The 57,671-nt window shown below is 37.7% G+C and carries 62 protein-coding genes, 1 tRNA gene and 2 pseudogenes (1 of these 65 running past the window's edge); 33 read left to right on the top strand and 32 right to left on the bottom strand.

Going from position 1 to position 57,671, the window contains the following annotated elements:
- Nucleotides 1–1,330, top strand: the 3' portion of a protein-coding gene (locus J5U23_RS03890) for a glycosyltransferase family 4 protein (RefSeq protein ID WP_218267492.1). The gene continues 68 nt to the left of window position 1, outside the view; the window shows 1,330 of its 1,398 coding nt (coding positions 69–1,398); the start codon falls outside the window, past its left edge; it ends in the stop codon at nucleotides 1,328–1,330.
- Between the two features lie 2 nt (nucleotides 1,331–1,332).
- Here the strand turns inward: J5U23_RS03890 and porB are convergent, their stop codons facing one another.
- From porB to J5U23_RS03865, 5 genes are all read right to left on the bottom strand, one after another.
- A complete protein-coding gene (gene porB / locus J5U23_RS03885) occupies nucleotides 1,333–2,232 on the bottom strand; it encodes a pyruvate synthase subunit PorB (protein ID WP_218261238.1) in 900 nt (299 codons plus the stop codon).
- On the bottom strand, nucleotides 2,201–3,403 hold the full coding sequence (locus J5U23_RS03880; protein ID WP_218267018.1) for a transketolase C-terminal domain-containing protein: 1,203 nt from the start codon (nucleotides 3,401–3,403) through the stop codon (nucleotides 2,201–2,203). Before J5U23_RS03880 ends, porB begins: the two co-directional genes overlap by 32 nt.
- Nucleotides 3,400–3,663, bottom strand: a complete 264-nt coding sequence (locus tag J5U23_RS03875) for a 4Fe-4S binding protein (protein ID WP_015581639.1) — start codon at nucleotides 3,661–3,663, stop codon at nucleotides 3,400–3,402. Before J5U23_RS03875 ends, J5U23_RS03880 begins: the two co-directional genes overlap by 4 nt.
- Nucleotides 3,650–4,204 carry a 2-oxoacid:acceptor oxidoreductase family protein gene (locus J5U23_RS03870; protein WP_012712478.1) on the bottom strand — a complete coding sequence of 185 codons (555 nt, stop codon included), beginning with the start codon at nucleotides 4,202–4,204 and terminating at the stop codon, nucleotides 3,650–3,652. Before J5U23_RS03870 ends, J5U23_RS03875 begins: the two co-directional genes overlap by 14 nt.
- Before the next feature lie 63 nt (nucleotides 4,205–4,267).
- Entirely contained in the window at nucleotides 4,268–5,464 is a 1,197-nt protein-coding gene (locus J5U23_RS03865) for a 4Fe-4S dicluster domain-containing protein (protein ID WP_218261236.1), read from the bottom strand.
- Between the two features lie 66 nt (nucleotides 5,465–5,530).
- Between J5U23_RS03865 and J5U23_RS03860 the strand changes: the two genes are divergently transcribed.
- Entirely contained in the window at nucleotides 5,531–5,779 is a 249-nt protein-coding gene (locus J5U23_RS03860; RefSeq protein WP_218259511.1) for a hypothetical protein, read from the top strand.
- Here the strand turns inward: J5U23_RS03860 and J5U23_RS03855 are convergent.
- The 4 genes from J5U23_RS03855 to J5U23_RS03840 are packed head-to-tail and all read right to left on the bottom strand — an operon-like array spanning nucleotide 5,763 to nucleotide 10,862.
- Nucleotides 5,763–8,051, bottom strand: coding sequence for a xanthine dehydrogenase family protein molybdopterin-binding subunit (locus tag J5U23_RS03855; protein ID WP_218267017.1), 2,289 nt, complete (start codon nucleotides 8,049–8,051; stop codon nucleotides 5,763–5,765). The two genes, J5U23_RS03860 and J5U23_RS03855, sit on opposite strands and share 17 nt — an antisense overlap.
- Nucleotides 8,048–9,244, bottom strand: coding sequence for an acyl-CoA dehydrogenase family protein (locus J5U23_RS03850; protein WP_218259509.1), 1,197 nt, complete (start codon nucleotides 9,242–9,244; stop codon nucleotides 8,048–8,050). Before J5U23_RS03850 ends, J5U23_RS03855 begins: the two co-directional genes overlap by 4 nt.
- 24 nt (nucleotides 9,245–9,268) lie before the next feature.
- Nucleotides 9,269–10,132 carry an electron transfer flavoprotein subunit alpha/FixB family protein gene (locus J5U23_RS03845; RefSeq protein ID WP_218267016.1) on the bottom strand — a complete coding sequence of 288 codons (864 nt, stop codon included), beginning with the start codon at nucleotides 10,130–10,132 and terminating at the stop codon, nucleotides 9,269–9,271.
- Nucleotide 10,133: 1 nt separating this feature from the next.
- Nucleotides 10,134–10,862 (bottom strand): electron transfer flavoprotein subunit beta/FixA family protein, encoded by a 729-nt coding sequence (locus J5U23_RS03840; protein ID WP_218267015.1) that lies wholly within the window; start codon nucleotides 10,860–10,862, stop codon nucleotides 10,134–10,136.
- A gap of 96 nt (nucleotides 10,863–10,958) precedes the next feature.
- On the opposite strand from J5U23_RS03840, the gene J5U23_RS03835 reads away from it, so the two are divergent.
- The 3 genes from J5U23_RS03835 (at nucleotide 10,959) to J5U23_RS03825 (ending at nucleotide 15,289) form a co-directional block, all read left to right on the top strand.
- On the top strand, nucleotides 10,959–12,842 hold the full coding sequence (locus J5U23_RS03835; protein ID WP_218267014.1) for a 4Fe-4S binding protein: 1,884 nt from the start codon (nucleotides 10,959–10,961) through the stop codon (nucleotides 12,840–12,842).
- Between the two features lie 83 nt (nucleotides 12,843–12,925).
- Complete coding sequence (locus tag J5U23_RS03830) at nucleotides 12,926–13,903, top strand: NAD(P)/FAD-dependent oxidoreductase (RefSeq protein WP_218267013.1); 978 nt, start codon at nucleotides 12,926–12,928, stop codon at nucleotides 13,901–13,903.
- A 30-nt stretch (nucleotides 13,904–13,933) separates the two neighbouring features.
- Complete coding sequence (locus J5U23_RS03825; RefSeq protein WP_218267012.1) at nucleotides 13,934–15,289, top strand: hypothetical protein; 1,356 nt, start codon at nucleotides 13,934–13,936, stop codon at nucleotides 15,287–15,289.
- Between the two features lie 29 nt (nucleotides 15,290–15,318).
- Here J5U23_RS03825 and J5U23_RS03820 read toward each other — a convergent pair whose 3' ends face one another.
- Both J5U23_RS03820 and J5U23_RS03815 read right to left on the bottom strand, forming a co-directional pair.
- Nucleotides 15,319–15,915 (bottom strand): hypothetical protein, encoded by a 597-nt coding sequence (locus J5U23_RS03820; RefSeq protein WP_218267011.1) that lies wholly within the window; start codon nucleotides 15,913–15,915, stop codon nucleotides 15,319–15,321.
- A gap of 18 nt (nucleotides 15,916–15,933) precedes the next feature.
- The gene (locus J5U23_RS03815) at nucleotides 15,934–16,077 is read right to left on the bottom strand and encodes a hypothetical protein (protein WP_218267010.1); all 144 of its coding nucleotides are present in this window, start codon (nucleotides 16,075–16,077) and stop codon (nucleotides 15,934–15,936) included.
- Nucleotides 16,078–16,188: 111 nt separating this feature from the next.
- Between J5U23_RS03815 and J5U23_RS03810 the strand changes: the two genes are divergently transcribed.
- The 3 genes from J5U23_RS03810 (at nucleotide 16,189) to J5U23_RS03800 (ending at nucleotide 19,383) form a co-directional block, all read left to right on the top strand.
- Complete coding sequence (locus J5U23_RS03810) at nucleotides 16,189–17,118, top strand: mechanosensitive ion channel family protein (protein ID WP_218259502.1); 930 nt, start codon at nucleotides 16,189–16,191, stop codon at nucleotides 17,116–17,118.
- Nucleotides 17,119–17,145: 27 nt separating this feature from the next.
- The gene (locus J5U23_RS03805) at nucleotides 17,146–18,387 is read left to right on the top strand and encodes an amidohydrolase family protein (RefSeq protein WP_218267009.1); all 1,242 of its coding nucleotides are present in this window, start codon (nucleotides 17,146–17,148) and stop codon (nucleotides 18,385–18,387) included.
- Between the two features lie 372 nt (nucleotides 18,388–18,759).
- Nucleotides 18,760–19,383, top strand: coding sequence for a hypothetical protein (locus J5U23_RS03800; protein ID WP_218259500.1), 624 nt, complete (start codon nucleotides 18,760–18,762; stop codon nucleotides 19,381–19,383).
- A 2-nt stretch (nucleotides 19,384–19,385) separates the two neighbouring features.
- Here the strand turns inward: J5U23_RS03800 and J5U23_RS03795 are convergent, their stop codons facing one another.
- From J5U23_RS03795 to J5U23_RS03760, 8 genes are read right to left on the bottom strand one after another with little or no spacing between them, the layout of a single operon-like run.
- Complete coding sequence (locus J5U23_RS03795; protein ID WP_218259499.1) at nucleotides 19,386–20,300, bottom strand: fumarylacetoacetate hydrolase family protein; 915 nt, start codon at nucleotides 20,298–20,300, stop codon at nucleotides 19,386–19,388.
- Between the two features lie 30 nt (nucleotides 20,301–20,330).
- Complete coding sequence (locus tag J5U23_RS03790) at nucleotides 20,331–21,926, bottom strand: thiamine pyrophosphate-binding protein (RefSeq protein ID WP_218267008.1); 1,596 nt, start codon at nucleotides 21,924–21,926, stop codon at nucleotides 20,331–20,333.
- A 25-nt stretch (nucleotides 21,927–21,951) separates the two neighbouring features.
- Entirely contained in the window at nucleotides 21,952–23,001 is a 1,050-nt protein-coding gene (locus tag J5U23_RS03785) for a glycosyltransferase family 4 protein (protein WP_218267007.1), read from the bottom strand.
- A 17-nt stretch (nucleotides 23,002–23,018) separates the two neighbouring features.
- Nucleotides 23,019–23,288, bottom strand: a complete 270-nt coding sequence (locus J5U23_RS03780) for a ferredoxin family protein (protein WP_218259496.1) — start codon at nucleotides 23,286–23,288, stop codon at nucleotides 23,019–23,021.
- Nucleotides 23,285–24,508 carry an FAD-dependent oxidoreductase gene (locus J5U23_RS03775; RefSeq protein ID WP_218267006.1) on the bottom strand — a complete coding sequence of 408 codons (1,224 nt, stop codon included), beginning with the start codon at nucleotides 24,506–24,508 and terminating at the stop codon, nucleotides 23,285–23,287. Before J5U23_RS03775 ends, J5U23_RS03780 begins: the two co-directional genes overlap by 4 nt.
- A gap of 19 nt (nucleotides 24,509–24,527) precedes the next feature.
- The gene (locus J5U23_RS03770) at nucleotides 24,528–24,884 is read right to left on the bottom strand and encodes a hypothetical protein (RefSeq protein WP_218259494.1); all 357 of its coding nucleotides are present in this window, start codon (nucleotides 24,882–24,884) and stop codon (nucleotides 24,528–24,530) included.
- A 27-nt stretch (nucleotides 24,885–24,911) separates the two neighbouring features.
- On the bottom strand, nucleotides 24,912–25,331 hold the full coding sequence (locus tag J5U23_RS03765; RefSeq protein WP_218267005.1) for a universal stress protein: 420 nt from the start codon (nucleotides 25,329–25,331) through the stop codon (nucleotides 24,912–24,914).
- 30 nt (nucleotides 25,332–25,361) lie between these two features.
- Nucleotides 25,362–26,243, bottom strand: coding sequence for an aldo/keto reductase (locus tag J5U23_RS03760; RefSeq protein ID WP_218261221.1), 882 nt, complete (start codon nucleotides 26,241–26,243; stop codon nucleotides 25,362–25,364).
- Nucleotides 26,244–26,344: 101 nt separating this feature from the next.
- On the opposite strand from J5U23_RS03760, the gene J5U23_RS03755 reads away from it, so the two are divergent.
- From J5U23_RS03755 to J5U23_RS03730, 7 genes are all read left to right on the top strand, one after another.
- The gene (locus tag J5U23_RS03755) at nucleotides 26,345–27,382 is read left to right on the top strand and encodes a thiamine pyrophosphate-dependent dehydrogenase E1 component subunit alpha (protein ID WP_218267004.1); all 1,038 of its coding nucleotides are present in this window, start codon (nucleotides 26,345–26,347) and stop codon (nucleotides 27,380–27,382) included.
- Nucleotides 27,379–28,383, top strand: a complete 1,005-nt coding sequence (locus J5U23_RS03750; RefSeq protein WP_218267003.1) for an alpha-ketoacid dehydrogenase subunit beta — start codon at nucleotides 27,379–27,381, stop codon at nucleotides 28,381–28,383. Before J5U23_RS03755 ends, J5U23_RS03750 begins: the two co-directional genes overlap by 4 nt.
- Nucleotides 28,384–28,443: 60 nt before the next feature.
- Nucleotides 28,444–28,731: an AbrB/MazE/SpoVT family DNA-binding domain-containing protein gene (locus J5U23_RS03745; RefSeq protein WP_244988819.1), complete on the top strand. Its 288-nt coding sequence runs from the start codon at nucleotides 28,444–28,446 to the stop codon at nucleotides 28,729–28,731.
- On the top strand, nucleotides 28,707–28,841 hold the full coding sequence (locus J5U23_RS15965) for a hypothetical protein (RefSeq protein WP_261310623.1): 135 nt from the start codon (nucleotides 28,707–28,709) through the stop codon (nucleotides 28,839–28,841). Before J5U23_RS03745 ends, J5U23_RS15965 begins: the two co-directional genes overlap by 25 nt.
- 292 nt (nucleotides 28,842–29,133) lie before the next feature.
- Nucleotides 29,134–29,268, top strand: coding sequence for a hypothetical protein (locus J5U23_RS03740; RefSeq protein WP_244988818.1), 135 nt, complete (start codon nucleotides 29,134–29,136; stop codon nucleotides 29,266–29,268).
- Nucleotides 29,269–29,312: 44 nt separating this feature from the next.
- Nucleotides 29,313–29,897 (top strand): DedA family protein, encoded by a 585-nt coding sequence (locus J5U23_RS03735; protein WP_218259489.1) that lies wholly within the window; start codon nucleotides 29,313–29,315, stop codon nucleotides 29,895–29,897.
- Between the two features lie 94 nt (nucleotides 29,898–29,991).
- Nucleotides 29,992–30,609: a mechanosensitive ion channel domain-containing protein gene (locus tag J5U23_RS03730; protein ID WP_218267002.1), complete on the top strand. Its 618-nt coding sequence runs from the start codon at nucleotides 29,992–29,994 to the stop codon at nucleotides 30,607–30,609.
- 553 nt (nucleotides 30,610–31,162) lie between these two features.
- Here the strand turns inward: J5U23_RS03730 and J5U23_RS03725 are convergent.
- Both J5U23_RS03725 and J5U23_RS03720 read right to left on the bottom strand, forming a co-directional pair.
- A complete protein-coding gene (locus tag J5U23_RS03725; protein ID WP_218267001.1) occupies nucleotides 31,163–32,062 on the bottom strand; it encodes a hypothetical protein in 900 nt (299 codons plus the stop codon).
- Nucleotides 32,063–32,169: 107 nt separating this feature from the next.
- Complete coding sequence (locus J5U23_RS03720; protein ID WP_218267000.1) at nucleotides 32,170–32,784, bottom strand: hypothetical protein; 615 nt, start codon at nucleotides 32,782–32,784, stop codon at nucleotides 32,170–32,172.
- Between the two features lie 120 nt (nucleotides 32,785–32,904).
- Between J5U23_RS03720 and J5U23_RS03715 the strand changes: the two genes are divergently transcribed.
- Nucleotides 32,905–33,135 carry a DNA-binding protein gene (locus J5U23_RS03715; protein WP_218266999.1) on the top strand — a complete coding sequence of 77 codons (231 nt, stop codon included), beginning with the start codon at nucleotides 32,905–32,907 and terminating at the stop codon, nucleotides 33,133–33,135.
- Between the two features lie 510 nt (nucleotides 33,136–33,645).
- On the opposite strand, the gene brxL is transcribed toward J5U23_RS03715, so the two are convergent.
- From brxL to J5U23_RS03695, 3 genes are all read right to left on the bottom strand, one after another.
- On the bottom strand, nucleotides 33,646–35,064 hold the full coding sequence (gene brxL, locus J5U23_RS03705) for a BREX system Lon protease-like protein BrxL (protein ID WP_218266998.1): 1,419 nt from the start codon (nucleotides 35,062–35,064) through the stop codon (nucleotides 33,646–33,648).
- 10 nt (nucleotides 35,065–35,074) lie between these two features.
- On the bottom strand, nucleotides 35,075–38,797 hold the full coding sequence (locus J5U23_RS03700) for an Eco57I restriction-modification methylase domain-containing protein (RefSeq protein WP_218266997.1): 3,723 nt from the start codon (nucleotides 38,795–38,797) through the stop codon (nucleotides 35,075–35,077).
- A 638-nt stretch (nucleotides 38,798–39,435) separates the two neighbouring features.
- Nucleotides 39,436–39,663, bottom strand: a complete 228-nt coding sequence (locus J5U23_RS03695; protein WP_218266996.1) for a hypothetical protein — start codon at nucleotides 39,661–39,663, stop codon at nucleotides 39,436–39,438.
- A 370-nt stretch (nucleotides 39,664–40,033) separates the two neighbouring features.
- Between J5U23_RS03695 and J5U23_RS15655 the strand changes: the two genes are divergently transcribed.
- Nucleotides 40,034–40,162 (top strand): hypothetical protein, encoded by a 129-nt coding sequence (locus tag J5U23_RS15655; RefSeq protein ID WP_322789629.1) that lies wholly within the window; start codon nucleotides 40,034–40,036, stop codon nucleotides 40,160–40,162.
- 88 nt (nucleotides 40,163–40,250) lie between these two features.
- On the opposite strand, the pseudogene J5U23_RS03685 reads toward J5U23_RS15655, so the two are convergent.
- A pseudogene (locus J5U23_RS03685) lies at nucleotides 40,251–41,530 on the bottom strand (tyrosine-type recombinase/integrase).
- Nucleotides 41,531–41,643: 113 nt separating this feature from the next.
- Between J5U23_RS03685 and J5U23_RS03680 the strand changes: the two are divergent.
- The 4 genes from J5U23_RS03680 to J5U23_RS03665 are packed head-to-tail and all read left to right on the top strand — an operon-like array spanning nucleotide 41,644 to nucleotide 47,016.
- Nucleotides 41,644–42,456: an integrase gene (locus tag J5U23_RS03680; RefSeq protein ID WP_407690811.1), complete on the top strand. Its 813-nt coding sequence runs from the start codon at nucleotides 41,644–41,646 to the stop codon at nucleotides 42,454–42,456.
- Nucleotides 42,457–42,497: 41 nt separating this feature from the next.
- Nucleotides 42,498–42,728 (top strand): hypothetical protein, encoded by a 231-nt coding sequence (locus J5U23_RS03675; protein ID WP_218266995.1) that lies wholly within the window; start codon nucleotides 42,498–42,500, stop codon nucleotides 42,726–42,728.
- A complete protein-coding gene (locus J5U23_RS03670; RefSeq protein WP_218266994.1) occupies nucleotides 42,725–46,846 on the top strand; it encodes a hypothetical protein in 4,122 nt (1,373 codons plus the stop codon). Before J5U23_RS03675 ends, J5U23_RS03670 begins: the two co-directional genes overlap by 4 nt.
- On the top strand, nucleotides 46,843–47,016 hold the full coding sequence (locus J5U23_RS03665; RefSeq protein ID WP_218266993.1) for a hypothetical protein: 174 nt from the start codon (nucleotides 46,843–46,845) through the stop codon (nucleotides 47,014–47,016). Before J5U23_RS03670 ends, J5U23_RS03665 begins: the two co-directional genes overlap by 4 nt.
- A gap of 2 nt (nucleotides 47,017–47,018) precedes the next feature.
- Here the strand turns inward: J5U23_RS03665 and J5U23_RS03660 are convergent, their stop codons facing one another.
- Nucleotides 47,019–48,497 (bottom strand): thermopsin family protease, encoded by a 1,479-nt coding sequence (locus J5U23_RS03660; protein ID WP_218266992.1) that lies wholly within the window; start codon nucleotides 48,495–48,497, stop codon nucleotides 47,019–47,021.
- A 105-nt stretch (nucleotides 48,498–48,602) separates the two neighbouring features.
- On the opposite strand from J5U23_RS03660, the gene J5U23_RS03655 reads away from it, so the two are divergent.
- The 3 genes from J5U23_RS03655 (at nucleotide 48,603) to J5U23_RS03645 (ending at nucleotide 49,882) form a co-directional block, all read left to right on the top strand.
- Entirely contained in the window at nucleotides 48,603–49,079 is a 477-nt protein-coding gene (locus J5U23_RS03655; protein WP_218266991.1) for a hypothetical protein, read from the top strand.
- Nucleotides 49,080–49,182: 103 nt separating this feature from the next.
- On the top strand, nucleotides 49,183–49,515 hold the full coding sequence (locus J5U23_RS03650) for a hypothetical protein (RefSeq protein WP_218266990.1): 333 nt from the start codon (nucleotides 49,183–49,185) through the stop codon (nucleotides 49,513–49,515).
- Nucleotides 49,505–49,882, top strand: a complete 378-nt coding sequence (locus tag J5U23_RS03645) for a hypothetical protein (protein WP_218266989.1) — start codon at nucleotides 49,505–49,507, stop codon at nucleotides 49,880–49,882. The genes J5U23_RS03650 and J5U23_RS03645 overlap by 11 nt, the downstream gene beginning before the upstream one ends.
- A gap of 95 nt (nucleotides 49,883–49,977) precedes the next feature.
- Here the strand turns inward: J5U23_RS03645 and J5U23_RS03640 are convergent, their stop codons facing one another.
- Both J5U23_RS03640 and J5U23_RS03635 read right to left on the bottom strand, forming a co-directional pair.
- Entirely contained in the window at nucleotides 49,978–50,508 is a 531-nt protein-coding gene (locus J5U23_RS03640; protein ID WP_218266988.1) for a hypothetical protein, read from the bottom strand.
- A 5-nt stretch (nucleotides 50,509–50,513) separates the two neighbouring features.
- Nucleotides 50,514–50,687: an AbrB/MazE/SpoVT family DNA-binding domain-containing protein gene (locus J5U23_RS03635; protein ID WP_218266987.1), complete on the bottom strand. Its 174-nt coding sequence runs from the start codon at nucleotides 50,685–50,687 to the stop codon at nucleotides 50,514–50,516.
- 87 nt (nucleotides 50,688–50,774) lie between these two features.
- Between J5U23_RS03635 and J5U23_RS03630 the strand changes: the two genes are divergently transcribed.
- From J5U23_RS03630 to J5U23_RS03595, 9 genes and pseudogenes are all read left to right on the top strand, one after another.
- Nucleotides 50,775–51,077, top strand: coding sequence for a hypothetical protein (locus J5U23_RS03630; RefSeq protein ID WP_218266986.1), 303 nt, complete (start codon nucleotides 50,775–50,777; stop codon nucleotides 51,075–51,077).
- Nucleotides 51,074–51,274 (top strand): hypothetical protein, encoded by a 201-nt coding sequence (locus J5U23_RS03625; protein WP_244988816.1) that lies wholly within the window; start codon nucleotides 51,074–51,076, stop codon nucleotides 51,272–51,274. The genes J5U23_RS03630 and J5U23_RS03625 overlap by 4 nt, the downstream gene beginning before the upstream one ends.
- On the top strand, nucleotides 51,275–51,415 hold the full coding sequence (locus tag J5U23_RS03620; protein WP_218266985.1) for a ribbon-helix-helix protein, CopG family: 141 nt from the start codon (nucleotides 51,275–51,277) through the stop codon (nucleotides 51,413–51,415).
- Nucleotides 51,412–51,534, top strand: a complete 123-nt coding sequence (locus tag J5U23_RS15960; RefSeq protein ID WP_280638395.1) for a hypothetical protein — start codon at nucleotides 51,412–51,414, stop codon at nucleotides 51,532–51,534. Before J5U23_RS03620 ends, J5U23_RS15960 begins: the two co-directional genes overlap by 4 nt.
- A 6-nt stretch (nucleotides 51,535–51,540) precedes the next feature.
- Nucleotides 51,541–51,792: a hypothetical protein gene (locus tag J5U23_RS03615; protein ID WP_218266984.1), complete on the top strand. Its 252-nt coding sequence runs from the start codon at nucleotides 51,541–51,543 to the stop codon at nucleotides 51,790–51,792.
- A gap of 189 nt (nucleotides 51,793–51,981) precedes the next feature.
- Nucleotides 51,982–52,152, top strand: a complete 171-nt coding sequence (locus J5U23_RS03610) for a ribbon-helix-helix domain-containing protein (protein WP_218266983.1) — start codon at nucleotides 51,982–51,984, stop codon at nucleotides 52,150–52,152.
- A 50-nt stretch (nucleotides 52,153–52,202) separates the two neighbouring features.
- Nucleotides 52,203–52,412 carry a CopG family transcriptional regulator gene (locus J5U23_RS03605; protein ID WP_218266982.1) on the top strand — a complete coding sequence of 70 codons (210 nt, stop codon included), beginning with the start codon at nucleotides 52,203–52,205 and terminating at the stop codon, nucleotides 52,410–52,412.
- A complete protein-coding gene (locus J5U23_RS03600) occupies nucleotides 52,409–55,627 on the top strand; it encodes a hypothetical protein (protein WP_218266981.1) in 3,219 nt (1,072 codons plus the stop codon). Before J5U23_RS03605 ends, J5U23_RS03600 begins: the two co-directional genes overlap by 4 nt.
- 137 nt (nucleotides 55,628–55,764) lie before the next feature.
- Nucleotides 55,765–55,920: pseudogene (locus J5U23_RS03595) on the top strand (putative integrase); the annotation flags it as partial.
- A gap of 60 nt (nucleotides 55,921–55,980) precedes the next feature.
- On the opposite strand, the gene J5U23_RS03590 reads toward J5U23_RS03595, so the two are convergent.
- The 4 genes from J5U23_RS03590 to J5U23_RS03575 form a co-directional block, all read right to left on the bottom strand.
- Nucleotides 55,981–56,055 (bottom strand) — tRNA-Thr (locus tag J5U23_RS03590).
- 324 nt (nucleotides 56,056–56,379) lie between these two features.
- Nucleotides 56,380–56,706: a nucleotidyltransferase domain-containing protein gene (locus tag J5U23_RS03585; RefSeq protein ID WP_218259480.1), complete on the bottom strand. Its 327-nt coding sequence runs from the start codon at nucleotides 56,704–56,706 to the stop codon at nucleotides 56,380–56,382.
- Nucleotides 56,707–57,105 (bottom strand): HEPN domain-containing protein, encoded by a 399-nt coding sequence (locus tag J5U23_RS03580; protein ID WP_244988815.1) that lies wholly within the window; start codon nucleotides 57,103–57,105, stop codon nucleotides 56,707–56,709.
- On the bottom strand, nucleotides 57,106–57,384 hold the full coding sequence (locus tag J5U23_RS03575; RefSeq protein ID WP_218266980.1) for a hypothetical protein: 279 nt from the start codon (nucleotides 57,382–57,384) through the stop codon (nucleotides 57,106–57,108).
- Nucleotides 57,385–57,671 lie beyond the last annotated feature (287 nt).

Raw genomic sequence — 57,671 nt, 5'->3', positions numbered from 1 at the left:
TGTGGAAAAGAATAGTATGTTTAGCGTTGCTATTAATACTCAAACACCACCAATAAGATTTACATTAACATACAGAGATTTATTGGAAAAGTATGGCTATCTGGAGCCTCCAATAGATCTTGGTTTATTGAGTAATGAGGATTACCACATTTCAGTTGGTGGAGTTGCGAAGATGATGTTGAGTCTCATAAACGCTAATGCCTTCTCGAAGTCTAGATGGGTCTCATTGGGACCGGGTTACCCTCCATCGGTAAAAATGACTAGTACCGAAGTTCATTTCGTAGATCTAGAAGCTAAATCTTTAGCCAATTATACTAGATTTAAAGAGGGTCTATATAATGAAGCTCACGGACTAGGTAAATATGAACTTGTAGGAGAAGAGTATATAGCTTATGCAAATTATAATTGGCTTTCAGCTCAGAAATTATTAGAATTTTATAAAGATACAGATATCTATTTTATAAATGACTTTCAACAGTTATTGGTAGGGGGAATAATTGGACCTTCTGCTCCAGCGGTTTTATGGTATCATATACCCTTTGTTCCAGAGAACTTAAACAAAAAATTAAGGGAATTTCTGATTAAAGCATTTGAGAGCTTCGATCTAGTGATCTTAAGCACAAAAAGGGATCTGGAAGGTCTAGTAAGAACTGGAGCTAAAGTCAAAGTTAAACAAATTTACCCATTCATAGACCCTTCAAGTTATAAGACCGTTGGGAAGAAGGAGATCCAATACGTCGAGGATAAGTATGGATTTAAGAGTGATGATAAGATAGTTTTAGTTGTTGCGAGAATGGATCCAATGAAAAGTCAAGACTTGGCGATATCAGCAATAAAGAATGTTGACGCTAAATTAGTATTAGCTGGTGATGGTAGTTTTACCAGTAGGACTCTGGGCCATGATAAGGGAAGTATGTGGGTAAGTAGGTTAAAGGAATTAGCGAGGAGCTTAGGAGTACAGAATAAGGTCGTATTTACCGGCTATGTGCCAGATGAGGAATTATTTGCACTTTATCAAAGGTCTAATGTAGTTCTTTTACCTTCAAGAATAGAGGGATTTGGGCTAGCAGTATGTGAAGGTTGGGTTTACGGAAAACCAGCAGTCGTAAGTAGTGGTACTGGAGTTAGTGAACTAATTATAGAGGGAGGAAATGGTTTCGTATTTAAATCCGGAAATGTTGAAGAATTGGCTGAAAAACTAAAGTTAGCACTAAAGGATGAGAAGGTTGGATCACTAGGACAAGAAACCGTTAAGAAGTGCTCAGTGAACAATGCTGTAAATGAACTGGGGGAAGCATTTGAACTAGCGTCTGAAGAGTATAAGAAATAACGTTACTGATTATCGAGCATGGATTTTAACTTCTCCCACACGTTATCTATATATTGCTCTAAAATCTTTATTTGATCCTCTGTCAATCTCTTGAATCTTCCTTGAGCACTTAGAAAGTCTCTTATAGGTCTTCTAGTTCTTCTGTCAAGACAATGTAAACTTTCTGAACTAATGCTTAATTTTCCATTATAATATTCAAAGAGGGGCCAATAGCAAGTCTGAACTGCTAATTTTGCCACTTCAGGAGTTTTTGAAGGATCAAATAACCAACCGTAAGGATCTGGAGTTAGGACGTGAACGTATTTGAAACCTTCAACTTGCTTAGCTTTCTTTAACTTCTCTATATAATCATGTGGATATCCTACAGATGCAGTAGCCACATAAGGTACGTTATGCGCTATCATTAATAATGGCAAGTTTTTCTTATTTTCCTTTTTTCCCTCTGGAGTTGTAGTAGTAATTGCTCCAAAGGGAGTTGAGCCACTTCTCTGCCCTCCACTATTCATATAGGCCTCGTTATCCACAGTAAGGTAGAGTATATTATCATTTCTCTCTGCAGCCCCGCTTAATGATGCAAATCCTATATCAGCACTTCCTCCATCTCCAGCCCAAACCACTACAGTGACATTCTTACCTCTTTGTTTATACGCTCTAGCCAAACCAGCAGCCGTAGCTGGACCAGCCGCAAAGGCAACGTTCACAGTAGGAAAGTTGTAAGCATTATAAGGCGCATTTCCTTGTATTACTGAGGAACATCCCGCAACTACTACTAGAACCACGTCTTTACCTAGTCCCATTCCTAGCATTCTCATTGCCATATTCTCTGGGCAGCCGGGACAAGCTGAAGTCCCGGATAAGATACCATTATGCTTATTCAATATCTCTCGGAGTCCTAAGCTCAATCTTTCCCACCTCCTTTGGATAATACCAAATTACGTCATCCTTTAAGCCTTCTACAAACTTGTTAAATATATACAATAGTTCGCTCTTGTTAACTGTAACACCTCCCAACCCACTCACTACACCTTTTATTTGTGGTACAATGTCCGATATTGTGGACTTTACTTCAACGTAAAGTGGTCCTCCACCCCTACCAAAACTCGTACTTCTATCTAACACTAGAACAGCCCTTTTATCCTTCAACGCATTTCTTATCTCCTTCTCACTCCAAGGTCTAAGATACCTTATTCTTAACATGCCTATTTTTATCCCCTTCTCCCTTAATGTATCTACAGCCTCCATGGCATCTCCTGCCCAAGCTCCCATTAGAACTATTGCGTAATCCGCGTCTTCTAGTTTATACGACACATTTAGTGTGGAGTAATCTCCTAATGGGTTAATTTTCTTATTATATTCTCTTCCTATTTCCTTTATTATATCCTCTGAATTTCTAAGTGCTAAATCTATTGATTCCCTTAGTCTCATATAGCCCTCCGGAGGGAATATGTTACCCATACCTATTGGGTCCTCTGGATCTATCACATATGGCTGTCTCCTTGGAAGCAAGAAGTCGTCCACTTGCTCTTGATCGGGTATTAGTACATTAGTCTTAGTATGCGAAAGGATAAATCCATCCATACCGACCATCATTGGTAAGAATACTCTCTCATCCTCTGAAATCCTAAACGCTTGTAAAGTTAGATCTAATGCTTCTTGCGGATTGGATGCAAAAGCCATTATCCATCCACTATCCCTCTCACTTGTAAAGTCGGTATGCTCATTCCAAATGTTCCAAGGAGCTCCTACTGCTCTAGTACCTACAACCATTACTACTGGTACTCTACTCCCAGCCACCCACCAAATCATTTCGTGCATGTAAAGGAGTCCTTGTGATGCGGTAGCAGTAAAAGCCCTAACACCACCTAAAGCAGCACCGAACGTTGCAGCCATTGCGGAGTGCTCACTTTCAACTCTCACTATTTCGGTTTCAATCTCACCTTTAGCTCTCATCTCAGCTAATTTCTCAATTATCGTAGTTTGTGGCGTTATTGGGTATATCCCTGTAACTCCTACTCTCGCTAGTTTCACACCTAACGCAACAGCTTCATTTCCAGAAATAACCTTTCTAATCATTGCTCATTCACCATACTTATAGCCTTAACTGGGCATACATTGGCACAAACTCCACAGCCTTTGCAATACTCATAATCAACTCTTACCTTACCATTGCTAGGGACTATAGTGGATTCTGGGCAAAACATAAAACATGCTTTACAACCTATGCACTTGTTATAATCAACAACAGGTTTTACTATTCTCCATGCTCCAGTTCTTCCTCCAGCACCCTTATTGGGTCTAGTTACAGGAAAGTATTGATATTCAAGCAGTGACATACTCAACACCAACTTGTTCATAGGCCAATCTTGCACCTTTTATGTTGAGTTCAGCTATTTTGCCTCCAAATTCCTCTTCTATTGCTTGCTCAAGCGAAGATAATTTAGGTACTCCCATTACCCTTATTAACGCTCCTAAGATGATTACGTTCACCATCGGCCACCCTGACTTTACTAGGCCTAGATCTGTTGCAATTTTAGTTGCATTAACGTGAAAAGTTCTCCAGTTAAGATCCGGTTTGGAAGGTGAATTTAATATTATCGTCGAAGTATCTTTTAGTCCTCTGAACAAATTCCTAGATATTTGGAGAAGGGAATTATCTATCACGACCAAGTAATCTGGTTCTTCTACTGGGGAAGTTACCCTAATCGGATTCTCGGATATTCTACAATATGCCTCTATTTCTGCACCTCTCCTTTCCGCTCCATAAATGGGAAAAGAAGAAGTGTAAAGGTTTTCATATCCAGCTGCTTCAGCTAACAGTTGAGAAGCCGTTACGACACCTTGTCCACCTCTACCGTGGAATCTTATTTCGAGCAATAAATAACCACCTATTAGAACTGTATACTCTTCATCATTTAAAAAACTAACTATAAAAAATGTTTAAACTTTAGGTAAGCCGTAGTATATAACTTTTTCATAAAATTCTTTCCTATGTTTGGTTTCAGAAACAATATTCATAATTTCAACTATAATGATAATTTCAGGAATTATGATTGAAATTAATGAGATGAGAATCGAAACAATGTTAAGGCTCGTTCTAACTTTAGACCTCATTTGATTGGAGATTATTTCTATAGCTAATATTATCACTAATGGAATAATAGTTGTTAGATCGTAAGTCAAAAAGTACACAATTGGTAGAGACATTGTAAAGATACTCCCTACGAAGGAAACTGGAGTATCAGCCTTATACCACGATGGCCTACTTTTCAACATATAGATCATAATACTTGAGATAACTCCAGCGGTCAGAAATACTACTGCAGGATAGTAAAATACGGGTTTGACTATACTTAAGATATAGAATAGTATCGATAAGGATGAAAATAATACTTCTCTGCTTAACCAAGATGTCTTCAAGTTGTAAATAACTCTGTAAAACCTATCAGTTCTCTTAGCGTGATTTACTGATAAGAGTAAGGAAGCTACTAGAAAGATAACGCTTACAATACTCCAGAATGGCAATTTAAAGAGAGAGTAACCCAACGCGAATTCACTCCCAATTGTAAAAACTAATAGTCCCAAGTAATTCTCCTCCTTTTTAGTATGTAAAACATTTGCTTTAAGGCTCTCCTTTATTTCTGGTTGTTTTATTACTATCCTTGGTTTAGTTATCTCCGAGGGCGGAAGGTAATTTACTTCTGCTTCTCCTTTCTCTATCCAACCAAACGCTAATGCCCCTGTGGGACAAGCTTCGACACAGTATGGTATACCCTTTCCCTCTGCTAAACGGCCATAACAAAAGTTGCATTTAGTCATGATTCCTTCATTATTGAACTTTAAAGCCTCGTATGGACAAGCCCACGTACAGAATCCACATCCTATACATTTATCATCTCTTATCCTGACTATTCCCATTTCGTTCTTCTCGATTGCATTAGCGGGGCATACTTGCATACACGTTGGATTATCGCAATGATTACAAGCAATTGAAAGCGCTGTTTTACTCTCACCATATGGCATCACGATTAAGCTTCTCCAGTTAAGGTTACCATAAGCTTTATTGCAAGCATCAACGCAAGCGTTACAGATTATGCACTTATTATGGTCAAATATGAATCCTAATTTCCTTTCCATATGTTAATATCTCGTAAAATAGGTTAATAACATTAGCTTTATATCGATATAAATTGATTAAATTTTATGGAAACACCATTTTACAAATACGCATTAATGAGGAATTTCATAAGAGAGGTGATAGAACATGATTCCATTAGTGATTTCGTAAAGGAAAAATTGACTAGTGATTCAGAAATGAAGAATAGATTTTGCAATGAAGATGAGGATACTTTAAAACAGTTGATCAGCGAGGTTATTGAATATGTTACTTTGGGTAAAGGGAAGGGAAAAGAAGAGGAAATCTTGAATGCGATAATTAGCTCATGTCGTTAATTAACTGTAATACATACTCTGGTGTTATTGGTATTTCAATCCTATTGATTGGTTTCTTTAGTATGTCCTCTAAGGCATTAATGATGGCAGCTGGAGGTACAGTAGCTCCTCCTTCCGCAACACCTTTAGTGCCTAGTGGTGTAAAAGGTGAAGGGCTAATCATATGTTGGATCTCGAATGTAGGTACCTCTTCTGCTGATGGAATCCAATAGTCTGCAAAAGAAGTTTGCTTTGGAATACCATTTTCATCATATTCAACTTTCTCTAAGAGCGATGCCCCTATCCCCATTGTAGTACCTCCCATTAGTTGTCCATCCACTATCATTGGGTTTATCATAGTTCCGCAATCGCTCAATACTACGTACTTAAGTATTTTTATAAATCCAGTATCCTTATCAACCTTAATTACTACACCATGTGCGTTAACACCATAGGTCGTGGAGAAATTCACTCTTCTCTTATCATCAGCGATGTTTACATTATATGAATTGATGGTAACTGAAACGTCCAATCCTATTTCGTTCCCTATTAAGTACGATCTGTTATATATCATGTTAACGGCTTCCTTTATAGAGAACGACTTGTTACTTATTTTTACTATTCCATTATCTATTTTTACCTCGTCTTTTTCAACGTTGAACATTTTAGCTAAGTATTCTCTCATTTTTTCTTTTAATTTTAGGGCAGCAGTGTAAACAGCTGAAATACCGACTACAGAGAATCTGCTACCATAAAACCCTGTTCCTGGGGGACCTGCAGTATCGCCTAATATGACTTTCACGTCATCAATCGGAATACCTAGAACATCAGCAACTACTTGGGATATACTAGTTTCATGCCCTGTACCCATAGTATTTGTTGAGAGAAACACCGTAACGTCGCCTCCGCTATCCATCCTCATATATACACCCTCATAGTAAGGTGTCCTAGGCTTATTGACAACTAGCGTTTGGAAAGCCAATGAAGAGCCAGGTTCCAATGCGAATGCTATCCCAATTCCCGTGTACTTATCCTTGTCCTTTACCTCCAGTTGGCTAACAAGTTTCTTTAATGCCTCTCTGTAATTTCCACTATCATATACCGCACCCGTTATGTGTTCATAAGGAAGTTTATCAATGAAATTTTTCATTCTTAATTCCATTTCATCAATTCCACTTACTTTAGAAACGCTTTTCACGAGGTTTTCCAATACTAGAACTGCTGGTGGAATTCCTAGTCCCCTATATGCCCCCGTTGGTGGTTTATTCGTAACTACTCCAGATACTCTGAACTTAAGGTATTTCATTTTATATGGACCAACCAATTGATATATTTGTCTGAGAATTGGTAAGGGTTGGTAAGTGTGCAAATATGCCCCAAAATCCTCTACTAAGTCAATTATTGCTCCTACTAATTCGTCCCCCTTATATAAAATTTTTGCAGTGTAATGTCTATCTGGTCCATGAATTGCAGAAATTATATGTTCATATCGAGTCTCTATATACTTTACCGGCCTTCCGGTTATTATTGAAGCTAATGCTGTCATTGCTATGGGTTTTAGAAAGATCTTTCCGCCAAATCCTCCTCCAGTGTCTGGAACAATTATCCTGACCTTAGATCTAGGAATGTTGAAAATAATGCCCAATGCCGTCTTAAAGACTTGTGGAACTTGCGTATTTGCATATATCGTTAAGTTTCCGCTAATCTTATCAAATTCAGCTATTACCCCATTGGTTTCAAGAGGAGCCGGTAGGATCCTATTATATCTAATCTTTTTTTCTATGTAATTGTAATCATTTGGCTCCTCTCCATATTCGAAAATATCGCTATACACAATGTTGGAGCCTAGTTCTTTGTGTAAAGTAGGTGAGTTAGGACCTATTGCCTTAAATGGATCAGTTATCGGCTCTCTAGGCTCATAATCTACATCAATTAGTTCCAATGCATCATAAACCTCATATCTATCCCTACCTATTACCAATCCTATTGGTTCTCCAAAATACTTTGCCTCATCTTTAGCTAAAATATACTCCTTTGGTACTCTCTTAGGATCAGAGACGAAAAAATTGGGCAATGGCGAAAATTCCTTTGTATCTTCAAACGTTATTACGCTGAAACCTCTTTCCTCAACCCTTTTAGGATCAATCTTGAATTTAGCCCAAGCGTAATTCGACCTCAATACTGCCATGTATAGCATGTTAGGAAAGTAAATGTCGTCAATGTATCTACCTTTTCCAGTCAAAAATCGTAAATCTTCAACTCTCTTAACTGAACTACCAATATACAAGGTCACACCTTATAACCAATGAATTTATTGTAAAGAAATCTTGCTGCACTAATCCTTTGAATATCGTTTGTTCCTTCATATGTTTTCATTATTTGTAGATCCCTTAGCATTCTCTCCAATCCGGTAGAGGTAGTAACGCCATAACCACCGTAGACGCTCATAGCCCTTAATATAATTCTCTCAGCAGATTCAGTGGATATGAATTTCGCTAACGATGCTGCTACTGTGTATTCGTTTTCTTTACCATTCTTGAACAGTGTCCCTGCCCAATATGTTATTAATCTTGCCACCTCCAAATCAGCTAACGATTCAGAAACTTTAGTTTGAACTAATTGAAATTCCGCTAGTTTCTTTTCGAATGCAGTTCTTTGAAGTGAATAATTTATCATTTTCTCTAATGCAGCTTGTCCAATTCCTAAGGCTTGTGAAGCTACTATGGTCCTAGCGAAATCAAAAGAACTCACCGCATATTTAAATCCATTGCCTTCCTCTCCTAGTAGATTTTCAGCGGGTATTTTCACATCCTCAAGTAAAATTTCAGCAGTATGTGAGGACTTTAATCCAGTAGTTTCGATTCTACTTACTGGTTTCACTGCGTCTTTCTCCACAATAAGCATTGATATGCCTTTCCATCTGGCCTTAGGATCTGGAGGTGATGTTCTAGCTGCAATTAAGTAATAATCAGCAATATCACCATTAGTTATGAAAATCTTTCTTCCATTTATCACATATTCACTATCTAATTTCTTTGCTGTTGTCTTTATACCAGCTACGTCTGATCCAGCCACAGGCTCAGTAACAGCAAATGCAGCTACTTTATCACCATTAGCTACTGGCGTGACATATTTTTTCTTTAATTCTTCGTTTCCAAACCTAGATAATGCATAAATAAACATCCAATTTATTAATAAAAATGTACTAAATGAGGGCCAAATTCTAGCCATCTCCTCTGTTGCTGTAAGTAATGATAAGTAATCCGCTCCTTGTCCCCCTAAATCTTGGCTAGCAAATAAGCCATATAGGCCTATTTCCTTAGCCTTTTGTTTAGCCTCTAAAGGAATATCTAATTCTTTTTCACCTCTTTCAACATACTTGGCCAATACGTTTTCAGCAAAATCCCTAACTGCACTTCTTAATAATTCATGATCTTGGGTTATCTCTACTTTAAAATCCTCCAAGGACTTAAAAGGAAATACCATAAAATAAAATCGTTTTTATCATTATTATTTTTTCCCTAGCTTACTCAACATAACTTTACAGAAATCGATTGCGTTGCCTACAACCAAGTAATCCGCGTTTTCAAGTATTGGAGCATTCTTATCAGTATTAACAGCAACTATAATTTTGGAATCCCTTATACCAGCTATATGTTGGGGTTGACCAGATATTCCTAGGGCTATATACAATTTGGGTCTAATTCTTAAACCGGATAAACCTATTTGTCTATCTTCTGGAACCCAATTGAGCTCAGCAGCTACTGGTCTACTCCCACCAACCGCTCCACCTAACGCCTTTGCCAATTCTTCAGCGTATTTTACGTTTTCCTTAGATCCAATACCCCTTCCCACACCAATTACAATATCTGCAGTAGCTAAATTAACTCCAGAGGAAGTTGATTTCCTACCGACGATTTTAACCCTGCCCTCTTTCAATTGAACCTTCTCTACAGTTGGTTGAAGTTCCTTGGGTTGTAATTGCGTATTTGCAATAGTCATAACAATCGGTAACTCGCTCTCTAGAGTAACTAACCCCATTCCACTATAGGCTACCCTATTTAACGTAACCTTCTTATCTTCAACCTTTAGCGAGACTACATCAGTAACTATAGGTAACTTTAACTTCCCCGCTACTCTTCCAGCTATTGCCCTATCCCTTCTCACATTTCCAGTTAGTATCACATCTGGAGAGAGTGAAGATATTAAATCTACAATCCCATCCTCATCCATTTTATCAATAATGTATAGTTTATTTACGAACTTAACGTTCTCACTGTCGGATATTCCTATTACATCTCCTCCGAAACTTTGAGCCACAGCTGCTGCCATTTTTAAGAATACCGGACTTTCAGAGAACACTACAGCTTTCATATTAGATCACCCCATCAGACTTTAAGTATTCAATTAATTTATCAACAGCCTTATTTATATCACTTTCCTCAATAACTATTCTCTTTCGATTCACGATCATTGGTTTAATTTCCCTTATTCTAACCTTAGATTGTGCATCAAATTTGACTTCCTTAACTGGCTTCTTAGAGGATTCCATTATTTGCTTAACGCTAGGGATTCTAGGAGTATTTATTTCACCACCAACACTCACAACTAAAGGTAAACTTGATTCAACAGTCTCAATATAGCTTACCATTCCCCTATCCGCTGTAACCTTATTTCCCTCGATCTTAAGTGATTTTACGTTAGAAATGTAAGGCAGGCCAAGAAGTTCAGAAACGTAAGCGGGTAAGGCTGAAGTTCCACTATCAGTTGTCATTTCCGAAAATAATATTATATCTGGATTTAGCATTTTCACATTTTCAGCTATCGCCATAGCAGTAACATAAACGTCTGGATCTTTAACTAAGATAGCTATTACTTCATCAACTCCCATAGCTAAGGCTTCCCTAATGCTTTTCCTATCGTTACTACCTACTGTAATACCCGTAACCTTACCTCCAAACTTCTCCTTTAACCTTATGGCTTCTTCAATAGCGTTCTTATCATAAGTACTTACCTTCAATGGGGCATCAGTATTTAGTTTGTCCCCCACAACCTTAACCATTTGATCATCTGGAACTATCTTAAAACCAACAACAATATTCATATTTTATTCTCGGATTGACTATTTATAAAACTAGTCACAATTTCTAATATTTTAAGCAAAACTTTTTAGTGTTAAAAAGAAATATTAAGCGAGATTATGATCTTGCTTCCAATAATAATTACTATTACTATGCTTCTGGCCATGTTTTACGTAATTTACGAAGTGGAAAGGTGGAGATCAACAAGGAGAGTGTTATTGGCACTATACGTTGAAGGAATGATGCTAACAATGAATATAGGAGGTTATCTTTATCTAATTAGCAATAATCCGTTCTACTTTTTGATGACTAACTCCGCATATATGATTTTCGGATTATATCCATTACTTAACGTGAAGGAAGTTAAAATGAGACGATTTGTATATAGCTTATTTGCGTTACTTATGGTAATTTCTGAAATAGCAATGGGAGCGTTAATTTACACTTTGGAAACCTCAATTCCAGCTAACATAGATACGTCTATTGGGAACATATACTTCGTGAGTGTAATGATGGTGGAAATGGCGTTTACACTAATCCTCTCCTTTAAAAATATTGATAAAACATTGAGGAACTATCTAATTGGTTTATTACTCTTAATGCCTTGGTTTCCACAAATATTTCCTTCAATAAATTTACCAATATGGCTCTCTGCCATCATAATGATTGGGGATACGATACTAATTTACGATTCTCTGTATAAGCAGAGATTAAGGGCTTCACAAGAAACCTTTACAACAATCGAATTAACATCTATTTTCACATTGATGATGATAGGGGAGTTCCTATTCTTCCTTTATGGCACCTTAATAGTTTTCGACATATCCATGATAATAGGAATGACGTGGTTCGTTTATAGGGCATTGGCTGGACCAAACCCGAGAAAAGGGAATTACACTAGAAATCCTTTATTGGCGTTCACAATAATCTTCCTCACATTCATTATGGAATTCTTTATGGGAGGGGTATTGGATTTCGTTGAAGGAATTTTTTCGCCCGGAATTTCTGGATTTATAAATAGCCTAACACTACCGTGGCAACTCTTGACAAATCTGATAAACGCGTTGTGGGATTTAATAGACATAGTTGGATCAATTCTGGGTTCCATGTGGTTTTTAATAATGATGGGAATAGAGATGGGATTCTTAGCGTTTAAGAAAATGTTAGAAATGAGAGTTAAGGAAGTAAGGGTTAGGATGAGTTTAATGATCCTAGCTTATGCGTTATACACTATTTACATCCCAATGTTTAGCCCACTTTCAGATCGTCTACCCTACATACCCTATATGTGGTCAATGGGGATAGGAACGCTAGGAGGATTTTCAAATTCCGTACTCTTAGGTCTTATAGGAACTTATGTGGTTTACGCAATTCTCTCTTTCTTATTCGGCTCGAGAAATTTGTGTTCTGTAAGTTGTACTGCACCCTTAATGTATCAAGGTACTTTTTATGATTCACTTAAAGTATACAATAGAACTTCAAAAGTAGGGAGGAAGTTGATGACGTCCAGAAGACCGAATTGGGTTAAAGCGATAACGCTTAGCGTTTCAATATTAGTACTAATAGCTGCAGTCGTATCATATCTTAATTCATTAGGCGTAATTAGTTTTACACTGTTTGGCACTGATATTACGTTTCTAATATATTTTGTTTGGTTTGATGTAATTTGGTATCTCTTATTCATTTCTATACCATTCCTAGGTACATTCGCGTGCGTTACCACTGGATATTGTTATTGGGGAGTATTTAATCAAGCTGTTAGTAGTATAGGCTTATTTAGATTGAAGATAAAGGATCCGATGTTATGCGTTAACTGCAAAACAGTGGATTGTGCCTTTGCTTGTCCAGTTGGAATTACAGATATGAGGGGATGGTTTATAAAGAAAGGGGAGTTTAAGTCATTTAAGTGCGTTGGAATAGGTGAATGTGTTGATGCTTGTCCATATGATAACATTTATTTCTACGATGTAAGGCAATGGATGAAGGAGAGGTTTAAACACTAAGAACATTTTTTATTAATACTTAACTTTTTTACAGACTATCGAAAGATAACTTTTTATTATATAAAGTATAAAAGAGATATAGAATGCCGTTAAAGACATTTGATACAATAATAGTTGGGGCAGGAATTGCTGGATTAAGTGCTGCACTATACTCTTCTAGACAAAAACTATCAACGTTAGTACTATCAAAAGATCTAGGTGGGCAATTAACGTTAACAGATTTAATAGAGAACTATCCCGGAGTAGAGTCAACTGGAGGATTAAGTCTGGCACAAAAGATTGAGAAACAAGCTAAGAAGTTCGGCGCGGAATTCATTTATGGAGAAGAGGTTAAGGAGATAGTGCAAGAGTCTGACGTATTCATAATAAAGGGAATTAAAGGTGAATACGCTGGAAGAGCTATAATTTTAGCGTTTGGTAAAACGCCTAGGGAAATTAACGTCCCTGGAGAGCAAGAGTTTAAAGGAAAAGGAGTATCATATTGTGCAATATGTGATGCTGCATTCTTCAAGGGTAAGCCAGCAGCTGTAGTAGGCGAAGGCGAGCCCGGGATAGAAGCTATAGAGTTATTGTCTAATTACGCAAATCCAGCATATTATATTACCTCATCGTCTTATCTGGCGGGTGAGGAGGAGATCGTGAAGAACGTGTTGAATAAACCTAACGTTAAAATATTTACGTCCTCAAAAGTTTTAGAAATAAGAGGGAACAGTAAGGTTGAGGAGATTGTGATAAAGAAGGGATATGAGACAATGTCGTTGGGGGTCAATGGTGTTATAATTGAAATGGGTTATGTTCTGAAAACTGAGTTCCTAAAAGGCTTTGTTGAGTTAAATGAAAAAGGCGAGATAGTTGTCGATGAATTAGGAAGAACAAGTAGAGAGGGAGTATTTGCAGCTGGGGACGTTACTCAAACGCCGTATAAGCAAGCCGTTGTAGCTGCTGCAGAGGGAGTTAAGGCTGCATTATCAGCCTATAATTATATTAGAAGTAAGAAGGGTCTCCCACCAGTTAACGTAGATTGGAAAGCTGAAAAGAAGAAGGTTAGCTTCAGGCTCTAACTTTTTATCTTTCTCTTTTTAATATTATTGATGCAAACGTATTTTGTTCCCTTAGCTGTAGATCAAAATTATAATGAGATAAATTTTCATAAACAAATTGCAATCTCCTTATTGAATTTGGATTTAGAAAGAAAGGAGAAAATAGTAAGAGCGTCAATAATAGGATGGCCCTTACTAATAAAAAAGACTGACCAAGGGTTTTTAGTTTTAGATCAGACTTTAAGAACTTCCTCAAGAATACTAAAGTATCTCTACCCTCCATTCAATGATATGGCTTCACAATTTTCTTCAATAAACGATTATACAACATTTGTCTCCAATTTGAAGAAGATAAATTTAGAGCGAGTAAGCTCCAGTGAGATAACGCTAGTAGGTTTATTAAATGTTGAGATTGACAAATTACTTAGAGTCGCAAAGAACACCTTAAACGTAAATTATCAGTTATTTCTGCTAGATTCTAAAATCAGCGACCATGACGTGAAGGTAATTAACGATACTTTGATTAATCTAAAGGCTGAGGCTTTATCTACAATAACGTCGTTGGAAAACCTATTAAAAGAAGTTGATGATGCTAGACTAAGAATAAAAAAGGATTATGCCAGTAAACTAGATGAGATTAATAAAAAATATAATGAATTAATTGAAAACAAGAAAAAGGAGATTGATAACGAGATTCAGAAAGTCTACAGTGAGATATATAATAAAATAAATAATGAGATTAACTCCCGGGTCTCAAGACTTGCTGATACGACAACTAGGCATGTTATTACAAGTTTAAAGTACGAAGGGGGAATTGTAGGAAGGGACGAATTTGAAAACTCTAAGAACGAATTTGAAAGTCTGTTAAATGAACTAAGACAAGTAAGGGATTCAATTGCTGGGAAATATTTGGAAGGGGTTAAAAATTTAAGAAAGGAACTTGACTCCTTATATTCCAATAAGAATTCTGAGATCGAGAATATAAATAAATCGATTAGGGATTTGGATAGTCTTACTAACGACTTCAAGAATAAGGCTAATAAGGTTAAAGAAGATATTGAGAACTTCATTAAGTATATAGAATCGTTCTATAATACTAAGCTGGATCTAGCTGAGGATACTACTTTAATCGTACCATTCCTTATAGCTAAAACAAATACGGGAAACACATTGGTAGTGGAACCTCAAGTATACAAGGGGAAGGCTAAGGGTATTCTGGGAAAGGTTTTCAAGAAATCCGATCTATCCGAGACTTTATTAAACCTCCAAATATTTACCGAATACTTAAAAACTATTGATATTATTGATAACGTTAAGATGCACTCCATACAAGTGAACACTGCATTTAAGGAAATTAAGGATGAAGGGTGGAAGAGTATTGATTCCCTAGAAGAGCTTTACGACTGAAAGCCTCGCCATTTATGACAAGGATGAAATCAGACATGACTTGGTAGGGTATTTACTCGTCTTATTACCAGAAAGTAGTAGAATACTATTAACAACGCTATATAGATGGCAAGATCTATATAATAAGGTAGAGGTATTAGATAAACTAGTATTAATAATAATGGAATGAAATAAATTAATCCCCTATATTTCGAAACCCTAGAAGTTCTGTATCTAGGATATGGCATTGCATTAGAGAAACTTGAGAGTAATACTAAGTAGACTATGATAATATATGGATCGTATGTATCATTAAGATATCCCTCTAAACCGTCTTGAATTCTCCTTATTTCACCCACCTCAGTGTTACTAGTGGTAAAGATTTTTACGCTATTCTCATACCCTCTCGTGAATGCAACCAACTGTGGTCTGCTTACAATGAAATTGAACATACTATATTGTAGATTAAAGTTTTTAATTTCACCGATCTTAGAATTGTATTGATAAATCTCATAAGTATTAAACCCTTTGCGTTTTAGCAGTAAATTATAACTACCCTCAACTCTTATTACATTACCCTCAACCTTAACAGTACACAACGTTAGATCTTCTGAGCTTATTGTACCGTTAGAATATCTAAATATCATTAGACTCTACTAGTTATCCTAGAATATTAGCTTTCTCCTCTTCCTAGCGTAATTTAGGGCATATTTTCTAGACAATAAATACTTCCTACTTTTAAGATAGAAGTAGTAAGCCTTGTAGATTATCGGTAACCTAACATGGTAAAGACGAGATCTGTAACCCATGTAGTGAAATAGTATTTAAGGATAATAAGGATTAGTTAACATTATAGGGAATGCTGATTTTTCTTATTACTAGACATAAGTGATATAAACGACTACTCAAAAGGTAATACTATGGCTTTAAACGAGAGAAAAGTGATAGCAATTATCTTAACTGTGATATTAGCCGGAATAGCGATTGGTGGAGGAATTTTCGTATTATCCAGCGTATTTAAAATAATTCCAGGTGATTATCTACTCTATATTTATGCTGGAATTTGGTTTATAGTATCAGTTATCGTTTCATACTTCATAGGATCTCTCATAAGGAATAGGTTAGGAAATGTGATAGGGTACGATAATGCTAGTAGTGTTTCGTTTGTAGTTAGACTTATTGGGTATATCATAGCCTTGGTAGGATTCTTTGTATTAGTGAGAGTGAGTTTAGGGGCAGCATTAGCAGCAGGCGGTTTCGCTGGATTGGTTTTAGGCTTAGCTTCACAAGATGTGCTTAGTAACATATTCGGTGGGATAATGCTAGTAATTTCTAGACCGTATAAGGTAGGAGATAGAGTGACAATATCAACGTGGCAGTATGGTCTAATAGCCCCGACTTATCCTCCAAAGTTCTTCTCCAATGATTTCTTGATCCCAGGATATACTGGTACAGTCACGGACATATCCTTGCTTTATACTACAATATTTACTGATGATCAGGTTCCAGTAAAAATACCAAATAGTATAATGATTCAAGCTGCAATCTTCCTTCATAACAGAGAGGAAAGAAGGAAGGTTAGAACTAAGTATGAAGTTTCCAAGGATATAGATCCTGATGTTCTAACAAACGTCCTTAAGGAAAAGATAAAAAAATTAGATTTCGTAATAGAAGAACCTTCAATTAAAGTTCTAGAAACTACATTAAATACATACATATTAGCAATCGATACGATATGTAAAACCATATACGAAGAACCCTCAAGAAGCGAAATATTGAAAGTTGTTATGAGGACAGTTAGAGAACTTCAAACTAAGACCGCATCTAGTAGTGGCAACAATAATAGATAAAAAGTCTTGATTTAACATTTTACCGAAATGATTACGATAAGGAATGCGAGACTATTAGACGGAAGGATTGTAGATATTGGAATAGAAGATGAGAGGATATCTTGCCTAGGTGAATGCAGAGGTAATGACGAATTAATAGACGCTGAAAAGAAATTAGTAATCCCACCATACTTTAACATGCACTTCCATTTGGACAGCGCTTTTACCAAAGCTGTGAATAGGAGTGGAACACTATGGGAAGGAATAAGGATATGGCAAGATATGAGGAATAAGATAAGCGAAGATGAAGTAATTAGAAATGCATTAACTGCAGTAAAGCTATTCGTAGCATACGGTACTCTTTGGATAAGGACACACGTTGATATTACTGAAAGATCCTTCAAACTATTGAGGGCAATTAATAGGGTTAAGGAGGAAAGTAAGGATATTGTAGATATTCAGATTACTGCATTCCCTCAAGATGGCATATTTACAGAGAAGGGCAATGACGAACTTCTTAGAAAAGCGTTAGAAAATGGTGTAGATAATGTTGGATTAATTCCTCATAATGAGATTAGTAGAGAGGATGGGTTTAGGTCAATTAAATTCGCATTTGAATTAGCTAAGGATTACAATAAGGATGTTGACGGGCATGTTGATGAGACTGACGATCCCAATTCAAGGTATTTGGAAGTTTTAGTAAAGGAAACCATCGAGAACAAATGGGAAGGGAGAGTTACCGCTGGTCACGTTACTGCAATGCACAGTTGGGATTCAGCATACAGGTTTAGGATATTGCCATATGTAGCTAAAGCCGGAATAACTGTTATACCAAATCCTTTGATAAATGTCGTTCTTCAAGGTAGATTTGACGGATATCCTAAAAGGAGAGGAATGGCTCCCATAAAGGAAATGCTAAACGCCAATGTTAATGTGGCATTGGGTCACGATTGCATAATGGATCCTTGGTATCCTTTAGGAATAGGAAATATGTTGCAAGTTCTCTTTATGGCTATTCATTTGGATCAAATGATGGGTTTTGAAGAGTTAATTTCCTCAATTAATTTGATAACTTTTAACGGGGCTAAGGCATGGAGAGTTAAAAATTATGGGATTAAAATTGGGAATGAGGCAGACTTGCTAGTAACTGATGCTGATGACGTCATAGATTTAATTCGTTTCATGTCGCCTCCTAGATTTGTGATAAGGAAAGGAAAGGTGATAGCTAAGGAGGGCAAATACGTTTTATTCAAAGGCAAGTGGGAAAAGCTGACTTCCTCCACGTCCTGAGAGAGTAAGGTTCCCCCTTCAGAGTGGTTCATCGTTCCCACCATTGATTCGGGTTTGCATCTCTCATTTGGTGGGCAGTCGAGTGGATCAGAGATCCACTCCCATTTGGAAAGTGGGGGACCCATCATTCACAGTGTCTGGATCCCGTGAAATAAGAAAGAGGGATAATAGATGCCCCTCCCGCAGTCCCATTAAACCCTCAATCGAGCTGGGGAGAAGCGTCGTTAATATCATTAATGGATATATCTACAAAGGAGTATTTAAACATTATAAGGGGCTATCCATCCCCGCTGGCAAGGCTTTCTGCCCCTTAACCTTTTTATGTAAAAGGTTAAATAATAATTTTATAAACTTACCCTCGTGATTCAAACTATGGATGTAAGTGTTTTCCTTGCTGCATTAGGAATATCCCTTCTTGAACTAACTGAAGCTGGAGCAATAGCTGCAATATATCATAATATTTACAAAAACAATTTGCCATTCATTTATGCAGTATTAGGCGTTGCAGTTGTCCTAATACCAACCTTCACTGTGGGTAGGTTAATATACTTGGTTCCATTAAATTACGTACTTTTAGCCTCTGCGGTAATTCTATTCTACTTCGGTTATAGATTAATAAGGAGTGCTAGGAGATCATTCAAAGGAATTAGAAAGAAAGGAGAAGAGAAAGAAGAAGGGTTGTCAGTGGTGTTTACAGTTTCTGCAATTGAAGGATTTGAGGCAGCACTAGTTATATTAGCCCTTATACCTCAAAGCTACTCGTCAGCATTAATGGGCGCTATACTAGCTTCATTTTTAGTAGTGGTTCTAACAGCAATACTAAAATCGCAAGTGGCTAGAATTAGATTACCTCATTTGAAGTTTGTTCTTTCAGCGTTACTCTTTAGCCTAGGTACCTTATGGATAAGTGAGGTCGTCTTCGATATACCAGACGTTATATTACCATTGTTCTTTCTAGCATATTTGGGGATAAATTACGCCATAATAAAGATATGATTTTATTCCTCTTTTACTAAATAATTCCTCAAGACACCTATCTTACTTATCTCAGCTTCAATCACATCGCCAGGTTTCAAAAATTTACCCGTAGCTAATCCGACTCCGGGAGGAGTTCCAGTTGATATTACATCTCCAGGCTTAAGTGTTATACCATTTGATAAGTACTCAATTATTTCGTCAATCTTGAATATCATATCCTCAGCGTAAGCATCCTGCTTAACCTCGCCGTTAACCCTTAAAGTTAATCTCAATTCATAGGGGTTCGGTATTTCGTCTTTGGTAACTATCCATGGCCCCATTGGAGCTCCAGTGTCCATACCTTTACCGTGAACCCATCTCATACCGTAGGGCATTTCTGATGGAAATTGTTTATCCCTATAACTAATATCATTAAATACTGTGTAACCAAATACGTAATCAGAGGCTCTTTCTTTTCTTATATACTTCCCTTTTTTCCCAATTATAACTGCAAGCTCAACCTCGTAGTCAACCTTATTTGAAGCCTTTGGATATAATATTGGTTGATTGTGGCCAATTAACGCATTTGAGAACTTGGTAAATATGTAAGGTTCCTTAGGTGGCTCATTGTTAGTCTCCTTACCATGAGCCTTGTAATTAACGGCTAATAGGAAGATCTTCTCTGGATTTGTAATTGGCGGGTAATAGAAGATCTTCTCTGGGTCATAAGACACTTTATCTTCACTACCCCTTAAAGTGTCCAAAACAGTTTTTATCATTAACATCGCTCCATCTCCACCTTCAATTAAACCCTTAGTATCGTAAAACCAATTTGGGGGCTTAGCGTCGTACAATAATTCGTAAGCCTTTACAAGGTCAATGATCTTACCATTTTCATATACACCAACTCTCTTAAAATCATTAGGAGTTGGAGAAAATAGTACTATCTTAACCATAAGTAAAATACCTTATTTTAATATAAATAACTATCTTTTCATTAACAATCTAGAAGGTATACTATTAGGGCTAACGTGGACTCTTAGAACTGTTGGACTCTTAAGAGATAATCCAACAGCTTCTTCTGCACTTTTCTTAAGATCTTCCCTATCCTTTACCTCAATTACGTTAACCCCAATTCCCTCCATAACCTTAGTGTAATCAATTTGAAACACATCAGTTGCGAAGGTATTCCCATATCTCATTTTCTGATTTAATCTTAGAAAATGCTGTACGCCATCCTCTACTAATACTGTTAAGAAGTTAACCTTATATTGGACTGCTGTAATTAACTCGTTTAAACACCCTTGAAACCCTAGATCTCCTATAATACTTACTATTTGCCTCTCTGGAGACGCAATTTTGGCTCCTATGCCAGCTGGAATGGCTGATCCCATCGCGTTAAAGATAAGGGAATTAAAGTACGAATTAGACCTATATACTTTTATATCCATTGCCATAACCTGATTGGTACCTGCGTCAGCAATTATAACTCTGTCCTCACTTAACGTCTCATCTAAAACCTTGGCTAAGTAGTCATGAGTTATTCCGCTGCTACTACTTTCTATATTGGTTTTTTCATCTACTTCATAACTCCATTTGGGCAAATTTACCTTCTCAACTATCTCTTCTAGAAAAGCTTCAGCACTAGCCTTTATGGTAACTTCTGCATTAAAGGAGGTGTTAAATACATTTACGTCTGGATCCACGTGGAGTATCTTTCTCGGCAATTTAATACTCCATCTACTAGTTTCGAGATCGTTAAATGACGTCCCTATTGCTATGAGGCAATCTCCGGGTATTTCACTAAGGTTAAATATTGTTCCAGCATATAAAGGATGATTTTCCGGAATACTCCCTTTCCCTCTAATGGTAGTCAACACTGGAATTCCCAACTTGTCAATGTAACTTATGATGTTCGATCTTGATGCACCATAACCTAAAAGTAGAATTGGTTTCGAGCATTCGCTTAGGAAATTTAATGCTTCCCTTATTTCCTCTTTTGTAGGGTAAACTAATGTTCTATGAATCCTCTTACTAGCTTTATAATCTTCAATATTACTCTTTTCTTCTAGTAGATCAACCGGAACTTCAATGTAAACTGGTCCCATCTTGTCTTCTAGGGCTATTCTAAAAGCTCGCTCCATTATAATTGGAACGTCTTCTGGGGAGTAAATTCTAAAAGAGGCCTTTGTCGCTTGTCTGGCCATTTCTAATTGTAAGTCATAATACCCAGAATCGTGGAGTTGCTTCCTATGCCTATATTTAAATTCCTTATTGAGGGAGATTAGTACAAGGGGTGAGCCTTCAGAATAAGCCTCAACTAAACCAGTCAAGGAATTAGTAAAGCCCGGACCATTAACTGACATGAAGACTCCAACATTTCCCTTTAATCTAGCGTAATAATCTGTCATAATAGCTCCTCCATACTCTAATCTGGGCATGTAATATCTTATCTCCCCGTTACTTACCCTCTTTCTGAGCTCCTCATATAACGATAAACCATGGGTCCCTGGTATTCCAAATACGTCAGTTACTTGTGAGGAAATGGCTTCAATTAGAAGCTCAGATGTTGTTTTGCCCATAAATTATTATTATCATTCCTATAAATTAATCTGATGCTTTACGAATCAAGTAATTGTAATATTTCTCAGAACTCTTGTCCCAGTTGTAGTTTAAAGATTCTTGATAGCTGCTTTTCCATAGTTCCTTAATCCGTTCCTCATTTCCTATTAACTCATTTATTATCTTGCTCATTCTCTCAATATTCTTATATTCCACTATATACCCATTCACACCATTCCTTATGATTTCAGGCAGGGATCCTTTATCATAGGCAACTACTGGGGTTCCGCATGCATTAGCCTCAATCGTAACCATGCTCCAACCCTCAATGAATGAAGTTACTATTACAATCCACGCTGACTGGTATAGTCTTATCTTATCTTCTTCACTAACTCTCCCAAGATATTCACCGTTAACATTCTTTATTTTCTCGATTACCTCTTTTTCCAGATCTCCTCCCCCGGCCATAATCAGCTTGGCCTTAACTCTCTTAGCGATCTCTATGGCATCTAACGGATTCTTATATTTCTTTAGTCTTCCTATCCAAAGAATTGTTGGCTCACTTGACTTCTTGCCGGGCTTGTAAACGCTATGGTCAATTCCGTTATGGATAACCTCTATCTTATCCTCTCTGACCTTCAACCTCTCCACTAAATCCCTTTTGGTAGTGTTGGAAACTGCAATAATATTCTTATAATTACCTACACTCCTCTCGTAAAAGGCTACAGTCCTAGCCATTATTGGGTTTAACTCGTATTTCACTACATCTTGATGAACGTGATGTACCAATGCAATTGCGTTCTTATTTACTAGGTAAGAATAGAATGGTACAGCGTGGGCTACACTATCAATGACAATCTCATGTTTCCTCGCTTCTACTGGCGCATAAAGGTGTAAGGTGAGTGAATTTCCCCTCCTCATTATTCTAATATTTTCAATCTCCTCTTCCTTGGGTAACCCCTTTACCTCTTCGGAAAGCCACGTTACACTAACTCCTTTCTTTACTAATCTTCTAGATACCTCGTAAATTACTTGTTCGGCTCCTCCAGCTTTATTATGCCTTAAGTCCCTATGATTAACTATTAACAAATCCACAATTTGAAATGAAAAACCTATCCATATTTATAGCTTATACCTCCTTCTGGAAAGTGGAACTTTATGGCACCATAGGGACATGCAACCAATGCGGCACCGCATTCTAAGCATCTCTCATAATGCACTATAATTCTCCCATCTGGGGAAGGTTCATAGGTTCCAGCAGGGCAAACTTTAGTGCAAGGCTTATCTTTACAGGTTAGGCAGATGTCAGTATTTACTTCTATATGAGTGGTTCTATCTACATTATACTTGTTTAATGATAATCTCTTTAGGAGATCCATCATATAAACAACCTCATAATATCAGTTAACATCTTCGTAGTATTTACGTTTTCGCTTTTACTTTCCTGAAGCAAAACGTTAATTGGCCTCTCCTTTCCATCCCTTGTTACTGTAAATAACTTGCTTAGAACATTGCAAATAACCTTAGGGTATTTAGTGAAAATCTCCTCCTCACTTAACACACTAAAAGACCTTAAAGCAGTTTTCATATCCCTTAGTACAAATGATTCTTTGAGCATCTCGTAATAGATGTCAGTTCTACTGTAATCATTAAGTTCCTTGATCTTCTTGGCAGCCTTTCCAGCAATAATTCCAGAACCTATTGCCAAATCCATTCCTCTAATGTTGAATCCATCATTTATTAGAAATCCAGCCGCATCACCTACTAAGATTAAATTCTTATCGTGAATCTTACCTATCTTATCATAACCGTAATATGGAATTAAATGGGCGGAATACTCTAAGATATTCCCGTTTAAGCCTAGCGATTCCCTAAATCTTTCCACGATTTCATGTGATGGTATGCTAGAATTATATAACGATTCAACTTTTATTGTAACACCTACGGACAATGTATCTTTATTTGTGTAAACGAAACCTCCTCCTTTCAAATTTCCTATCAATCCCATTATAGTTCTAGCCTCACCCTCATCTTCTGGCATATCTGGTTTAATATCCAATACCTCTTTAACTCCTAACATTAATGTTTTGGGTTCTAGTTTTTTAATCCCTAAGAATCTGGATATTGGAGCGGTTACTCCACCAGCATCTATGACCAGAGGTGCCTTAAGTTCACCTCTATTTGTCTCTATTACCACGTAATCGCTTTCCCTTCTAGCATTAGTTACGAGCGTAGAATAAGAGATCAATACTCCCTCATTTTCACCTTCTTTAGCCAACCATTGATCAAACTTAGCCCTTAACACAGTATAACTATTTTTAGTTTTATGTTGGAATGAAAAAGTGACCTTCTTTCCTTCCTCACAATAAATCTCATACGTTTCTTTAGTTACCGGTCTTTCTAAGGGTGCTCTCTCTAAGGCATCTGGAAATAGTTGTGATAATACGTGGACGTACATTCTTCCTCCAGAAACGTTCTTACTTCCAGAATATTCTCCCCTTTCTAACACAATTGTTGAGAGCCCTTCTCTATTAGCAGTAATTGCCGCAGAAAGTCCAGCTAATCCTCCCCCAACAATTATAACATCAGCGTCGAAGCTCACACTATTATATTTTGAAAGGTCATATATATGTGTTTGGCTTTCCTATATTTGCTTTTTTTATCATGTTCAATAATATCTCATTCCCATTACTAATTATGTAGAGCGTATGGAGTATTAACGCTTTCAATTTGTTCTCCCTACATACTCTCATCTCTTCCATACTTTTCTTAACCATTTCCATAAAAGGGGAATCATCTCTATGTAAAAAGTCATTACTACTTCTAAATTCCTTTATCTCTTTCTCTATTTCAGCTAGCAGATCTATTATCTTATCTTGATCCTCATAATCCTTTGCTATTGATAGTAACTCATTACCGGCTTCTATAACGTTACCTTCATTAAGCTTATCAATAACTGCTACTAGCTTTCCAAACATAAAAAATAATTTGAATTCGCTCCTTATTTACTTAACTACAATTACGGGAATCTTGGATTCTTGGACAATTTTATTCGATACACTCCCTAGGAATATTCGTTGAACCTTTGATAAACCTCTACTCCCAATTACTATTACATCGACTTGGTTATCCTTAGCAAACTCTAGAATAGAATGCGCTGGATCCCCCTCTAAAGTAATACCCTCTGCATCAACACCCTTGCTTTTAGCCTTTTCTATTGCTTTTTTAACATCCTTCTTAGCTTTCTCTTCTAAGCTTTTAGTAGCTTCTAGTGGAGGTAATACTCCTGAATTATAAAACAATGTAAGGTCTATAACTTCTACTACAAATAGCCTAGCGGAAAATTTACTAGCCAATTCTATTGCGAAATCTAATGCTCTCTCAGCGTTTTCCGAACCGTCATAGCCAACAAGGATTCTCTTCATAGATATTAATTCTATTAAATGGTTTTAAAATTAACTAGACCAAGGTCTTATCGATTTCAGAGACGAGACGAATTTATCTAAAAAGTAACTCTTCTCTCTAAAATGCTCATCTATTTCCCTCCAATCTTCTTCCGACAATCTCCAACCCATTGCACCAGCATCTTCTTCAACGTGGGGTATTTTGGAAGCCTTAACTATTGGTATTAAACTATTTCTACCAGTGATATACCAGTTTAAGGCTACCTGAATAGTAGTCTTATTGTACTTCTTACCTATACTTGCTAAGAACTCGTTTCTCGCCAATATTCCATTTTCCAATGGAGTATATGCCATGTACATCAATCCATTTTTCTCTGCATAAGCTAAAGCCTTCCTCTCATCATCCCTATTTAGCAGGCTATAATGATTCTGAATTGCCACAATCTCGTATTTACTAACACACTCTCTAGCTCTCTCAATTTGATCTACATCGAAATTGCTTAGGCCAAAATACCTTATTACACCATCATCAACTAACTTCTCAAATGCACTTATGGTCTTGCAAATGGGTACTCTTGAAGGCGAGTGAAGTAAATAGAGGTCGATGTATGTGCCTAGCCTTTTAGAACTATTTTTAGCTGACTTTATCACATTATCATAATCAGCATGGCTAGGCCAAACCTTGGAGACTATAAACAGCTCATCTCTATTAAACCCCTTAATTGCCTCACCTACTAATTCCTCAGCGTGGCCATTTCCATACATTTCGGCAGTATCAATGAGCCTTATTCCTAGCTCAATCGCCTTACGAATCGCGCTCACCCACTCGTTATCTCTATCATGAGAAGCGTACCAATAACCTCCTCCAATTCTCCAGGTTCCAAAAGCCAGTGACGATACGGTAAAGTATTTAAATTTCTTAACGTTCTCCATAAATATACCTTAAATTTGTACCTTTTAAAAATTGCTTCTTAATGTACATCATATCTAATATAGGAAGAAAAGGATATAAGTACGTAATTTAATTTATTAATATGATAATAAAACCAGAACCCTCATTAAAGGACTTATCATATCTAATAGAAAGTTCTGGGCTGAAACCGAGTGATCTACTCACTATGTATAGGAGAATGTTAACTATAAGGTATTTCGAGGAAACAATAAGGAAAATATATCATGAGGGGAAGAATCCCTTCAGTATGGCTTCTGGTATAATTAGAGGAGAAATGCACTTATCCATAGGTCAAGAGGCAGTAGCTGTAGGCACGTTATATCAAGTTAGGGATGAAGACGTGGTTGTAAGTACTCATAGACCTCATCATCATGCTATTGCGAAGGGCGTGGATTTAAATAGGCTAGCAGCTGAGATCTTAGGTAAGGTAACTGGACTTTGTAGAGGAAAAGGAGGACACATGCACCTATTCGATAAGGTTAAGAGCTTCGCTTGTAGTGGTATTGTAGGGGCATCTTTTCCTCAAGCTGCTGGTGCAGCTTTCGCATTTAAATATTCTGGCAAGGATAACGTAGCTATAGCGTTTGCAGGTGAAGGAGCAGCAAATCACGGCACTTTCGCTGAAACGTTAAATATAGCAAGTGCATGGGAACTACCATTAATATTAGTTATAGAAGACAATAAATACGCTGATTCCACACCTAAATCTTTGGTAATGTCAACTACCTTTCACTATCAAAGAGGATTGGCATATAACGTTCCGTCATATCTAGTTGATGGAATGGACGTAATAGACGTCTATTCCACTGCAACGAAGGCGATTGAAAGGGCTAGAAAGGGTTTCGGGCCTACATTAATAGAAGCTCTGACATATAGATATGTGGGGCATTTTGAGGGAGATGGCGAGGAATATAGAACTAAAGAGGAAGTCGAGATGTGGAGTTCACTAGATCCCATAAGGAGATTGGAGAACCGAATATTACGTTTAAACTATGCAGATAACGAAATCCTAGCTAAATTAAGAGAAGAGGCTAGAAAGCAAGTTCAAGATGCAATAGATTTCGCCCTCAGAAGTCCCTATCCAGACCCTAATGAGGCATTAAGGGGTGTCTTCGCATGAAGATAAGGGGAATTGCACAATCGATTGCAGAAGCGATAAAGCAGGAAATGGAAAGAAATGACAGAATTGTGGTGGTAGGAGAGGACGTAACGTATTGGGGGGCAGTGTTTGGATTTACAATGGGTTTATTTGAGAAGTTCGGTAGAAAAAGGGTTTTCGACACGCCAATAACAGAGCAAACTTTTATGGGAATGGCAGTAGGCGCAGCAACTGCTGGCTTACATCCAGTAGTTTCCTTGATGTTCGTTGATTTCTTAGGAGCTGGATTCGATCAAATGTACAACCATATGGCCAAAAATTATTATATGAGTGGTGGGCAATTTCCAATGCCAGTAACTATAATAACAGCAATAGGAGGAGGGTATGGCGATTCATCTCAGCATTCTCAAGTGTTATACGGTTTGTTTGCCCACTTACCTGGATTTAAGGTTGTAGTACCATCAACACCATACGATGCTAAAGGTTTAGTAACTAAGGCGTTAAGAGATCCAAATCCCGTCGTAGTGTTTGGGCATAAATTATTAACTGGATTACCATTCTTACCCTTTGAGGGTACAGAGGAGGAAGTCCCAGATGAGCCTTATGAGGTTGAGTTTGGTAAGGCTGTTTTAAGAAGAGAAGGTAATGACTTAACAATAATTTCCGCAGGATTAATGGTTCATAGGAGTTTGAGGGCTGCTGAAATGCTTCAACGGGATGGAATTTCGACTGAGATAATTGATTTAAGGACATTAATACCTTTAGATGAGGAGACTATAGTTAAGTCTGCAAAGAAAACTGGAAGGGTTTTGATAGTGGATGAGGATTATATGAGTTATGGAATGACGGGAGAAGTAGCGTTTAGAATACAAGCTAAAGCATTAAAGGACCTTAAGGTACCAATTGCTAGGTTAGCAGTTCCAGATGTTCCAATACCCTTCTCTGAACCATTAGAGAACACTGTAATACCTAATGTTGAGAGAATATATAATGAGGCGAGGAAGTTATATCAAGAAAGTTAACGTTAACCATTCTTTTTCGTTTTAAAAACTTTTATAGTATTAAGTTCAATATAAATAGTAGTGGAAAAGCAAGTGGTATCAAATGAGTATATATTAAGAGTAGATGAAAAGGGAAGGATTGTGATTCCAAAAGAAGTAAGGGACAAGCTAAAGATTTCCAATTCAGTTAGACTAATTGTAAATGAAAGTGGTGAAATTATTATAAAGAAAATGGAGAGAAATATAGAGAAATATGCTGGATATTTCAGAGTTGATTGGAGTAAACTTGCAGGAATGGATATCGATGAAATTTTGAATGAGGCGTTGAAAGAGAGGAGTGAAAAGTGGTTAAGAGATATTTTGACGTGAACGCTTTCGTATATTTTCTAACTGATCATCCTAATTATTTTCAAAGGGAAAAAGAATGGTTTCAAAATACAGATGAAATTTACACGGAGAAATTACCTAATATCAATTAATTGTAATATTGAAAAAACTAACAGTTAAAAGCGAGAGGAAATATTGAGCATCAGGATTTCCGAAAAAGGCTTACACTTCATCATTCATTAATAAGTTACTTATAAATTAAGATAAAAAGGAATAAATTCATTAAGCTAATAAAACTCATGTACCCATTAAGGTCAATATTGTATAATTAACTTTCATATAGATCTATCAAATATACTATCTATAGACTTACTAGAAGTACTAGTATTATCTTCTTTCTTCCGAGACGCCGAAATAAATTTAGTTCACTTAGAGACTAGTGATTTGGAAAAGGTAAGAGAAATTGTGGAGAAGTTCAAATTGGACTTTGAAGACGCAATACATTACTTTTTATCGCAAAAGATTGGTGAGTTAATTAGCAATGATAGGGATATGCAAAGAATTGGCGCTAGATTCTAGCTATGATGAAAAATAATTTAAGTTAGATTTCACGTTAACAATAGATGATTTACGTATTTAAAGGCTTATCGGGTTACATTATCCTTTTTCTCCTCATGATTGGTGAGGGATTAGGACTGCCTTTGCCTAGCGAAGTTATAATGCCGTTGGTAGGTTATTATTCATACCTGGGTAGTATATCCTTATATATAGGTATAATAGTAGGTACTTTGGGTAGTCTGGTTGGCTCTATAATAGCATACGTAATAGGTTATAAACTAGGCTTACCCTTCCTAAAGAGATATGGGAAGTACATTTTAATAGATGAGGGTAAAATAGAGGCGTTACACAATTGGTTTTTGAGATATGGTGATATTGCGGTATTTGGATTTAGGTTTGTACCGGGATTGAGGGCTCTCATATCGTATCCTGCGGGGATAGGGCAAATGAAAATTCCTAAATATCTAGGGTTTACTTTTTTGGGGCACACTATTTGGGACATCGTGCTTTCCCTAGTAGGTTACGAGTTAGCTAACCAGATTAATTTTGTTGTGACTCTAGCTGAGAAATTTGGGAACTATATACTAATCTTTGTAGTTACAATAATTGTAATTTATATTCTGGTAAGAGTATTACACAATAGACAGTAAACTTAAATTATTTTAATTTATTGATAAATCAAGTTAATCTGTCGTATAAAAGTTTTTATATATGTTCCTATAAGTTAATTGTCAAGCGATAAATATGGCGAAATCTGCTACCACAAAGGTTGGAAGTGCAATAGGAAGAACAGTAGTTTATATAATTCTTTATGTCATTGTAAGTGCGGTAGTTAAGTTCGTGATTGAGGTGTTATTACCATCATTTCACTTGAACGCCGTGAGTTATGAATCGTACATACAGATATTATTGGCACTGGCATTTGGTTACCTAATTGTCTCCGGAATTTCTCTAATATTCTATTATTCCCTATTGCCAAAGTACGGTCATCCAACAGCGGCTGCGGTAAGGAATGTTATGAGAATTATTGGAATTGGAGCACTAGTAGCTGCGATAGCAGGTGCAGTAGCTGGTGGAGCAGCTGGTGTTGCATTGGGCGGTTTCATAGGTATAGTAATAGGTTTTGCATCACAACAAGTATTGGGTCAAGCAGTCGCTGGAATGTTCCTATTAATAGCTAGGCCGTTTAAGATAAACGATAATGTTAATCTAGTGGGCGAAGATGGAATAGTTGAGGATGTTAGTACGTTATTTACGACTGTAATAAAATCGGATGGGACTAAGGTATTCATACCCAATAACGCCATAATAGGGAATAAGATTTATTTGAAACCAGTTCAACAACAGCAAAAGAGTTCTTAGTTTAAAACTGGGAAAAATAATTTTTCTCAATTTTAGTACTCCTTTTACATTATAATTCCCTCTATTATTGAAACTATTATTTTAGCTTTCATGAAACCATAGAACAGATTATCAGTTATATTGCAGTTTAAAATAAGCAGCGGCCGGGATTTGAACCCGGGACCTCTGCCTACCAGGGTTTATATAATCGCATTTTATCGTATATTGCAATGTGTAAATGATGCATGTAAGTATATTTACCAATGACGACATATATATCATTATACAAATATAGTATATTACAAAGGTTAGTTAATTGCGTGCTCCACTTTCGGCGTTGAACTACAAAAAAGTCAGATCAGCAATAAGCCTACTGCTTATATAGTCCGGAAGGTCTGACAACTTAAATACCCCAACGAAATGCCATAACGGAACCCTTACCTCATTCTCCTTCCTCTTCAATAATGAAGGAGAATAAGAATTGAAACGCTTACCAAACAGCCAATAACGTAAACCTTTGCGTCTCCCCCTTCTCCGCCGCCACCAATTGAATCCATGACCTTAGTTACATATTTCAAAACGTATTCATTTGGTGAGGCAACATCTCTATACGCCGCCCCGCTTGAATATTCTCTAATGGCGTCTTTCGGTGGTTTGCCCACCACTTTCCCTTCTTAATTCTGTGGATTTCATTAATTGGGCCTTGTAGATTCTGTTTTTTCTCGTAGTTCACGTAAACCTCTAAGAGGTTCATCTTTAGAATAGAGCCTAACCTGATAAGAATCCTTTGTAACCACATGTCCAATAACGCCGTGAATACATATTTACTAATGAGCGTCTTATTCTCCTTATTAGGTAAGGGGATATTGCACTTACGTGAATAGTAAGTAAGAGCGTCTTCTCCTCTCCTTCCGTATTTCCTTGACCAGTTAATCAAATACGGAATTCCGAATACAAGAATGTGAATATGTAAAATATAATCACCGTGGTATTCATAAGCCGTAAAGGTCTTTATTTCCTTACCCTTCCAATTCTTCCTTATCCAAGCTAACATGTTCTTCTTCAATTGCGTTATGATGGAATCTTGCAGAGGGATAAAGCCGATAATCCTTCCTTTGTCCTTCAGTGGGACAACTAAGGGGAAAATGTGAGGTACAGTCAGAGTAATCATTACTGCGTCCTTATACTTCCTAAAAGCGTTCTTTAACCCCTTACGGTCTTTCACCAGTTTCATGAGAACCCTCTTTTTATCATTAAAACGAGTCCTCACTTTCATTACCATAAACTCCTCATTATCGTTTTCAAACGCTAAAACTGACCTGTCCCACTCCTTTATGTTCTCTTCGTACAGAAAGGCTATATCCTCATATTCTGCAGTGCCAAGATGAATTGCAGTTTTGTACTGACACCGCAATAACGCCCTCTGTCTGTACTTATTGGCTCTCGTTATCGCCCTAAGCCCTACTTTCCTCAACTCTTGAATTTTTTGTTTTATATTTGCGATTTTTCCTAAAGTTTCCGCAAAATGACTATTTGAACTCTAGCCAAATAAGCTGTATATAACAAGCTGTCGAAAAGTTCTTAAAGACTTAGCTCTAACATTGACAATATTTGATCTATTAAATATTGTTTCTCTTTATAGACATCTAATATTTGTTTTGCCTCGTTTGGTGAGTTCTTACATATGTCTTCTTCAGCAGCTTCTTGTGAAGTACATTTTTCAATTATTTTAAGTAATTGTTCATAGTTATTTTTAAACTGAACTGTTTTAGTAATCATCTTTCCTAATTCCAATAAATCGCTATAAGTCCTTTCGTTTGCTGGCTTTCTTAAATATTCTGCTATGTTTTCATAAACTTCGGCTAATTGCTTTTCTTGTATTTGCCTCAAGAATTTTGCAGTTGTAATTAGAAGATAGGGAATCTGGGATTTCCCTAAAGGATCGTGTCCCAAATTCTCCTTAATCTTCTTAAGGTTTAGAGCTTGTTTTAGTAAAATAGTTAATGAGTTTAGTGTTTTCTGAAGTTGTCTTAAAGCCCTTACATGTCCCTTCTTTACTGCGGATATTAAAAGAGCTGGATAAATTATTAATGTACCGTATGCTGCAAGAAAAGCTTTGCTTAAAGTTTCGAAAGACCTCGCAATATTAAAAATCTTCTGCGCTAGCTCTTGCGATAATGGAAAAAGGATTAACAAATATGTTAATCCTGAGGGGAGAGGTTAAGCAATAGAGTTTTTGCAGCGGCAGTAAGGATATTAATTTATCCGTTAATCCTGCTTAAGTTTTATCAAGGAGAATTTTCACAATGAATAACTGTGCAAAAACTCCAAAATACTGAGAAAATATTGATAATATTATCCCACGGGTGTGCTACTTTAGAGCGATTAGAGGAAAAGACGGGGATCCCGAAGGAAGAGCTCCTAGTTTATCTGACCAGACTATATAAGAGGGGGCTAATTTATCGAAAATGGCAAAAATACGGTGGTAAAAAGTTTAGAGAAACTGTCTTAAAGGAAAAGACGAGATGTTTTAAACGGTGGGAATAATGAAGGAAAGAATTGTAAATATTGATAGCAGTTATTCTAATTTCCCTCGGTTATACAGGATTTTCAGCACTACCGATGAAGCTTTTTTAATTCTGTATCTGGTTGATTGAAAAGTGTGAAGTCCGAGAAGAAGCCGGACATTGCCAGAGTGATTTCATTAAATCCTTCAATTCCTTAGCTGGAATACTGGAGATGAAGGGATTGAGCAGAAAGGTGGAGGAGTTTCTTCGGTTCGTTGAGAAACGTTTAGGAGGTGCACTAGGTTTAATGAAAACTTTTAAGTTACGTTAAAGTAGAACAACTGCTATATTGATATTAATTCGGCGTATGTAGAACTGAAAAGGATATTATTAGCTTCAGGATATACGATAAAATCGGAAGATTACCCCAAGACAATTTCCGCTGAAAGAGACACAATGAAAATAATGTTTTATTTATATCCTCAAGATTCAAGAACCAGAATAGTCGCTACTCCCTTTCCTTGCACTCCTTTCATCTCTGTTAGCCCTTCTATGACTTTAATTTAACACTAAGTTTTTCATTTTGGAATTCACCTGGCTCAAGTCTATGAAGCCAATCCCTAACACGTTGTCTATATTCAAGTGATAAATTAATTATGTTGATTAACTCATTTTTATTGAACGACTTGTCTGGAAATAATAACTTGAATAAGCCGCTGAAAGTCTTCTTAAATGCTTTCTCATCTCTTATCTTGAAATTTTCTGAAAATTCAACGTGTTGGTTTACGAGGGTCGCTGATGTCTCTTTTCTCATAGAATGTATAGCTTCGGCTAAGTAGTCCGACGCTATGCCATAATTCTTAGATAAATGGTACTTAGTCTGTGATATCTTCGGAAGCTCCCAGCCGGGTAATAAGCCGTGAATTCTATCTATTAATGCTGAATCCCTCATAGGCTCTGGAAGTACGTATGTTAGATCCTCAACTGGCACGTAACCGTTCTCACTTAATTCTACTGCTATATTACCCATGAAGACTAGTGACGAGTCTGACGTGACTCTTTTGTCACCTCGCTCATACTGCCCACTTTCCATGTAATCCTTAAGCTTTCCTATCATCTCGTCGGGATTAGGGAATCTAACCTTACTAATTTCATCGAACGCAACAGTGTCTTTAACCGCTAACTCTCCATGTACCCTTGTCCTTAAATTGTAGAAGAGAGTCGCAGGTGATATCGTTCCGCCAGATATTATCCTCACGTAATTGCTCACGTTCCTATAAAGGTACGTTTTACCTGTTTGCCTAGGTCCAAATTCAATAAGATTCACGTTACCCTCAACTAGCGGTATAAGGCGTGAAAGAAGGATCAATCTTTGTCTTGAGCTGTATACATTAGGGTCTAGCCCAATACTGTTTATTAAGACCTCAATCCACTCATCTAATGTAAAGCACTGCCTAGCTTCTTCTAATATTTTAGGATCATTATCAGGCGCTTGGAACGGCTTAAAATCAATTACCGTGAGTGATAGTGATTTTACTCCTTCAGAAACCTCTTTGCTAACCTCAGTTTTCTTAAGAGTTATTAGTCCCCACATACCAGTAATTAGGGTAGCCCTATTCTTTTCAACGATATCTAATGGTACATCTGCCCATAAATCCATAGATTGAATAACTCCTATATGGGAATTAGTATGAATATCTACGTAAACTCTTAACTCATCAATTAACTTTATCATTCCCTCAGTTACAATCTTATGTTTAACTAATTCCTTTTCCTCTGGCTCGTAATAATAATCTCTGATAAATTCCCTGAGTCGGTTCTCCCAATTATTACTTATTCCCATAAACTCCGATATTAAATACTCAGCCACATATCTAGGAAGTTTGGCTAACTCTAACTCGTAAGTTAGCCTCTTATCTACCGCATAATCACCAAAGCACCTCTTAATCTTATTATTAAGCTCACTCATCGTTAATCACCTATACGTCAATAAGTGTTCTACGCCTCTTGGGTCCTTCAGGCTCTAAGACTTCTACCGTAACCTTGATTGTATTCGTTTCATTATTCCATGTCCATTTGATAATACCTTCATATTTACCCGGCTTTAGCGGTGGAGTCTCTATATTGTATTTACCTTCTTTTAGGCTAAAGGAATCTTTACCCCACGGCATTTCATATTCGAATTTAATCTCTTTGCCGGACGGATTAACTACGTCTATCTCAATTGAGGACTTTACGTTAGGTTTAAGAGATGTATTAAGCACATTAACCGAGGGTTTCTGAGGCATACTTACTTCCTCAGACTCCTCTGGCACTTCCTCACCAGAAAGCATGGCAAATAACTTTCTAAAGTCATCAAGTACATCCTCAGGCATACCGTAAAGTTGAGCCACGGTTTTATCAAGTTCCTTTTCTATTTCCATTAACTCTTTTTCGGGGTTTCTAATATTACTACAGTAATCTGGCTTAGTTTCTGCGTAGATACATTTTGCGATCTCATGAGCTCTCTTAGAAAGATCTGATATCTTAACGTGTAAATTATCATTAGGGTTATACTTAGGTACATTAATAACTTTAGTAATGTGGGTAGAAATTTCAGTCTCTATTACATATGATGATATTATCGTTCTTACTATAACCGAGTTCAAAACACCTGCTACATAATACGCCTCGTCTGGATTTTCAAATGGTATCAACATTAGTTTCTCATGCGGAATAGCTACTTTATTGTCAATTAAACTAAGAACTGCACAACTAAAAGATGATGCCTTACCAGTAATTTCGCCTGCTACATATTTCCAGACTACTTTATAGGGGGCAAAAGTATATGAACCTATATTATCTACCATATAGAATTTACTGTCTAGCTCTTTTTCAATTATTTTCTCATAAGATTCATTAGCTCTTTTTAATCTTTTCCTCAATGAGAGAAAAGGTTTTATACTTCTTTTCTTAAGCTCATCTCTATAAAGATTTAGATATTCATAAGTTTTAGGATATTTAATTTTAAGCTCACTTTCAGAAATTAATTTCTCCGTTTTCATATCATGAGGTATAATTATATATCTGTCTTTATACTCAACGTACCATTTCCTAATATCTTTGCCTCTTATAAGTGGATAAATTAAATCTGGTTCTACTGCTGCATCTACTTGCTTGACTTTCTTTTTCTGACCACTCTCAGGCGGATTAGTTATTACTAATTTGCCGTCTGGTGTCTTACCCTTAATTTCTACAAAATAAACTTGGTTTAATCCTACATAAACGCCTGCATGAGCTTTATAGTGAGAAGATCCTTGAGTAATTTTTCTTATATAAGGAAGTAGTTTCTCCGTAATTTGCATCCATGGACTAGATACATCACTTTCTTTAGTAGGCGACATTAACGCTTCAAATCTTTCTGTTTCCTTTAATACGTCCTCCAGGTGCGAATCAGTTGGTATCGGTCTTTTTGATTTGTTGATCCATATAACGTGTTTTATCTTCTTATTAGTTGCTGTAATTTCCTTTATCTCTGGGCAACTAGCTGAGCTTATTTCCTTAAGTTCACAGGGTTTTTCTATAACAATCGATGCAGTTCTGTTAATAGCACCTTCGAATGGACGTAATGTTACCTTATCGTGAATAACTAATATCTTTGTCTTCGTAGCTAAAAAACGTCTGAAACCAGTACCAGCTTGAGTCTTAAATACAGTGAAGGGTATCAAGAAATCTAGTTTCCCTCCACGTTTCAGATAAAGATCAAAAGTTCTTGCTAAGAAGAGCATAGCTAAATCTCTTTTAAACCCACCTGAACCACCACCAACTAATCCATATATATTCTCCCATAACGGTCTAGTTAGCTCTCTATAATCATCTGGTAAGTTTTCCCATGCAACCCATGGTGGATTCCCAATGACAAAATCGAACTTGCCCTTTAATATTGGTGCAAAAGCATTTCTAATTATCGAAACCCAAATATCGTTTTTACCTTCTCTCTCTAACTTTAGAAGCTTAGTGTAAAGATCCTCTAAGATATTTAGTTCGCTATTAGATAGTTCTTTGAATACAAATTGAATTCTTCTCCTGAATTCATCATCGTTGTATTTATTTCTTAATGCGTTGGCAATTTCATTGAGTACATTTGAGAGGAAACCTTTATCAACTATACTTGATGGTAACTGGAACTCCCCAGCTACTGTCTTAAGAACATAAACGCTACCTATTAAGGTGGTTTTCCTTTCTACCATTAATGAGTCAGTTAAATAGATGGGGATCTCTATACTATTTCTATGTGGTAAATCAGCAATCATTAATAGATAGTTGGTTCTCGCGGTTAATACAGCCAATGGGTTTAAATCATAACCTACAACATTCTTTAATAGGTAATCTACTAATACGTCTTCTAAAAAGTGTTCTCTTGCATAATCTCTAAGCCTAGATATGTATCTAACTAGGAAAGTGCCAGAACCGCAAGCGGGATCTAAAATCCTTATCTCTAATGGTTTCAACGAGTTTTCAGAACCTATTTTCTCCAAATTTTCCCTACTTAATCCGACTTCGTCTAATAAGAAGTCAGCAAGCCAGTCTGGGGTATAATATTCTCCAAGTTTATGTCTAATATCTTCGGGGACTAAGTGTTGATATAGCCTTTTAAGTAGGTCTCTAGCAGACTCTGGCTCTAATTGTGGCGTTGCGGGCTCAAACTCGCTAAGCCTTCTGGCTATTTCAGCAATAGTATCAGCTAATGTTTTGTCAATTTCATCTAAGTACCACGAATAATAATCTCCTTCTAGGAAGTTCTCAATGCCAAATTGCCTAAATATTCCACCGTTTTCTAAATCCATAAGGACTCTCTTAAGTCCATCTAATCCCTCTTTTGAATATGCGTCATCAAGTTCTGCGATATAAGATTTATAGAATCTTCCACCTCCATAAAGATATACTACCTCTGCCGATAACAGCTTTAGAATTAATGCGTAATAAGTTTGTATGGCGAATATCAGTTCGTCATACTTAACGTTCCCGTTTATATTATAACTCTTTGCTAATTCTTCTAAATTTTTAAGGTAGTCAGGTGAGTATCCGGTGGCTTGCTTGAATAATCTTAGCCAATCCTCAAATAATATCTTTGTCCTAGGGCTTTTAGGCGATATTAACTTCTTATAAAATTCTTTAATGCTTTCACTAGCTAACGGAGATTCTGGACCGAATTCATTTAGAAGCGAATCTACCTTGAGGGCTTTTCTTCTAAGCCCTCTGAATGCCTCTATTAGTTTTATTATGACTTCGCGCTTAATATCATAAGGACCCCTTAAAATCCATAATTTTCTTGTCTTATCATACCTTACGAATGCTATCTTATCGCTTATTATGATACCTAAATATCTATCCCACTCTACTTCCGATTGTGCCTCTTGCTGAATATATTTTATTACTTGCTCTTTAGCCTTAACTATGTCTTTATCTGAGGATAGTTTTCCAGGTGCTTTATATTCAACGATAACATGTCCATAAAGGGCATCAATTCTAGCTCCAGATACTAAAGTATATTCGTATTTGCCTAGCTGTGTAATACCCAGTCGCTTAAGTATTTTTTCCTCGATGCATTGAGTAGAGACACGAATTCTAAGGTCTTCTTCATTTCCAGCACTCCTAATATTATCCCTAAAACATGTAACTATGTCATCAATGTCTAACTGAGGAATAGAAGGTCCGCTCATTATAACACCTAGCTAAATAAGATTTTTACTGAAAACGTAATAAAACGTTTTGGTATAGCTGATTAAAATTACTAAAATAGCTCTTTACTGTGAAAAGATGTGATGATGATAATATAAAACTTTCGGTAATCATAATCTTTTTATATCTTGTTATAAAGGGAGAGGTACTAAAAACTATTCGAAATATTCTTTAGGAATTTCGTTAATACATATCAATTCTTCCTAACTAGAACTATGAAACGTTAGTATTTCTGGAGAGTTTTAGCTAAGTTTTACCTTACTAAGTATATTATTGCATTAAAATTAATACCTATTATGGATTTAAGAAAAATAATCACGACATTCGCTCTGCTTTATTTTTCCTCTTCATCATTTAGTAGTCATGGAAGAGATCTTTGTTGATTTAAAGCCAAGAGATAAATTAACCATTTTAGGAGATAAGGAAGTCCTTAAATTAAGAGCATATTCCTCCGAAACGAGAACGAGATAATAGACAAGAAACACATATTGATAATAATTGTAAAGATTACAAAAGTGTTTTTAGAAAATACTAAAAATCCCAAGGTGCTGTGACAGTTATAAGACTTCATACTAATAAGCAATCCTAATTTTTGCAGAGTAAACAGGAGGAGTTTACTCTATTTAACCTTCCTCTCCAACTCCTCAACCCTTCTCTTCAATTCTTGCAGTTCCTTAACTATTTCTTCCAAACTCACTTTACTTCCTTCCTTTTCCCTCATATAACACTCGAAATAGTCTTTCAACACTTCATATACGCTCACTTTCCTTTTTTCGACCTCATCAACTATCTTCTTCCATAACTCTTCATCCGGGAAATATACCGATTTGTAACCGGGTCTGGACATTTTACCTTAATATATTTACTGTACTTCAATATAAAAACCTTATTGTACCGCAATGTACCGTAAAATTGGAGCGACGGGCTGACATATGATGAGCTTGTTGCGAGCTGACCCTGCCTTATACTTCTTTGTACTTTATAACTAATAACTTTAATCCTGCCCGAATCCCAGATTTTTTAGTCAAAAGAGCAAGCTCTTACAATAATGAAAACAATATTACCATTTTAGTAAACTTGCTGGAAAACTATAGCTAGCGCATTTCCTGAGCCGTCGTAAGGATATTACCAGAATAGTAAAACTATTAAGGGGGAGTTAACGGAATTTTTACATATGAAAAAAAGAACTAACACAAAAGCAAAAAATACTGATTATATTGGCGGAAAGAGGGGCTTTGACATTAGAAGAGTTAGAAAGATATACAAAAATTCCGAGGAATTCGTTGTTGAAGAACTTATCACAACTTGCAGCTGAGGGAAAGATAACCAGGGTTGGTTACATATAGGAGGAAGAAAATATAGGAAGTACTCTTTGAAGACATCAATACTTAAGGAATTGGGAATAGAATAACTTTTATAGGTAAATTCTCTAGTTTACTCTAACAGACACGGGGCATAACTATCGTAATATTGCTGCAGTTCAATATCACTTATAACGAAATAGTGATCTTGGAGTATTCTAAATTGCTGTGGCGAAACTCTACCCTGGAGTAAATTGACGACCATCAGAGATACTCCCTGTTTTAACATATAAGATGTAAAGAAGGACCGTAAATCATAAAGTCTGAATTCTTTCCCTAAAGTCTTCCTCATAGCCTTCTTTATCTCAACTCTTAAACTGTCTTCTCTAAAGGGAAATAATTTAGCCTTCCAGCTCTCTATATCAATCCCTTGATCTGGATTTGCATCTACTAATTTCCTTAAACTACTCTCATACTTCTTAATGAACTCTTCACGGTAGGGAAGGTATTTTTCCTTAAGCCATGCTGCAGTTTTCTCATGTAAAAACGTTATGTAAGCCCTTCTAGTCCTACTCACCTTTTATTAAAGTCAATTTGGTCCACTCTTAAGTTTAATACTTCCCATACTCTCAGCCCAGTTTCAGCTAGTATTAAGAAGAACGCTTTAGCCCCTAATTCCTCTATATTATTAAATATTGATTTAACTGTGTCTAATGTCAAATTAATTGGCTTATGGGTAGGTCCCTCTTTAGGATCTTTAGGACTATCGAGTTCGAGAGACTCATAAAGTTCCCTTGCAATTCTTGGGCTTTTAGGTTTTATCACTCCTTTGATGAATAGTTTTAACGCCTTAATAGTATGCTCAGCCCTTCCTTCACTCTCCTCTGAAATATCTAAAATATACTCTTTTAATTTAGTAGGAGTTAATTCGTAGTTTAGGTCTGCTAAGGCTCTCCTTAAATAGTTGATTCTTTCTTGTGCAGTTATTTTACTCCTATTTTTCTCACCAATCTCTCAAAAAAACTCAATATCCTCTTTAGTAACTATATAGGAGTTTGAGGGTTCTTTAATGTAGTCCCCTAATTCTTGCCATAATAGTGTTAGGAAGAAGTTCCTAAATCCCTCGTCTTTCTTTGCCTTTATGATTGCACTGATGACAGTAGTAGGGTCTATGTCAGTAGTCTTTACGCCGTAAATAATGTCGCTTAATTCGTCTACTGTTAATAGTTCTGAGGTTTTCTCCACTATCTCATTAGGTATCTTTTGAATCTTCCCGTTAATATACCGGTTTAGTGTACTTCTACTTACTCCAGTATGTCTAGAGACGTATGATAGTCCATGTTTCTCTATAGCCTTCTCAATTATCTTTAACTTTTTATCATCATCTAATTTTGATACGTCTACTTTTGGCATATTTTATGTTCACTATATCTTAACTATAGGTTGTTGCAAATTTAACCTTTACTGTTGCATTAACGTGTAATTCTATAAAAGGAGAAGAACGTAAAATAAGCCGCGGCCGGGATTTGAACCCGGGACCTCTGCCTTACCAGGGCAGGGAAGAGGGGGCTGAACGACGTAAAATATCGTTGGTTGCCAATTTGCGACAATATGCGACAGACGGCAACTTAAACGCCTTCCGCGATTATCTCTTAAACGAGAAGAAGTTAGACCCCACGACGGTGCAAACACGATTATTATACTTACTACCGGGTAAAAAGATTACGTTTAACAACCAGAGCGTGAAGACGTATAGGTCGTTCGCAAAGTTCTTAGCTTTACGCGAGATAATAAGCGAAGATTTCGCCGACGAAATATTAAAAGAAATTAAGACTCCTAAATCAAAGCCGGATTTAAGAGTCCCGACAGTTGAAGAGGTAAAACACACTCTGCAGTTAGCGAATGAGTATAGCGAAAACGTCTATACGGTCTACCGTTTAGCTCTGGAATCAGGTGCTAGGTTGAGCGAAATACTACGCGTGTTGAGAGAGCCTGAGCGTGACGTTTGTGATGGGCCGATATGTTACTACCCGCTTTCATGGAGTCGCGGCTACAAAGGTGTCTTCTACGTCTTCCACATAACGTCCCTGAAGAAAATTGATATAACGAGATGGGGAATAGCAGGTTTTGAACGACGTCATAAGGACGCTATTCCTATTAAATATTTTAGGAAATTCGTCGCGTCTAAGATGGCGGAATTAGGCATCCCGTTGGACGTCATAGACTTTATCCAGGGCAGAAAGCCGACACGCGTGCTGACGCAACACTACGTATCGCTCTTCGGCATAGCGAAAGAGCATTATAAGAAGTACGCGGAATGGTTACGACGTTTCACCTAATGAATTTTTTATTTTTTAACCTGATTGTCGAGTTTTTTCTCATGTTTAAAAAACTCCCCGATGGAGCAGTAATCGAATATAACAACGGTTACACTGTCAAGCTTAAAGTAGAGGGTAGGAAGCTCAGGCTGAGGGAAGAGCTGAACGGTAACCCTATCACCGATACCGTGCTTTATCTTAACGAAGACCAAGCAAAGCAGATAAGGGATGCGCTAAAGAAGGCAAATAATGCAGATGAAGTTATGCAACTGCTTCAAGGTGTTATGAAATGATTTACAGACCTCACTTTACCTATATTCGAGCGTCAACTCCTGACCAGAAGACTGCTAGAGAAGCCGGAGCAAATGAGGACTGGAGAAGACAGGAATTACATATAAGACCTGTAGTAGTTCAACATATAGTTAAGCACATAAGCGAAAGAAGACCGGTAGTAAGACGTATAGAAGTTGAAAGGAGACCTGAGCCGATTATAAGACCTATTGAGATACGACCGGTTATACGAGTTAACCAACAGGAGGAACATAGCCAGATAGGACCAAGACTTGGAGGACCCAATAGAAATCATGTTGGGATCGTGGGACTCGGAAGTGATCAAAAAACAACTAACGGACGTTTTATTCAAATAGGTCCAAGACCCGGAGAACTCAATAAAGAATATGAAAGAGGTATCACCGTAAAAGATGAGCATAATAAAATCGGTGATTATTTGCCACCAAGTCATGAAAGAGAGAGCTTTCCGACAATCGGGAAGGAGATAATATTAAACGGGCACGTGATAAGGGAAGCAGAAAGTACTTCTGAATCTCAACATACCGATCAACGTTCACTGAATGAAGGAGGACTCGGGGGACCCAACAGAAATCATGTTGGAATAGGACGTGTAAAATCTGAAGCAACTACGAGCAGTCAGGAAACAACTAATAAACCATTAAGAGGCATAGAGGCAAATAATGAACATAATAGAATAGGACTTGGTTTACCGTTACCGAAGCCGAAGAACGACTTAATAGGAAAGGAGATATTGATTGGAGGCAAGATAATAAGGGAAGCAGAAAGTACACCTTTGATCACACCTCAACCTAAGGAAGTGATCATTCACGGGCAGACAATAAGGGAAGCCGATACGACAAGCTCACCTTCCACGTCACCCACGTCATCACCGTTGTCTAATGTAAGAAACTCGATACTATCCCGTAACGAGAGCGGGATGAAGCAATCTGAAGGGGTGAGTACGGCAACTAACCCGGTTCAGCCGACAACTGCAAACCCAAATATTCAAAATATGATAGATCAACTGATCAACACGGGACCTAACCTACAAGCACAGCCAACGGGCAACGTCATAGCACAAGGAAGCACAGGTCAGTCTAACAATAATCCGTTTGGTGCCATAGGCTCGTTCTTTTCGGGTTTGGCAAACGACGTAAGTAACGCTGTATCCTCTGTTGTTCAGGGTGCCAAATCACTTGGAAGCGATATTGCACAGGGTCTCGGAGATGTGAATAATGCAATAAACAGTGCGTACTCTTCAGCTTACGGCACGAAGACGCAGAATGCGGGTAACCCACTACAACAATTCTTTAACGATATAGCAGAGGGATCCGCTCTCGTAGGCTATTATGGCACTGAAGCGTTAGGTGGTGCGGGTGAGGAGCTAGCAAATGTCGCAAAAGGTAAGGGTCTTGAGAACTTCGGGCAAGCCGTAAATCAGTTCAATAATTCAAAGATATTCGGTGTATCGGGGAAGCAGATAGCAAAGGGCGTCGGGGATGTTACGGAAGTTGCTTTGCCCGCAATTGCCACAGCTGTGGTTGCACCTGAGTTACTACCCGCAGAGCTAATCGGAGAAGCGGCATCGGTAGGGATAGGGGAAGGCATATCCAAGGTAACAACGGGAAAATGGCAATCTCTTCCTGCTGTTTTGCAGGAGGCTAACGAGGGCGGTATCCTAGGCGTAATAGGAGGTGCCGCCGGAAGTGCTGCTGAGTCCGGTCTCGCTAAACTCGGTACAATGATTGGTGGTAAAGCTGGGGATATTTTGGCTGGTGTTGGTGGTAAAGCACTTGCTGGTGCTGCGGTTAACGAAGCGTTAACTGCACCGTTTACTAGAAACCCGGAGCAACTCTTACTTGCCGGTGCTTTAGGTGCAGCAGGCGGTGCTGCTGCAGATCTTATACACGTTTCTAATGTATCAAGTATAGAAAACAGTGCGGTCAGAAATGCGATAGATACTTCAGAAGCCGGGGCAAGGCTCGGTAATGATATCGTGAATGAGGGTATAGAAAGAGGGGTTTTAACTCCTGATGAAATAAATGGGAAGACGACGACTCAAATCGGTGATTTACTCAGGCAGAAATATAATGAGCAGACACAATCATTATTATCGAAACTCGATCCTGAAACCCTACAGCAGTTAAAGGACAAAGGGATAATTACGGATACAACAATACTTAAACCGGACGAGTTTGCTAAGAACGTCGATTTACCTGATCTTCAACAATTCAAAGAAACCGCAGATCTTCTTGAGAAGTATAACGAGGGGATAGGTAAACTAGTAGGAGGGAAAAAGCTGAGCATAGGAAATAGAACGCTGTTATATAAACTAAATATGGGAGATGAAAGAGCAATAGGTATCGGGTCTGCAGGTAAATCCGACATCTTTAACGAGATCAGGAGTGTAAACGATATAGACAAAAACGTGGCAGGCATTTATAATGTAACGTCAGATGTACGAGATACGGCAATAGGGTTGGAGAGACAAGGATTCGGGGAAGAAGGTAAATTACTCCAGAACGTGTTTAACGCTACAAAGAAGATGAAGAGTGTACTCTCTGACTTGAGACCGGGCAAGGTCACTGAACTGGACTTCAGAGATTTGCCGAATGCGGACGTGGTAGGCAAAACAATCAAAGACTACTTTACTACAGAAGTGGGAGGAAGAGATGTTACAGTGTACGGTTCTAATAGTGTGAAGCAATATCTTGAAGATATTGCAAAAAGATTTGGTGGGAAAGTCGATGATAGCAACCCTAAGACATTCAGGATAATTAAGGACGGAAAAATACTGTGGGAATGGAGAAAGCCCGGAGATGTAGATGCGTTCATCAAAACTGATAACCCGAATGAGCTGTCTAAGATAGCCCAAGACCTCGCGGATAGGCTGAATAAGGCTACCGGCACGAGCGATTTTGAAGCAGAGGGCAAACTGGTTACCTACAAGCCTACCGGCGAACACGTGGTTGATTTGCATATGCCAAACGAGAGTAGTGACGCTTTCAATCTTTACGCTAACAAAAGCACGGGCGCCGATTTAGGGCTTCAGAAACCAACACCCAATTATAATGATGTAGGGGTTGCCAAAGTAAGCCAAACTGCAATTACCAAAGCGAATTCCATAGCGGGATTAAGGCAATTGACACTTAACGATTTCATGAATGAGATAAACACGTCCAGAATTGATAACCCTGACTATATTGTTAACGTGATATCAAAGTTTACAAATGGGCTTGATCATGATACGACGGAAAACGTGCTGTCCTATGTTTTGCATAACGTCAAGAGTAACGATCTGAGAGACTACCTTGCTGACCAATTCGCTAACAAGTTCGGATTCGATAGAGATACACTTCTGAATAAAGTGGTAAACCCTGAAGATATTAAAAGCGTTTTGGACAAGGAGGTACAATACATATCACCGGCTAGCTACAGATTTAAGGATACTCAGGACTTTCTCACACTGCTTAAGCTGGCTTCAGAACTTAGCGATGACAGTGAACTAAAGAGTTTGTATGAGCAACTGAGCAAAGAGTTTGCAGATAGGGGGATACTACCGAGAGAAGAGATAACGACTGAAGATATCGTTAATGCACAAAGATTCATAGACAGTTTGGGATCGCCTGATATTGAAAGTGGGTCTATCAGAATAGGAAGTATCGGATCTACCGGAGGATCAATCGGCTCCGGAGGATCAATAGGAGGAAGTATTGGCTCCGGTGGTTCAATAGGTTCTATCAGTCCACCAATATGGGTTCCCGGAGTCGTAAATCCTAGTGGAGGATCTATAGGTTCTACCAATCCACCGCCTTCACCGATATGGGTTCCCGGAGTAACGAGCCCCGGTGGTGGGTCAATCGGCTACATAAACCCACCTTCACCGATATGGATTCCGGGAGTTACCACAACAAGCGGAGGATCTACAGGATCTAATAACAATCAACAATACATCGAGTACGTTAGTCCATCATCTCAGCCTCCAGTGTTTAGCTCACAGGGACCGATACCGATGGGACCGCCACCGACTATCCCCGCATTCGCTCCCGGTGGCTTTATGGGAGGAGAAAGGCAAAGAGAATCAATATCCGGAATGTCCGGTGAGATGATAGTACTGTGAGAGGAGTAAGCTGGATTCACGTCCAAAGACCTTCATTTACGCCTGTAGTGTTTTATGATCCTGCGGGAAAGACTGTCTATATTCCAATTTACGCTATGAACCCCATTATCCCTAAAAACCCACCTGCATACCACGTGGCTTTGGATAGTAATAACTTACTGACACTCTGAAATTATCTAAATTTTTTCATTCGTTTAAAAGCTCTATGACGTCTGTACCTCCTAACTGCTCTATAGATTACCGAGGACACTATAATTATGAATATCAAAAACACGACCAGACCTATTATAGCATCATTAGAAGAAGAGGATGAAGTATTTGTGCTTTGTGATGAAATGGAAGAAGAGGATAAAGTATTTGCGCTTCGTGATGAAATGCTGGTACTTTGTTGAAAATAAAGTTTGGGCAATTCGGTCACACTTACTTGCTTCCAGAAAGTATTGTTTCCCGTGATTACAAATGCGCTTCCGTTTATACCGATTACTTCTAGATTATCAGCAGCTTCTCCGGTCATACCGAAAGGATAAAACGATTTAGGTGTTATGATTGTCCCGTTCAATAGGACTATTTGTAGTCCTAGGCTCGCATTCATTTCTTTAAAATAAGTATATTCGCCATTATCTTCTCCGGCAAAAACCAGATCAAGATCGTATGGATCATGACTCGGTGTTATATTAAACGGGTTTACCAGAACAAACGCCGATATTGCCCCTTTTTGGTGTATTGTTACATTATCATACCACACTATTCCGGAACCTAGATTATAGCCGAATGAAACAATTACGGAGTTCGGAGATATGGAATCTAATTTCGTATAGAGAATAACGGAAAAAGGTAGCGAATAGTTTCTTTGCGTTCCGACTGCTCCGTAATAATATCCATATTTATTATTATAAAAGTATACATAACCGCCTCCAGTCACACTTGAATTACTAAGTAATGATTCTTCGCTGGTATAATTCCAAACATTATCAATGATGCGAAAAGTATTTTGATTCGTAACAAAATCCACCACGTTTTGTAGCCAATAAACATAAGTACCGTATGTAGTATTGACTTGTAAAACAGCATTCATCTGCAGACCTGCACCCCAAGGACTTGTTCCATTAGGCGGAGTTGCATTATACGCAAGAATTGAATAGACAGTTACATATCCTATAGCCTCTTGATAAGGCACAACGGTTCCGATTATCCTCCCGGATTCATTAGTCACGCCGAAAAAGCCTAAGCCTATCGGAGCCGGGAGTGAGAAGTAATAAGCTAATGGGAGTATCGGTAACACAGTAGCACGAAAATATATACTAACATTATCGGTACTGACGTTATTATAAGCTACAACAAAATATTCTCCACCGGGAAACTCAAAATCCTGATCCATACTTTGCGTAATTATTGTATAGAGGGAGGAAGTCTTCTGACCCTGAGAGAACTCATTGAGTTGTTGTTGGTTCATAATCATTAAAGTGATCGGTGCTGAAGCCTGTAATTTAACATGAATGAACTGACCGTTATATACAGTAACATTATAGTAGAAATAATAATCATGCTGTAATAAAGTGACTCCGGAGTTTTGGGCATTATACAACGAGATTAATGAGAGAGATAAAATCATCACGAGGAAGGATATACGAATCCAGTTTATGGACGACACTTTGACCTCCTCATATCTTATGTTAAATCTTTTCTTTATAAAAATATATATACACGCGTGTTACATGTTAAATACTTTTTTTATTCCATGCATAAAATTTCAATCATGCAGTATTTCGCTTTAGTACTTCTTGTCTTGATTTCCGTAGGAGCCACACTTATCATAATACCTTACGTGAGCCTACTTATTACCACGATAAATAACGTTAACGCAAAAGTTTACACGGTTTTCAATAGCAGTGTTTCACTTTCCGGTACTTGGCTCGTTAACGGTAGTAAGTTCACGCAAGTTTCAACAACGCCAACGAATAGACTTATCGTAGAGGTTGCACAAGGGTCTTATGCGTATTTTTCAAATAAAACGTGGTCTGAGATGCTATCCGACAACGGCGATAACGGTCCTATCTTTTCTCCTTATGCGGTGTTCAATTTGTCTGCAGGAAATTACAGTTATAATATACCGACTCAGGCTTTTGATTTTGAATCACCGATTTATAATATATTATCGGATTTAGCATTGTTCTTTGTCGTAGCAATCGTGTTTATTCTCTTCATGATCCTTTCGTACTCAAGGAGAAGGTAAGATATTCATATCCCTTCTCTCGGTTCCCCCTTAGTACTTGTTTTTAAACGTGTTGAACTAGGTACTTTTTTTATTTTTTAACTTGGATTCACGACTAATAATTATGGAAAAAATTTTCCAAACCGCATGTCTGAAGAAGAAAAAAGCACGTGACAAAACATATTATTATATCGAATTGCCCGAAAACGTAGTGTTTGATTATTATTATGTCGAGTTGCAAAAATTTAGAGATAGATTTGAAATAATTATAAAGATGTTCTCACGGTTGGACAACGTGAAAAATTGGACGTTCAAACGCGTTAGAAATAGGCGTTTTATTAGCATACCGCCCGAACTAGTGAAAACGTTAGAGCTCAACACTAAACGACGACTTCAAGTAGAAATGGTTTCAGCGAATAAAATCGTCATTAGAGGGGCGATAAGAAATGATGGATGAAAACATGGCAAAAGCAGAAGAGAACCGAAAAGGGAAAGAGTTGATAAAGATCAAATTGCCTCAAACAATCGCCAATAAGTTTAGCATTATGTCATATTACAGTCTCAACATTCACGGTCTCGATTTGGTCGTGAAACTTAAAAACGACTGGGCGTCAGGTATACGGCTCAGCACGTGGCCCTATATACTTGTGCCGTATGAATTAACGTACTGCCATGCGGTCCTTCCCGGTTGCGTCTACGACGTCAAAGTGACGAATGACGGCGATACTACTATTCTCTACCTAAAACATGTCGGCACGGTGGGTAAATGGAGACAAATAATTGACGACCGTGAAAAACACGCAATGTATCTCGCCATGCTTTGACCGGAGAAAGCGGGAAAATGTTTTCACTATATATATAAAAATATATTATAATATAGTTCAAATGAAGATGAAGACACAAGGGAAAGCGGTTTACGCTAAATTAACGTTACTTCATGGAATTTACGCTCTAAACAATTTAGTTTTAAATAGTATAATTTTTCATTATCATACACGTTTTCCAATGTTTTTATAAAATCGGCAAGAGAAAATTTATAATACGGGTAACGAAGTTCTGCGTCATAATAAATAACACACTCTCCAAAATCCTCTTCGCGGAAAAACGAAGGTATGATAGGTACGTTGCCGTAAGTAATTGCAGTATAAATATAACCCACGTTGATCCCTTCCTCCAGATAAACGTACCAACTACCCACGTACAAAGCGTTGGGGTCTTGTATAGGCGACACCACATTGTTCCTCCACCCTTTAAGGGCGTCGGTTTTCGCGTCTTCTGAGATGATGAACGTATTTGTGAAAAACTTGTTTAGCATGTCCACGATGGGGGATATGTATTCTTTCCCCTCATGTTGGGCAATGATCTTTGAGATGGTGTAGTATTGAGGCTGTCCGTTCTTGTAGGCGAATTTGTTGCCTAATACCTTTTCTACGACTTCGGAAAATAGCATTGGTATCACTTCTTTAATCGTTTGTAACAGAGCCTGACTTCCCCGTCTCTTGTATCGACGCTTAGGACAAACTCGTCGTCTTTTGCTATGTTAAGTGCTCTTGCGATATCACGTGGGATATTAAGGTAATATGTTTCGTCACCTTCTCTTCCGCCCTTTCTTATATACGGCTTTACCATATCTTAGTTTATATCCGGAATACCTTATAAAGATTCCGGATATAAAAAAGTTTAAATATCCGGAATCCGGATATTTAATTGATCGGAATGAAAGCCCAAATCCAATTCGGGGAAAATTGGGTTAAGGTAAACGACTCTATTTTTTATACAACCCCTCACGGGGTTCAAATCCTAAAGGCATGGTATGAAAGCAAAGTAGGCGTGCCGGAGGAGTACATCGTAGAGACCTTAGAGTATTTAGCCAAGGCGTTCAGCCTACTGAAACCGCAGGATTATGAGGAGGCTGCATATTTCCTAGAGATATTAGAAGACGCCGACGTATATACGAACTTCAAGATAAAGGAAATAATCGATAGGATTTACGCAAACAAAACGGTGAAGGAATTATGATAGACTTGCTGGATCAAGTAGAAGAGTTGATCGGGGACATACTGAATGAGAGAATTAGGACCTACAACTATTTCGATTACTTCATCATAAACAGCACGACCGTGTTAGTGAAGATTTACGATGATCACAACAAGCTAATGTTCACGGTCAAAATGGTCTACCAAACAGGTAGTTTAGAGGTTGTTGAGGTGAGCTAAATGAAAGTTGTCACATTCAAAATAAACGACGAGTTTCTACAGAGATTGGACCTGTACTGCATTAACAATAGGAAAAGCAGAAGTGAGATAATCAAGGAAGCAATAACATTCTATCTCCACCAAAAGGGTGTAGAGAAATGAGGAAAGAGAAGAACTACAAAAACAGAGTCTATACATGCAAAATATGCTTTGCTACCTTTGCAGATTTTGACGAATTCGATCTTCATATGAAATTAAGTCATGAAGACCCGTTATGGTGAGGAGGAATGAGGATAATTATCCCCCGCAGGGTTATTGAGGAAAACGCGGAGTGTGCAAAGGAATACGACGACTATTACCCTTATGCCGACGATTTAGAGTATGAATTCACTACAGAGGAGGTCGATATTGATTACGGCGATTTGGAGGAAATTGTTGATGAGTACTTGGATGATGTCTTAGATATACTGATACATGATTATAGGGATAAATTGCTAAAGGCGTTAAAAAACTACAAAAAGGAGATGGCGTTAAAATGAAAACTTTCGGGAGTTTGAATTCATCACGTGATGAATTCATTTTGAGAAAGTGTTCAATGAAATACGTGGTTCAGAGTTTCAGTTTTCAATTTAGAGAGTCGCTAAGTTTGCCTTTAAGAGAACCACTAAGTATTCCGTTTATTATATTTTTTAACCAGTTTTACAAGTGAATATATGGTGGAACCTAAAATGGATTCAAAGGTGAAAGAAAAAACAGTAAGCAAAACGATTAGATTTTTACCAGAAGACGATGAGCTACTAGAAAAACTGAGAATATATTATGGAGTGAGAACTCAAGTTGATACACTGCGAATCTTAATAAGAGAGAAGGCGAGATCTCTAGGTATCTTCACAACCTAATCCGTTTTTTTCTCTTCTCATCAAAAAAAAAAATCAGGGGGTATATACACATGCCTAGTTTAAACTATATTAAACAAAATAAAAAACCTTCGTGCCCATTTGGAAGGCACTGCTTTACAGACTCCTCAGTTTGTGGACATATAGGTGAATATGCGGAATGCCCGCAAAGACTTGAGGACAAAATCCATGCCGAAATGAAGGAAGGAGTATACAGAGGAGACGACCCCTACACGCTCTTCAGGAGGGTGAGGAAGGAATGAAGACTGCAGAGTTTTTAAAGCAGTTGTGGGACGTACCGGGCTATTATGTTATCGGTGTACAATTAAACAGCGGGAAATGGCAATGGTTCACGACGACCCCTGAAGGTGCTGAGAAAATCCTAGAAAGATACAGAGAGACCGCAAATGTTTATTACGGCGTAAACCCAAGGGCTGAAGACCCGAAAGGGAAGAAGGGCTCAGACGCCGATATTAAGGAAGCTAATGTACTTTTTGCAGACTTTGACTTTAAGGAGAGGAAAGACTGCAAACCAGGGATATACAAAGAAGACCCAAACACCGGAGAGCTAGAGCTCTGCTATGATGAGAACGGGAAGACAGTGTATGTCCACAGACCGCCTTATGAGGAGTTGTTGAAAGACCTGGAAGAAAGAGGTATCTCAAAACCTAATTTTATCGTGGACAGTGGGAACGGGTACCATTTCCTATGGAAACTGGAAAAGCCTTACGGGGTTCAGAAGTGGAAGGAAATAGAGGCTGAACTTATAGATAGGCTGAAGGATTTAGGGGTTGACCCTCAGGCTAAAGACCCATCAAGAGTACTGAGGCTTCCGGGCTCAATAAACCATAGGAGTGGGAGGGAATGCAGAGTCCTATATATCAGCTCTGGAAGGGTGAGAGTAACAGAAAGCAAATATGAAGACATAATCCAAGATGTCCTACCGTGCTTTAAGAAGGCTGAAGATAGGAGGTTTGAGTTTGTTGGTCACTTCAGTGGTTACTTGGCAAGGCGTGGTGTCCCGCAAGAAGACGCTGAGAAGATTGTTGAGGAATTGTATGACAGAGCGGGGATACCACCAGAGCACGTTAAAGATGTTAAATATACCTATAAGGACTATTCAAAAGGTGGACATGTCACTGGTCTACCTGAACTGCAGAAGCTCTGTGAGGAGTTGGGGGCGCATATCAACCTCAAACTGTTAGGCAAAAAGAAGAAAGACCCAGAGGGCGCCGATACAGAGCCTGGAAAAGAACAACTCATAACCTCATTTGACACTCTGAGGATTTACCATGACTTTCAGCACGGAAAGGCATATGTTAGCACATATAAAGCCATAAGGGAAATGGTAAAACGGAAAGTAGGGAAGACTGAAATCGAAGTACCGGAAAAGGTTGTCAAAATTGACAAGACATTCGTCAATGAGGGCGGAAAGATAAAAGTATTGACGGAAGAAGACCTAGAAAGTCTTAATGACGAATACCTTCATGTTGAAAATCTCCACGTGAAGGTTGAAATGTACCCAAAGTTGAATTTGCCCACTGAAATTATAGAGGACGTAAAGATTTCAGATGTCTATAAAGAAGTGTTGGAATTTGTGAGACAGAGAGTAGACACGTTAAGACTTGAAGACCAAGTGACGATAACAGTTTGGACAATTGCCACGTATTTTGCCCCGGTTTTCAAATTCTTCCCATATCTTGCACCTATGAAATTAGGGTACAACTCAGGTGGGTCTCAGCTCTTAGAGACACTGTCATATATCGTTCCCAGACCTGCAATGATATCGAGTCCCACGCCGGCTTCAGTGTATAGAATGCAAGATGATTTCCAACCTACAATGTTAATAGATGAGTTAAGGAATAACATCAATAAAGACACGTTTAATGCCCTTTACGATATACTTGTGGCGGGTTACAAAAGAGGAGTGCAGATCCCAAGAGTAGGAAAAGACCAAGACGTGATGTACTTTGAACCATTCGGACCTAAAGCAATTATCGACCAGAGCCTAATAACCGCTCAGTATGATATTGCATCAAGGTGTCTATTTATCAGGCTCATCAGGAACACAAATCGTATTTCAAGCTACACGATAGAAAAGCCACAAGATCTTATCAATAAACTGCACAGTGTCTTCCTCATTTACTCCCCTACCGTATACTCATTATATTATAATATAAATAGTGGCTATACCGGGCGTTATGACCAAGTATACAGACCACTTATCACTATAGCTAGGCTGATAGATAAAGAAGACGAAAGTCTAAGAGTGGAAGAACAACTGAAGATAGTTCTGAATGATAGTATGGAATTTAGTGAGTCGTTAGCTATTGAAGGAGACCCGCAGAAGAAGGTGTACAGTCTGGTGGTAGAGTACATTAAGGGCTCACTCTCATTAAGAAACTTCTTTGAAGGTAAAAGCACGGAGGTCCATGAGCCTTGGCACAAGAAAGAAGAAGGAGATGAAGTCTACATTTTCCTCAGTGATTTGAGAAAGAAGATAACAGAATATGCCGTGGAAATGTACCAAAAAGACATCTCATACAGATACGACGAGGGGGGAAAATCTGCAGTTAGCGAAAGAGAATGGGAAAAGGTAGACCCGCAATTAGCTGAATTTTTAAACAACAGTAAGTTTATCGAGATACTTCAGAAGTTCTTTCCCGACAAAACGGTTAGGAGACATAGGGACAGGTATGCCTTGTTCTTGAATTCAGAGAGTTACAGTAAAATTATTTCGTTGAATTTTTCAGAAAGCCCTTCCCGAGTCGCGGTAGAAAACAAAGAGGGGGGTAAAACAAGGGATTCGTATAATTCTCAGAGTTCCGACAAAAACACGAATCCCTCAAATTTAACCCCACTCAGATCCCCGGGCGACTCATATTCCGACTCAGAAATAAAAATTCAAAATAAGGGATCTGAAAAAGAAAATACAAAACCACGTGTTGAATTGAAAGAACAAATGACGTTGCAAAATAGTAATAAAAATTCTGAGTCGGAAACAACTACCCCGACTCACCCGCGACTTGATTCCGACTCACAGAAAAAATCGCTGAGTCGGAATTATTCCAAAGAGGGGGTTGAGAAAAATTCGGCGACTCAAGGTCTGACAGCCAAACAACAAAAAATTTTAGACCTATTGAAGAAATTAAGGAAACGTGTGGGTGGTGTTATGCCTCTGGCAGAACTCAGTAAAGAAGAGTTGAAATTGCTTCCGGAACTGAAGGAGATTGGCTACATCAATTTCAATAATATAAATGTATGGTTAACCGTAGAGGGGTTGATAGATGTTGAAGAGTTCACCATGAACTATATCAAGTCAAAGCTGATGAAGTATGATGAGGTTGATGATGCTACATTGAATAAGATACTTGAGATTACAGTTTCAGCCAGAGAGAAGAGGTTCTGGAAAGACGTGTTGAAGTTGAGGGGAATTATCGAGGAAGTAGGGGAAGGGAAATGGAGAGTAAGGAATTGAATTTTTTGAAATTTAATTTTTTACAAAAGTGCGGATTCTTTGCCGTCTTCTTTCAACTCTACGCGTTTTAACGGCAAAAATTTACGGGTTGCCAAAGCTTTTAAATGCGAATTGGCAACCATAATACTTGAGGCGAAATGAGCGAAAAGCAACGTAGATATAAGTTCGGCGATTATATCTTAAGGGAAAGAAAAGGGCGGTATTATGTCTATAAGTTGGAAACGGTAAACGGTGAGTTAAGGGAAACTTACGTCGGTCCTTTAATTGATATCGTGGAAACTCATCTAAAATTGAAATTGGGGGTTGTAGGGGGTGTCCCCCTATTTGGGGGTGGTAGGGGGTACCCCCCTACAAGCCGCGGCCGGGATTTGAACCCGGGACCTCTGCCTTACCAGGGCAGCGCTCTGGCCAGGCTGAGCTACCGCGGCATTATAATGTTTAATTTGCAATGGGTTAAAAAGTCTTCTAGTTATCTGCTCTGTCATTGTATCTCAATGATAAATTAGAATATTCCACTAATTAATAAGATAAATACAAAAAGAAGTTAAAAAAGATAAAAGATAACTGCATAGAAAAGCCTATTAACTAACTATTCAAGGAAATGGAAAATGTATTAAAGGATATAAGGCAAATTTCTAATAACACTCTCTAAATTACATATTAAATATCCTTTAGGCTTTTTCTGTATTTCACCCATCTCATTTTTACGCGAAAAATGAGATTCTCATACTGACGTCGTAAGAGTAGGGATATTATATTTCTACGTATTCTCCAATAAACTTTAAGAAGAAATCTTCTTCGCTTTTCACAAGTACTTGAATATTTATCACAACTACTTCCTCATCTACTTCATTAAGTATTTCTAGAGCTCTCCTTATCTTCTCCTTATCTGTTAACTCTTCGTCATAAAATACTGCTATGTCCAAATCACTACTCCCAGTTACTTTTCCCTTAATTACCGACCCAAATACTATTACTTTATCAACTTTTCCAAACTTCTTAGCTACTAATTTAACCTCTTCAACAATCTTCCTCCAGTTGTTTTCTAAGTATTTTATATAATCTAGTCCCCACACCATTTATCCCCCCATATTTTCTTTACTAGAGGTTAATATACTATTTTCTACTGTATCTAAACAATCTGCAGTAAATTCTGAATCAACATTAACTAGTGAATACTGACCTTCAAATCTGCTAAGCTCTACTAAGTTGAGCTCCTTTCTCTTTCCCTTAATTAGCTTGCTTACCTCCTCTAGTTTAGTTAAGTTAGCTAAATCACTTAAAAGTTTCTTAATATTATGAGTTTCCGGATATGTGTATCCAAGAAATAGATAAGTAGACTTTATTAACAGTTCAGCAGAAATTTGGCAGTTTGTTGCAGCAACATCATAAAGACCTTCATTAAATATATCTTTAGCAACTTTTAAATAACTTAATGCTCTCTTGCAGAGTAAAGATGCTTTTTCGTACGAACCCATCTATGTGATATAAGAGGAAATAGATATAAAAACTTCCTTAGCATCGCATGGCTCCTCACCAACAACTGTTTTCTGTAACCTCTTGTAAAATACTGTGCTCTTAGAAGGTACTACGTGTTTCACCTCTAACAAACATGGGGAAATCGAGAATTTGTAGGCGTCAATCATGTACTCTTCTATATTCTTTGCTATCATAATACCATGTCCTTCTTGCATAATATTAACTACTTGACTCCCTAGAGTAATTTGGTTACAACCTCCTACTCGGGTTTTTGTCACCTCTTTTTTTATAGGTGATTCACAACTAGCCTTCTTTAATGAGGTTTTATCCGCCTTGTATCTAATAGGCTTATGTTGTTTTCTCCTTACTTGTTTATTTCTTTTTCTCTTGTAATACTTGATTTTACTCGCTCTCTAGTTTCACATTGATTCCTCGTGGGAAGAAAAAGACTATAAAAATATCAACCTCTATCACTCCCTTACGATTGGTAAAAATGAGATAATAAATGCTACCTTACAATTTGAATATTCAATTAATATTAATATTAGCAGTTGTTCTACTTTAA

It is taken from the genome of Saccharolobus shibatae B12, from assembly GCF_019175345.1.
GTDB classification, from domain to species: Archaea; Thermoproteota; Thermoprotei_A; order Sulfolobales; family Sulfolobaceae; genus Saccharolobus; species Saccharolobus shibatae.
This window is presented reverse-complemented; position numbering and strand designations above follow the sequence as displayed.

Coding starts and splice junctions, on each gene's coding strand:
- J5U23_RS03880 (WP_218267018.1), bottom strand. CDS start 3,403: ATGATTAGAAAGGTTATTTCTGGAAATGAAGCTGTTGCGTTAGGTGTG.
- J5U23_RS03875 (WP_015581639.1), bottom strand. CDS start 3,663: ATGTCACTGCTTGAATATCAATACTTTCCTGTAACTAGACCCAATAAG.
- J5U23_RS03865 (WP_218261236.1), bottom strand. CDS start 5,464: ATGGAAAGGAAATTAGGATTCATATTTGACCATAATAAGTGCATAATC.
- J5U23_RS03860 (WP_218259511.1), top strand. CDS start 5,531: ATGGAAACACCATTTTACAAATACGCATTAATGAGGAATTTCATAAGA.
- J5U23_RS03850 (WP_218259509.1), bottom strand. CDS start 9,244: ATGGTATTTCCTTTTAAGTCCTTGGAGGATTTTAAAGTAGAGATAACC.
- J5U23_RS03845 (WP_218267016.1), bottom strand. CDS start 10,132: ATGAAAGCTGTAGTGTTCTCTGAAAGTCCGGTATTCTTAAAAATGGCA.
- J5U23_RS03840 (WP_218267015.1), bottom strand. CDS start 10,862: ATGAATATTGTTGTTGGTTTTAAGATAGTTCCAGATGATCAAATGGTT.
- J5U23_RS03835 (WP_218267014.1), top strand. CDS start 10,959: ATGATCTTGCTTCCAATAATAATTACTATTACTATGCTTCTGGCCATG.
- J5U23_RS03830 (WP_218267013.1), top strand. CDS start 12,926: ATGCCGTTAAAGACATTTGATACAATAATAGTTGGGGCAGGAATTGCT.
- J5U23_RS03825 (WP_218267012.1), top strand. CDS start 13,934: ATGCAAACGTATTTTGTTCCCTTAGCTGTAGATCAAAATTATAATGAG.
- J5U23_RS03820 (WP_218267011.1), bottom strand. CDS start 15,915: ATGATATTTAGATATTCTAACGGTACAATAAGCTCAGAAGATCTAACG.
- J5U23_RS03815 (WP_218267010.1), bottom strand. CDS start 16,077: ATGGGTTACAGATCTCGTCTTTACCATGTTAGGTTACCGATAATCTAC.
- J5U23_RS03810 (WP_218259502.1), top strand. CDS start 16,189: ATGGCTTTAAACGAGAGAAAAGTGATAGCAATTATCTTAACTGTGATA.
- J5U23_RS03805 (WP_218267009.1), top strand. CDS start 17,146: ATGATTACGATAAGGAATGCGAGACTATTAGACGGAAGGATTGTAGAT.
- J5U23_RS03800 (WP_218259500.1), top strand. CDS start 18,760: ATGGATGTAAGTGTTTTCCTTGCTGCATTAGGAATATCCCTTCTTGAA.
- J5U23_RS03795 (WP_218259499.1), bottom strand. CDS start 20,300: ATGGTTAAGATAGTACTATTTTCTCCAACTCCTAATGATTTTAAGAGA.
- J5U23_RS03790 (WP_218267008.1), bottom strand. CDS start 21,926: ATGGGCAAAACAACATCTGAGCTTCTAATTGAAGCCATTTCCTCACAA.
- J5U23_RS03780 (WP_218259496.1), bottom strand. CDS start 23,288: ATGATGGATCTCCTAAAGAGATTATCATTAAACAAGTATAATGTAGAT.
- J5U23_RS03770 (WP_218259494.1), bottom strand. CDS start 24,884: ATGTTTGGAAAGCTAGTAGCAGTTATTGATAAGCTTAATGAAGGTAAC.
- J5U23_RS03765 (WP_218267005.1), bottom strand. CDS start 25,331: ATGAAGAGAATCCTTGTTGGCTATGACGGTTCGGAAAACGCTGAGAGA.
- J5U23_RS03760 (WP_218261221.1), bottom strand. CDS start 26,243: ATGGAGAACGTTAAGAAATTTAAATACTTTACCGTATCGTCACTGGCT.
- J5U23_RS03755 (WP_218267004.1), top strand. CDS start 26,345: ATGATAATAAAACCAGAACCCTCATTAAAGGACTTATCATATCTAATA.
- J5U23_RS03750 (WP_218267003.1), top strand. CDS start 27,379: ATGAAGATAAGGGGAATTGCACAATCGATTGCAGAAGCGATAAAGCAG.
- J5U23_RS03735 (WP_218259489.1), top strand. CDS start 29,313: ATGATTTACGTATTTAAAGGCTTATCGGGTTACATTATCCTTTTTCTC.
- J5U23_RS03730 (WP_218267002.1), top strand. CDS start 29,992: ATGGCGAAATCTGCTACCACAAAGGTTGGAAGTGCAATAGGAAGAACA.
- brxL (WP_218266998.1), bottom strand. CDS start 35,064: ATGAGTGAGCTTAATAATAAGATTAAGAGGTGCTTTGGTGATTATGCG.
- J5U23_RS03700 (WP_218266997.1), bottom strand. CDS start 38,797: ATGAGCGGACCTTCTATTCCTCAGTTAGACATTGATGACATAGTTACA.
- J5U23_RS03695 (WP_218266996.1), bottom strand. CDS start 39,663: ATGTCCAGACCCGGTTACAAATCGGTATATTTCCCGGATGAAGAGTTA.
- J5U23_RS03675 (WP_218266995.1), top strand. CDS start 42,498: ATGTTTAAAAAACTCCCCGATGGAGCAGTAATCGAATATAACAACGGT.
- J5U23_RS03670 (WP_218266994.1), top strand. CDS start 42,725: ATGATTTACAGACCTCACTTTACCTATATTCGAGCGTCAACTCCTGAC.
- J5U23_RS03655 (WP_218266991.1), top strand. CDS start 48,603: ATGCAGTATTTCGCTTTAGTACTTCTTGTCTTGATTTCCGTAGGAGCC.
- J5U23_RS03650 (WP_218266990.1), top strand. CDS start 49,183: ATGGAAAAAATTTTCCAAACCGCATGTCTGAAGAAGAAAAAAGCACGT.
- J5U23_RS03645 (WP_218266989.1), top strand. CDS start 49,505: ATGATGGATGAAAACATGGCAAAAGCAGAAGAGAACCGAAAAGGGAAA.
- J5U23_RS03640 (WP_218266988.1), bottom strand. CDS start 50,508: ATGCTATTTTCCGAAGTCGTAGAAAAGGTATTAGGCAACAAATTCGCC.
- J5U23_RS03635 (WP_218266987.1), bottom strand. CDS start 50,687: ATGGTAAAGCCGTATATAAGAAAGGGCGGAAGAGAAGGTGACGAAACA.
- J5U23_RS03630 (WP_218266986.1), top strand. CDS start 50,775: ATGAAAGCCCAAATCCAATTCGGGGAAAATTGGGTTAAGGTAAACGAC.
- J5U23_RS03625 (WP_244988816.1), top strand. CDS start 51,074: ATGATAGACTTGCTGGATCAAGTAGAAGAGTTGATCGGGGACATACTG.
- J5U23_RS03620 (WP_218266985.1), top strand. CDS start 51,275: ATGAAAGTTGTCACATTCAAAATAAACGACGAGTTTCTACAGAGATTG.
- J5U23_RS15960 (WP_280638395.1), top strand. CDS start 51,412: ATGAGGAAAGAGAAGAACTACAAAAACAGAGTCTATACATGCAAAATA.
- J5U23_RS03615 (WP_218266984.1), top strand. CDS start 51,541: ATGAGGATAATTATCCCCCGCAGGGTTATTGAGGAAAACGCGGAGTGT.
- J5U23_RS03610 (WP_218266983.1), top strand. CDS start 51,982: ATGGATTCAAAGGTGAAAGAAAAAACAGTAAGCAAAACGATTAGATTT.
- J5U23_RS03605 (WP_218266982.1), top strand. CDS start 52,203: ATGCCTAGTTTAAACTATATTAAACAAAATAAAAAACCTTCGTGCCCA.
- J5U23_RS03600 (WP_218266981.1), top strand. CDS start 52,409: ATGAAGACTGCAGAGTTTTTAAAGCAGTTGTGGGACGTACCGGGCTAT.
- J5U23_RS03585 (WP_218259480.1), bottom strand. CDS start 56,706: ATGGTGTGGGGACTAGATTATATAAAATACTTAGAAAACAACTGGAGG.
- J5U23_RS03580 (WP_244988815.1), bottom strand. CDS start 57,105: ATGGGTTCGTACGAAAAAGCATCTTTACTCTGCAAGAGAGCATTAAGT.